Below are 55560 nucleotides of genomic sequence, written 5' to 3' on the forward strand. Positions count from 1 at the left end.
GCGCCGGGCCCGTTGGAGCGGCCGTTGGCGGACATGTTGGACGTGCTCGCGGACGTGGAGTCGAAGGGCGGGGCGACGGTCTACCGCTTCACGCCGGGTTCGGTGCGCCGCGCGCTGGACGCGGGCCGTTCCGCTTCCGACCTGCACGACTTCCTGACCGCGCACTCCCGTACGCCGGTTCCGCAGCCCCTCGCCTATCTGATCGACGACGTGGCCCGCAGACACGGCCATCTGCGGATCGGCGCGGCCTCGGCGTACGTGCGCTGCGACGACGACGCCGTGCTCTCCGAGATCCTGGCCGACAAACGGTCCGCGGGCCTGCGGCTGCGCCGCCTCGCGCCGACGGTGCTGGCCGCGCAGGCCGACCCGGCGGCGCTGCTGGACGGGCTGCGCGCGATGGGTTTCGCGCCGGCCGCCGAGTCCGCCGACGGCGATGTCGTCATCACCCGGGCCCACGCCCACCGCAGCCCGCCCCGCACGGCCCCGGAACCGGTGCCGGACGGCCCGCCGACCCCGGACACCACGCTCCTGTCGGCGGCCATCCGCGCGATCAGGGCGGGCGACCGCGCCTCCACGACACCCCTCAAATCGACCCCGTCGCCGAACGGCGAACTCCCCCGCACCAGTTCGGCCGAGACCCTCGCCACCATGCAGGCCGCCGTCCTCACCGGCGACACCCTCTGGATCGGCTACGTCAACGCCGAGGGCACCGCGAGCCAGCGCGTCATCGCCCCGATCCGCGTGGAGGGCGGCTTCGTCACCGCGTACGACCACACTGCGGACGAGGTACGGACGTATCCGCTGCACCGGGTGACGGGGGTGGCGGAGCTGGCGGAGGGGTAGGTGGTTGAAAAAGTGTGACACTTTTCGCCGAAGTGTCACACTTTCGCGGCGAGGGTGCCCCGGACCGGCTCGCTTCAGCTCAGGTAGCGGGCCAGTGCCTCGACGGAGTCCGCCACGAACGTCGGACGCCGGGCCATCTCCCGCAGCTCGTCCTCCGTGACCCACGCGTGCCAGGCGATCTCGTCCGGGTCGGGGGTGATGTCCTCATCGACCACCGCTTCATGAAGGCCCAGCCAGTACGGGCTGATCTCGCCCCGGCACAGGTACTTGAAGGCGAACCGGACCGGCGCCCGCACCCCGAGTTCCTCGGTGAGTTCGCGGGCCGCCGCCTCCTCGTAGGACTCCCCGACCTCCGCCGCGCCGCCGACCATGAAGTTGTACTGCCCCGGGAACCGGGACATGTCCGCCGCCCGCCGGTGCACCAGGAACCGGCCCGCCCCGTCCCGGCACACGATCGTCGCGACGCGGTGCAGCCAGTGGTGCGTGATGGCCTCGCCCCGATCCACGACCCCGAGCACCCGGTCCTGCTCGTCGACCCGCTCCACCAGTTCGCCCATGGCCTCCACCCTCAGCTCTCCCATGACCCCACCCTCTCAGCACCCCGCCGTGATCATCGACCGGTAGTGCACACTGGACGTTTGGCCGTCCCGAGTCCTCCAGGCCCGGCGAGCCCCGCAGAAAGGCAGTCGCGCGTGAATGGCCCCCTCATCGTCCAGTCCGACAAGACCCTGCTCCTTGAGGTCGATCACGAGCGAGCCGACGAGTGCCGGCGCGCCATCGCGCCGTTCGCCGAGCTGGAGCGGGCGCCCGAGCACATCCACACGTACCGGGTGACGCCGCTGGGGCTGTGGAACGCGCGGGCCGCCGGGCACGACGCCGAGCAGGTCGTGGACGCGCTGGTGGAGTACAGCCGGTATCCCGTGCCGCACGCGCTGCTCGTGGACATCGCCGAGACCATGGACCGGTACGGCCGGCTGACGCTGAGCAAGCACCCGGCGCACGGGCTCGTGCTCACCACCACCGACCGGCCTGTGCTGGAGGAGATCCTGCGCTCGAAGCGGGTCGCTCCGCTCGTCGGCAACCGGCTCGACCCCGACACCGTGGCCGTGCACCCCTCCGAGCGCGGGCAGATCAAGCAGGTGCTGCTGAAGCTGGGCTGGCCGGCCGAGGACCTCGCCGGGTACGTCGACGGTGAGGCGCACGCGATCGAGCTGGACGAGGACGGGTGGGCGCTGCGGCCGTATCAGAAGCAGGCCGTGGAGAACTTCTGGCACGGTGGCAGTGGTGTCGTCGTGCTGCCCTGTGGAGCCGGGAAGACCCTCGTCGGCGCCGGGGCCATGGCGCAGGCCAAGTCGACCACGCTGATCCTCGTCACCAACACCGTCTCCGCCCGGCAGTGGAAGCACGAGCTGATCAAGCGGACCTCGCTCACCGAGGAGGAGATCGGCGAGTACAGCGGGACGCGGAAGGAGATCCGGCCCGTCACCATCGCCACCTACCAGGTGCTGACCACGCGGCGGAAGGGGATCTACCCCCACCTGGAGCTCTTCGACTCCCGCGACTGGGGGCTCATCCTCTACGACGAGGTGCACCTGCTGCCCGCGCCCGTCTTCAAGTTCACGGCGGATCTGCAGGCACGACGGCGACTGGGCCTGACCGCGACCCTCGTGCGTGAGGACGGACGCGAGTCGGACGTGTTCTCCCTCATCGGGCCGAAGCGGTTCGACGCGCCCTGGAAGGAGATCGAGGCGCAGGGATACATCGCGCCCGCCGACTGTGTCGAGGTGCGCGTCAATCTCACGGAGTCCGAGCGGCTCGCGTACGCCACCGCCGAGGCCGAGGAGAAGTACCGCTTCTGTGCGACCACCGCGACGAAGCGGAAGGTCACGGAGGCGATCGTGCGCCGGTTCGCCGGTCAGCAGATCCTTGTCATCGGGCAGTACATCGACCAACTCGACGAGCTGGGCGAGCACTTGAACGCGCCCGTGATCAAGGGCGAGACCTCCAACGCCCAGCGGGAGAAGCTCTTCGGGGCCTTCCGCGAGGGTGAGATCAGCGTGCTCGTGGTGTCCAAGGTCGCGAACTTCTCCATCGACCTGCCGGAGGCCACCGTCGCCATCCAGGTGTCGGGCACGTTCGGCTCGCGTCAGGAGGAGGCTCAGCGGCTGGGCCGCGTGCTGCGGCCGAAGGCCGACGGGCACCAGGCCCACTTCTACTCCGTCGTCGCGCGCGACACGATCGACCAGGACTTCGCCGCCCACCGCCAGCGCTTCCTCGCGGAACAGGGGTACGCCTACCGGATCATGGACGCGGACGAGATCCTCGCGGAGAACTGAGCACCCGCCGTAGGTGACCCCGGCGGTCACTTACGGCGGACACCCGCTTCCTCGCCGTACTCGCCGAGGACGACCACGCTGAACGCGGCGCCCGCGAACACTTTTATCGCGCGCAGGGCATTGCCGAGGCGATGGGGGTGGCTGCCGCCGGCGACCGGTGTGGCACCGGACGGGCGGACGGGGACCGGGGTGATGGTTGCTGCGCTCATGACTCCATGGTGCGTCTTGGGACATAAGGGCGGCATCGGTCCAGAGAGCCAACCTGCGGGCCGCCCGTGTACGCCTCCGGGTGGACCCGTTCCCCTCCTGGGTGGAGGGGGCGTCCCCTAGGGGATGAAAAACGATTGGCCCTCACCAGGCCCCCCTCACTAGAATCTTCGCTCTTGCCCGCCTCCCCGCAGGGAGTGCCACCGCCCGGACGGAAACCGGTCGGTATCCCACTTAGGTCTTCCGGAGGCACCCCCTTGTCCACGCCCACCGACGATCCGCTCTCCCGCGAGCGCTCCCACCTGGCCTCCTCCCGTTCCGCGCTGCGCGCCATGCGCGAGGACGTCGAGTCGCTCGACATCAAGGACGTCACGGCGAACTGGGTCAACGCCGCGGTCCTCTCCCGCCAGATCGACGACCGCATCAAGGCGCTGGCCGACCTGAGCGACACCCCGCTGTTCTTCGGCCGGCTGAACTACCTGCACGCACCCGGCGCCGAGCAGGCCGAGGGCGCGGCGGGAGAGCAGTTCTACATCGGGCGCCGGCATGTGCACGACGCCGACGGCGACCCGATGGTCATCGACTGGCGCGCGCCGGTCTCGCAGCCGTTCTACCGGGCGTCCAAGAAGGACCCGCTGGACGTCTCGCTGCGCCGCCGCTTCGGTTACACGGGCGGCGACCTCACGGCGTACGAGGACGAGCACCTCATGGACCCCGCCGAGGCCGCCGCCACCAGCAAGCTGCTGCAACAGGAGATCGAGCGGCCCCGCGTCGGCCCGATGCGCGACATCGTCGCGACCATCCAGCCCGAGCAGGACGAGATCGTACGGTCCGGTCTCGGCGGGACGGTGTGCGTGCAGGGAGGCCCGGGTACCGGAAAGACCGCCGTCGGCCTGCACCGGGTCGCCTACCTCCTCTACGCCCACCGTGAGCGGCTCGCCCGCACCGGCACGCTCGTCATCGGGCCGAACAAGTCCTTCCTGCACTACATCGAGCAAGTCCTGCCCGCGCTGGGCGAGTTGACGGTCCGCCAGGGCACGGTGGACGACCTGGTCGCCCACGTCGAGGTGCGCGGCACCGACGAGGCACCGGCCGCCGTCATCAAGGGCGACGCGCGCATGGCCGAAGTCCTCCGCCGGGCCATCTACTCGCACGTGACCATCCCCACCGAGCCGGTGATGGTGGTGCGCGGCTCGCGCCGCTGGCGGGTCCCGGCGTACGAACTCGAAGCCATCGTGCGGGAGTTGCTCGACCGCGACATCCGCTACGGTGCCGCCCGCGAGGCGCTGCCGCAGCGCATCGCGCATGTCGTGCTGGTGCAGATGGAGCGGTCCGGGGAGGCGCCGGACGACCGGGTGCAGGACGCCGTGGCCCGCAACGCGGCGGTGAAGGCGGCCGTCAAGGCGATGTGGCCGCCGGTCGAGCCCGCGAAACTCGTGCTGCGGCTGCTCAGCGACGCCGACTTCCTCGCCGCGCACGCGGACGGGATCCTCGACGAGGACGAGCAGAAGACGATCCTCTGGGCGAAGGCGGTCCGGAGCGTGAAGGCCGCCAAGTGGTCTGCCCCGGATGCCGTGTTGATCGACGAGGCGACCGACCTCGTCCAGCGGACGCACTCGCTCGGGCATGTCGTGCTCGACGAGGCGCAGGACCTCTCCCCGATGCAGTACCGGGCGGTGGGCCGCCGCTGCACCACCGGTTCCGCGACCGTCCTCGGCGACCTGGCGCAGGGCACCACGCCCTGGGCGACCCGGAGTTGGGACGAAGCGCTGGCCCACCTCGGCAAGTCGGACGGCGTGATCGAGGAGTTGACGGCCGGTTTCCGCGTGCCGACGGACGTCATCACGTACGCCTCCCGGCTCCTCCCCCACATCGCCCCGGGGCTGACCCCGGTCGCCTCGGTCCGTGAGAACCCGGGCTTCTTCGACCTCCGGGAGACGGTCGACACCGCTGAAGTGGTCGCCGCCTGCGAGGAGTTGCTGCGCAACGAGGGGTCGACGGGCCTGATCGCCGCCGATGCCAGGATCCCGGCGCTGGCAGAAGCCCTCACCGCGGCGGGCATCGGCTACATCGACCCGGGTGAGGAGACGACCGTAGAGACCCGTCTGACCCTCGTCCCGGCGTCGCTCGCGAAGGGGCTGGAGTACGACTACGTGGTCCTCGACGAGCCGCAGGCCGTGGTCGACGGCGAACCGGACGAACGCACCGGCCTGCGGCGCCTGTACGTGGCTCTGACCCGAGCGGTCTCGGGCCTGATCGTCACGCACGCGGCCCCGCTGCCGTCCCAACTCGCCTGAGCGGAAAGGGCTGTTGAGGGAGAGGGTGGTTCAGGCTCCGTCGAGGACCGCCCGCCACTCGGCCACCGCCGTCGCCGACACCGGCCGTTCCCAGCCCGCCGGGCGGGCGGCCCCGCCGATGTGGAAGGCGTCGACTCCGGCGGCGAGCAGGGTCGGTACGTGGTCGAGGCGCAGGCCGCCGCCGACCAGGATGCGCTGCTCGTAGCCCGGTTCGCCGCGCAGGGCCGCCTCGCGGAGCAGCGTGGGGAGGCCGTCGTCGACGCCGTCCGCCGAGCCGGCGGTGAGGTAGGCGTCCAGGCCCGGCAGGTCCGCGAGCTGCTTACGCAGGGCGTCGCGGTCGGCGGCGCGGTCGATCGCGCGGTGGAACGTCCAGGCGCAGCCGTCCAGTTCGGCGACGACGCGTTCCACCGCGTCCAGGTCGACGCAGCCGTCCGGGCCGAGGAAGCCGAGCACGAACTGGTCGGCGCCGGCGGTCCGCAACTCCCCGGCGACCCGCACCAGCCGGTCCACGTCGCCCGCGGCGAACCCGTCCGCGAGGCGCAGCATCACGCGCAGGTCGATGTCGACGGCGGCGCGGATCGCGGCGAAGGTCTCCACCGGCGGGGTGAGCCCGTCGGCCGCCATGTCGGTGACCAGTTCGAGACGGTCCGCGCCTCCGGCCTGGGCGGCGATCGCGTCCTCGGCGCCGAGGGCGATCACCTCCAGGACTGCACGCGTGCTCATAGGACCCCTTCCGTCGTGTTCCCTGGAGCGGCTACAGGTCTAGTCCAATATCCAGGGTACGCGGGAGGTCAGGGGGCCGCGAGATCACCCCCGTCGGCGCGCGTCGCCGAGCGTCACCGGGCATCCGTCACCCGCCGTCAGCCACCGTCAGCCACCGTCAGCCGCCGAAGATGTTCAGCTCGGCCGGTTCCGCGCCGGCCAGCTCGTATCCGGTGCCGGCCGGCACCGGGCGTCCCGAGTACAGGCGTACGAGCGTGGGCGCGTCGCCGATGTAGCGCGCCGGGGTCAGCTCGCCCGACAGGTCGCCCAGGCGCAGCGGATCGTCCAGATCGTCGAGGTCGGCGTGCAGAGGCCGGTGGTTTTTCTGACGGGTCACGAGGCCGAGAAGGGTGAGAGCGGACCCCAGCCCCGCGCCACCGTAGGCGCCGGGAACCCCGAGGACGTCCCGTACGTCACCGGCGTGCACCCTCTCCCACTGCCCAAAAGGCGTGGGGGGACCCCCAGCCGAGCGCGACCACGTCCAGTGCGCCGCCCGCGCGGGCGGCGCACTGGACGTGGTCATGCCCCGCTCCAGTTCGTCGACGACCTGCGCGTTCGTCCAGTCGGCCCGCTCCGCGATGTCCCGGTCGTTGGCGGCCTGCGAGAACACGCCCTCCTCGAACCGCCGCTCCACCACCCGCGTCAGCGCGGCCGAGCAGTGCGCGAGCACATCCCGCACGGTCCAGCCCGGACACGCGAGGGTCGCCAGCGCGAAGTCCGCGTCGGGGCGGGAGCGCAGGAGCGGGATCAGCGCGTCGCACTCGGCGGTCAGGAGGCGACCGGGGAGTTCGGGGTCACATACGTCGTGTGCTGTGTCGGCGTAAGTCATGCGTTCCACGCCAGGGGCGCGGGCGGGGGAGGAAAATAAGGGGCATGGCCGATCTCGACGCCCTCCGCGCCCGCTGGACCCGCGCCCTCGAAGGCGCCCGCACATCTACCGACGGCCCAGACCCGTCGCCGTACGCCGAGAACCTCCTCGCCCGCTGGCAGGAGCCGCAACGGCACTACCACACGCTCACGCACCTCACCTCGGTCCTCGACCACGTCGACGTGCTGGAGAAGCACGCCGAGGATCCGGACGTCGTACGGCTCGCGGCCTGGTTCCACGACGCGGTGTATCTGCCGGACCGTTCCGAGAACGAGGAGCGGTCCGCGCGGCTCGCGGAGCGGGCGCTGGCAGAGGCGGGTGTGCCGGAGGACCGGGTCGTGGAAGTCGCCCGGTTGGTACGGCTCACCGTCACGCACGATCCCGCCGACGACGACCGCGACGGCCAGGTGCTGTGCGACGCGGACCTCGCGATCCTGGCCGCGCCGCCGTCGGCGTACGCGAGCTATACCGCGGCCGTCCGCGAGGAGTACCACTTCGTGCCCAACGACGCCTTCCGGGACGGCCGTTCGGCGATCCTGCGCCAACTGCTCGATCTGCCACGGCTGTTCAGGACGCCGTACGGGGCCGCGGAATGGGAGGCGACGGCGCGCTACAACCTGGCGGCGGAGCTGGAGCTGCTGGCTTCGGCAGGCCCAAGTGGCGAGTGAGGAAGGCGGAGAGGGCCTGGCGGAGGGCGTCCTGACCGGCTGAACTGCGCACGGCGTGACCGTCGTTGGGGAGGACCAGCTCCTCGACCTCTCCGCCCGCCGCGCGGCGAGCCCCTACGAACGCCTCGATGCCGGCCGCGTCGACGCGCGGGTCGTGCGCGCCGCGTACGACCAACGCCGGTCCGCGCATATCCGTGACGCGGTGCAGCGGCGACCGCTGCCTCAACTCCCCCTCCGACAACCGACTCCAGCCGATCTGCTTGTCCCACAGGGCCCGCATCCGGCGCCAGTACGGCCCGTCCGCCCAGTCGGAGGAGGCGAGGTCGACGAGTGGGTTCACGGCGACGGCGCAGCGGAAACGGGGGTCGGTGAGGGCGAGCAGGGAGGCGTAGCCGCCGTAGGAACCGCCGTACGCGGCGATCCGCTCCGGATCGCACAGCCCCCGCTCGACGACGGCGTCCACCGCGTCGTACAGGTCCTGCTGCATCTGGGCGCCCCACTCGCCGTCGCCGAGATCGCGGAAGGCGCGCCCATAGCCGCTGGAACCGCGGTAGTTGACGCGCAGGACTGCCAGGCCGGCGGTCGCGAGCCGAGTCGCCTCGGGGTCATGGCGCCAGCGGTCGCGGGCCCACGGTCCGCCGTGGATACGGAGGATGAGGGGCGGCGGGGCTACGGCGGCCGGGGGCAGGGTCAGGTAGGCGGTGAGGGGGTGGCCGTCGGAGGCGGTGAGGGTGAGAGTAAGGGTGAGGGCGGTGGTGCGGGGGCCTTCGGCGGGCGGCTTCTCAGGTTCTTCCGGTTCCTTCGGTTCTTCCGGTTCCTTCGGTTCCTTCGGCTGGAGTACTACGGCCGTCCCCTCCTCTCGGTCGTAGACGTAGTGGCGTGGTGGGCGGGCCGGGTCGTGGGCGGCGAGGAGCCAGCGGGTGTCGGCGGTGTCGTGGCCGAGGAGTTCGAGGTCGCCGGGGATGTGGGTGGCGGCGCGGGCGAGGTCGCGGGCGTAGGCGGGGTCGGCGCAGGTGTGGTGGCGGTGGGCCGCGTGGTGGAGGGCGGCGCGGGGGGTGCCGTCCGGGGCGAGCCAGGCGGTGGTGATGTCGTACGGGGGTGGCGCGGCGAGGAGGGTGCGGGGGGTGCCTCCGGTGCGGGGGGTGCCTCCGGTGCCGGTGTGGACGGCGGCTATCCGGACGGCGTCGGCCTGGTACGCGGTCAGCAGCAGTACCTCGCCGGTGGACGGGTGGATGCCGAGGAGGCGGGTGTCCGGGGCGTCGTCGAGGGGGAGGTCGAGGAGCGGCTGCCAGTCGTGGCCGTCCGTCGTGGTGAGCAGGCGGAGGGTGCCGTCGGGGAGGCCCACGAGGCAGGCGCGGCAGGCGAGTTGGGCGTCGAAGGCCCAGTCTCGGGTGCCGGGTGGGCAGTGGGCGAGTTGGTGGGCGGGGGCGGAGGCGTGGGCGTGGGCGTGGGCAGGGGCCAGGGGGAGGTACCAGGGGTGGAGTGCGTGGTCGCCTCGGCGGCGGACGGCTGTGGCCATGGCGTGCGGGTGGGTGGGCGAGGTCCAGATGCCGCGTACCTGGAGGGTGTTCTCGGGGGCCAGGGGCAGGGCCGTGCCGTCCGTGAGGCGCAGGGCGTGCGGGGTGAAGCGTTCGCGGCCGGTCGTTTCCGTGATGAGCAGCAAGTGGGCGTTGTCCGGGGCCCATTGGAGAGCGTGGAGGGAGCCGGGGGGTAGGGGGAGCAGGGCACGTATGTCACCGGTGGCGGGCGTGGTGACGGTGACGGTGCCGGCGGCGTCGACGTACGCCACGGAACGCCCGTCCGGGGAGAGGGTGGGGACGGGGGTGGTCATGGGCGCCGCCTAGGAGCTCGGGGGGTTCTGTTTTGGGGCGGGTGCGGGTTCGTTGTGGCTGATCGCGCAGTTCCCCGCGCCCCTGGGGGTGGGGGGTGGGCTGGGTTTTGAAGGGGCGCGGGGCTGTGTCCACGGGCCGCCCTTCTGAACGAGCCGCGTGTTACGAAGGGGCGCGGGGAACTGCGCGACAAGCCACGACGCACCCGCAGCCAACCCGAAACAGAATCCCCCAGGGGGCGCGAGGAACTGCGCGACCAGCCACGACGGACCCGCAGCCGCCCCTCGAACGTGGACCCCCGAGCTCCTGGGCGAACACGACAGCGCGGCGTACTCATGCCCTCGCCCCCGGCCCCAGCATCTGCCGAACCGCCCACTCCGTCACCGCCGCCCGGACCACCCAGTACCCCAACACCCCACCGAACGCCCCCGTCAGCCCCCACCCCACCCGCACCGCCACCCACGCCAACGGAAGTTGGACCACCCAGGACGCCACCGTGTTGGCGACCATGTCCGCCCGGGTGTTCCGCAGGGCGCGCAGCGCGGCCGTGTTGCTCACGGTCACGGCGACGAGCGGGAGACTCGCGGCGACCAGCAGGGTCGCGTCCACGGCGGCGGAGACGACGGCCGGGTCGCCGGTGAACAGGCGCAGGACGGGGCGTACGGCGACCGCGAGCCCACCCGCCGCCACAGTCAGCGCGCCGGTGACGAGGACACGGTTCGCCCGCCAGTGGTCCCGGACGGCATCCGGACAACCCCCGCCCGCCGCCCGGGACATGAGAACCCCGGCCGCCCCCGAGAAGGCGTTGGACAGCATGAAGACGAGGAGCACCAGCTGGAACACCACACGGGAGGCGGCCAGTTCGGTGAGCGACAGCAGTCCGATCGCCGCGAAGAAGGCGAAGGACGCGAGGTAGTCCACCGCCATGGACACCATCGCGGGCCACGCCAACTCCCAGCTCGCACGCGCCGATTGCCGGTCCCAAGACGTCGTACGCCAGGTGCCCAGCCAGTCCCACAGGCCCGCCCGACGTAGGAGTACTACTTGGAGGGCGCCCGCGCAGAGGAGGGAGAGGGTGACTCCCAGGCCGTTCCCGGCGGCGCCCAGCGCGGGCAGCGGGCCGATGCCGTAGATCAACGCCCAGCTCACCAACAGGTTCACGGGCATGGCGACGCAGTTGGTGAGGAGCGTGAGCCGGGTTCTTTTCGCCGCCTGGAGGGTGATCGTGCCGACGGCGGAGAGTACGGCCAGCGGCAACCCGGGCGCGCGGGCCCGGAGATAGGCCGCACCGGCCGCGACGGCCGCCGGGTCGTGCACGGTGAGGGCGACCAGGGGACGGGCAGCGAAGACCAACACCAAGGCGGCCAGCACCGCCAGCGCGCCCACCGGGCGCAGCGACGCGTGCAACGCCCTTACCGCAGCGGGCCGTTCACCCGCGCCCAGGTGCCGGGCACACAGCACCTGGTAGCCCGTGACCCCGGCCAGCAACACCCCAAGTGCCAGTTCTACGACCACGATCGCTCCGGCGACCCCCGCCAGCGCCGTCGAGCTGTAGTGCCCGGTGAGCGCGAGGCTGATGAGGTCGCCGGCCCGGGAGACGGAGGTCGCGAGGACGGCGGGGAGCGCCAACTCCAGGAGTGGGCGGGCCTGTTGGCGTAGCCGGCCGCCCCGGGAGACGGGCTCCACCGCGTCCGGTGCGGTGCTCATTTCACGGTGCTCATTTCACGCGCGTCCGGGTGCCGTGCCGGGGATCGGGGCCCATGGTCAGCGTGTAAATGGTCGCCTGGCGGACGGGGTCCAGGCCCAGCAGCTCCTCGATCAGCCCGTCCCGTACCGCCGGGGTGACCAACGTGCCCAGCCCATGCGTGTCGGCGAGCAGGAGGAGGCGCTGCGCCAGGTGACCGGACTCGATGTACAGGTTGCGCAGGGCGCGTTCGTGCCGGTAGCGGAACTGGTACTGCTCGAAGTCCGCGACCATGACCAGCGTGAACCCGGCGGTCAGCGGCCAGGGCGAGCCGTAGAACACCTCCCGCATGGCGCCCCGGTGGTCGCCGGGGCGGATCTCGGTCAACTCCGGTTCGGCGGGGGCCAGATCGAGGTGCCAGACGCCGGGGTCGATGCCGTCGACGTTGTACGTCAGGACGTAGAAGTCGAAGGCCGTACCGAAGGACCGGAGCAGTTCCCTGGGGTCGTCCTCGCCGGTGCGGCGCTGGTTGGCGGCGACCGTGGCGAGGCCGGTGCGCAGGATCTGGGAGAGCGCGCCGGCGGGGGTGGGCCGGGGTAGGTAACTGCGCACCGAGCGACGGGTCAGCAGGGCTGTGCCGAGGCTGCGGTCGGGGTCTCCCGGCACCGGCTCGGGCAGCGGTACGCGGCGGCCGTCCGGGCGTATGCGGGGCGGGAGTCGGTCACCGCCGCCGTATCCGGAGAGCACCTCGCGGCGGGTGTCGACGGCGTCGGGGCCGGAGTCGGCGTACGGGAGGTCGCGGGAGAGGAGGTGGTATTCGAGGGACGGGCGCCAGCGCCGCCGGTGCCAGAACTCCACCAGTTCCTCGGCGGGTTGGGGCGCGGCCCCGGCACCGGCCAGCCAGGAGGCGAGGGCACCGGTCCCCTCCGGCGGGGCGCCCGCGGCGATCGTACGGGCCAGGGTGCGCCGGTCGACGTACCCGCGGCGGCGGCCCGCCAGGTCCTGGACGTGCACACCGTCCCGCGGACTGAGCCCGCCGCCGATGCGCAGCATGGGTGGGAGGGCGGACGCGTTGGACATGGGGCTGCTCCTTTCAAGTCCTTGCGGGAGGGGGTGGGGTGGGACAACTGGGCTGCGCGGCAAGGGAGTCAGGGGATCAGAAGAGGGCGTCAGCCCAGAGCCACCGTTGCGATCAGGCCCTCCGTCAAGCCGTCCACGCCGATCATCCGCTCGACCCCGGACTCCAGGTCGCCGTACGCGGGGAAGGCCGGGATGCCGAAGCCCTCGGCGAGTTGGGTCACGGTGGAGGCGATGTGGCCGACGTCCATGTGGATGCTGCGGTAGGTGCGGGGCTCGCGGTAGCGCCACATGTTGCGGCGGAACACGGAGGTCAGGACGAGCAGGCAGCGCACGTCGAAGGCGGGGCGGGTGGTGCTGGCCCGGAAGACGCGGCGGAACTCCTCGGAGTCCGGGTCCGGGGCGGGGACGGGCAGCCGCACCAGCGCGTGCAGTCCGCCGTGCACGTGGTACCAGCCGGGTTCGACGCCGTCGACGTCGAGGACGGCGAGATAGCCCTCGGTGGGATGGCGTCGGCCGCCGGACGGGCTGGTGCGGGTGAGGTAGTCGGCGGAGCCGGGGGCACGGCTGCGGGTCGTCTCGACGATGCCGAGGGCGAGCGCGGCGATCGTGAGGAGTTCGGGCCGGTCGAGGTGGCGGGTGCGGCCCGCGTCCGTGCCGACGGGCATGGGGGCGAGGTCCGGGGAGAGTTCGGGGAGCGGTATCCGTTCCGCCGAAGCGGGCTCCTTGAAACGGTCGTCGTCGATTCCCTCGTCCCGGTACCGGTGAATTCGCTCCCGGTCTACCGCTATTCCCTTGCTGTAATCGACCCCGGGGAAATCATGCGCGGCGAGATGATATTCGGCCGCCATGCGCCAGCCTTTCTCCTCCCACCGCCGGAACACCTCCTGCCCCCACTGGTAGCGCGAGGTGTCGAGGTAGGAGTCGTCGACGATGAGGTCGGCCTTCTCCATCGCGGCGACGACGGCCTCGGCGCGCTCGGGCGGTACGCCGAGTTCGGCGGCGGCCTCCTCGGCCAGCAGCCGCCGTTCCCGCGGTCGGCCCGCGAGGACGAGCACGGCCGCCTCCTGCGCGCCCAGTTTGAAGGATCGCCTGGTCAGCAGGTCGTCGGCGATCCACTGGCCGGCCGCGCCCGGTCGGGGCGTCAGCCGGATGAACTCACTCGCCCGTACGGACTCACTCGCTGGTACGGACTCACTCGCTGGTACAGACACGGTCACCCCTGGACTGGGGCTCCGGCGCCCGGGGAAACGCATCCCCCGGGACACCGGAGCGGGCACAGAATTAGTCGACGTTCGGACCCTGGAGCAGCATGGGCTCGTAGGACTCGACCTCTTCGATCTCGACGATCTCGATGGCCTCGACGATGTTCTCCATGGGAAACCTCCTGGATTTTCGGCACTTTGCCTTTTCGCCACCGGCTGTTCGGCGACAACGAAATGATCACCCGGAAATGAGGGGTCCGGCAAGCGCCCCCTTTCTCCAGCCCTGGAATAACCAGAGAGAATGCAAAGGGGCGGCCATTCGTACTTGTGAGTTACCTTTCGACGGCCATTGAGGGCAGGACCCGAACATCCTTATATGCACCATTTGCCGGTATCCCCCAGCAGGTCGACGCCGGTCCCCGGTGAAGCCAAAGCGCTCGAATGATCAAATCACTGTCACGTGCGGTTGGTGAATGCTTTAACCAAGACGGGCGCCGGACCCGGCCCGTATGCTCGCCGCCATGGGGACCACGGGCGCACACCAGGTGGAAGAGGCCGTCGCGAGCTGTCTCGCGCTGCTGGGGACGGCGACGGACCGGGACTGGGACGGGGTGAAGGCCGGCCGACTGGAGTGGAGTTGCCGGCACACCGCCGAGCACATCGCCGACGATCTCATCTCGTACGCGGGGCAGTTGGCCGGTCGCGCGCAGCACGCGTACGTCCCCTTCGAGCTCTCCCTCGACGACGGCACCGACAACTCCGGTGTCCTGGACGTGATCCGGACGACCGGCGCCCTGCTCGCCGCCGCGATCCGCACCACACCGCGCGAGGTGCGCGCCTTCCACCCGTACCCGTTCCGCAGCGCGGACCGCGAGGGCTTCGCCGCGATGGGCACCGCCGAGGTGCTGCTGCACACCCACGACATCGCCGAGGGCCTGGGCCTGACGTACCAACCCGCCCCCGAGATCAGCGAGTTCGTGCTCGGCCGGATCTTCCCGCACGTCCGCCCCGGCGCCGACCACTGGCGCACCCTGCTGTGGGCGACCGGCCGCGCCGAACTCCCCGGCCGCGCCCCCGTCACCGACTGGCGCTGGAGCAACAACCTCGTCCACACCACCGACCGCCTCACCCTCCAGGGCATCACCCCCAGGTCCGCCGGCGACCTGGTCGCCGGCGGCGACGGCGGGTTCGAGTGGATCGAGGGCGGCCCCTACCAGGGCACCCGAGAGGCCTCGACCTTCCTGCTGAAGGCCTACGTATCGGGCGTGCACCGCCCGGAGTTCGGCGTGTTCGCCCTGGTCCGCCGTGAGGACGGCCGCGCAGTCGGCGGCATGGGCTTCCACGGCGTCCCCGACGAGGAGGGCCGCACGGAGATCGGCTACGACCTGGCGGAGGGCGCCCGCGGCCAGGGCTACGCGACGGAGGCGCTGCGCGCGCTCTCGGAGTGGGCGCTGGCCCGGGACGACGTACGCACCGTCTTCGCGATGATCGAACGGGACAACCTCGCGTCGCAGGCCGTGGTCACCCGGGCGGGGTTCAAGAAGGTGAGCGAGGAGGACGAGGAGTTCGGTTACGAACTCGGGCGCTGAGCAAGGCCGTTCGGCTTCGGGGTACGAACTCCGTTACTGTGCGCGCCCCTTGGGCCTGCGCAACCCCGCCGCAGTCAGCAGCCGGACCACCTCCCGGCTCCTCACCTCCACCGCGCCGGCGGCCACCATGGCCGCGTAACGATGCGACGGAATGTCGTAGTGATCGCGCTCGAAGGCCCGGCGCGGTACGCCCAACTCCTCGGCGAACAGGTGGAGTTCGTCGTACGAGACATCGCTGACGAGGTGGGACCAGAGGCGTCCGTGCCCCGGCCAGGTCGGCGGGTCGATGTACACGGTCACAGGGAGCCCAGGTTTCCCACGGCCGCGACCTTCACGCCCGCCTGGTGGCAGACCCAGTGCGGGTCGGGTCCGAGCTCCGGTTCGACCTCCAGGGCGTGCGGGTCGCCGGACGCGCAGACCGGGCAGAGCGGCCAGCGCCCGTACGCCTCCAGCAGCGCGTCCTGCACGTCCTGAGCGACCAGCCCGGCGACGTACTCCACGCCCTCCGGCCACTGCTCCACCCACCAGCGCCGCTGCACGATGGACTCCTCCATCATGGACACCACGTCCGCCGCGACGACCTCGCGCGCGGCCAGATCGGCGAGCACGAGGGCGCGGGCGGCGTGCAGCGCCTGCTCCAGGGGGCTTATGGAGACGGGCTCGTCACGGGGGCCGTCGATGGGGTCGTCGTCAGGGGTGCTGTCGGATGATGCCATGCACCCATTGTGCGCACCCTTGACCGGACCACCGTCGCGAAAATATCTTTCAAAGGTGACCCAGGACGTGAAGGAAATTTTCGGAAGCGCCTCAGGGAGTTCCGGGAGTACGCCACCCGCCGCACTCGCCGCCAAGGTGCGCACCCTCGCCCCCTCCATGACCCGTTCCATGCAGCGGGTCGCCGAGACCGTCGCCGCCGACCCGGCGGGCTGCGCGGCCCTCACGGTCACCGGCCTCGCCGAACTCACCGGCACCAGCGAGGCCACGGTCGTCCGCACCTCCCGCATCCTCGGCTACCCCGGGTACCGCGACCTGCGCCTCGCCCTCGCCGGGCTCGCCGCGCAGCAGCAGTCCGGGCGGGCGCCCGCCCTCACCACCGACATAGCCGTCGACGACCCGATCGCCGACGTCGTCGCGAAACTCGCCTACGACGAGCAGCAGACCCTCGCCGACACCGCCGCGGGACTCGACACCGTCCAGCTCGGCGCGGCCGTCACCGCGCTCGCCGGGGCGCGCCGTGTAGATGTGTACGGCGTCGGGGCGTCCGGGCTCGTCGCCCAGGACCTCACCCAGAAGCTGCTCCGCATAGGCCTCATAGCCCACGCCCACAGCGACCCGCATCTCGCCGTCACGAACGCCGTGCAGCTGAAGGCGGGGGATGTGGCCATCGCGATCACCCACTCCGGGTCCACGGGTGACGTCATCGAGCCGTTGCGGGTGGCTTTCGAGCATGGGGCTACGACCGTTGCGATCACCGGGCGGCCGGACGGGGCGGTGACGCAGTACGCCGATCACATCCTCACGACGTCCACCGCTCGGGAGAGTGAGCTTCGGCCGGCGGCGATGTCGTCCCGGACCAGTCAGTTGCTGGTGGTGGACTGTTTGTTCATCGGGGTGGCGCAGCGGACGTATGAGCAGGCGGCACCGGCTTTGTCGGCGTCGTACGAGGCGCTGGCGCATCGGCATAGGCGCTGACGGTTCGTGGTTGTCTGCGGCCCGGTGGGGGCTGAGCGCGCAGTTCCCCGCGCCCCTAAAAGCCCACCTGAACGCCAACTCCCCAGGACCTCCGCACACTTGAAAGCGCCGCCAAGTGCCGTATTTAAGGGGCGCGGGCCCGTGTTGAATTTGCGGCTACCGCCGCGCGGGCGCGACCAGCCCCCACCGGCCGGCAGACAAGAACGAACAGAAAGAGCCGCCGATCCATGACCTCAACGTCCAACCCCCGTGATCTCCGCACCGAGTTGGAGTCACTCACCACCGAAGCCTTCCGCCCCGAGCTCGCCGGTATCGATCAACTCCCCACCCCCGAAATCGCCCGCCTCATGAACGCCGAGGACGCCACGGTCGCCGCCGCAGTCGCACAACGGCTCCCCGAAATCTCCGCCGCGATCGACGCCGTAGCGGAACGAATGGAAAAGGGGGGCCGGCTGATCTACATGGGCGCCGGTACCGCCGGACGCCTCGGCGTACTCGACGCGTCCGAGTGTCCGCCGACCTTCAACACGGACCCTTCCGAGGTCGTCGGCCTGATCGCCGGTGGCCCGGACGCCCTGGTCACGTCGATCGAAGGCGCCGAGGACTCCCGAGAACTGGCCGAGGCCGACCTCGACGCGCTCACGCTGACCCCCGACGACACGGTGGTCGGCATCTCCGCCTCGGGACGCACCCCGTACGCGATCGCAGCCGTAGCGCACGCGCGCCGGCTCGGGGCATTGACCATCGGCCTGTCCTGCAACGCGCACAGCGCCCTCGCCGCAGCCGCCGAACACGGCATCGAAGTCGTCGTAGGTCCCGAACTCCTCACCGGATCAACGAGGTTGAAGGCGGGCACGGCCCAGAAGCTCGTCCTCAACATGCTGTCGACGATCACGATGATCCGGCTGGGCAAGACGTACGGGAACCTGATGGTCGACGTACGCGCGTCGAACGACAAGCTGCGCGCCCGCTCCCGCCGTATCGTCGCGCTCGCCACCGGCGCCGACGACGCGGAGATCGAGCGGGCCCTGTCCGCCACCGACGGCGAGGTGAAGAACGCGATCCTGGTGATCCTCGCCGGGGTCGACGGCCCGACGGCCGCCCGCCTTCTGGAGGAGTCCGGGGGCCGACTGCGCGCGGCGCTGACCGCTGCGGCCGACTGACCAGCACGCTCAGGGGGTGGATACTCCGTACGACACCGCCGCCGCCCTCCTCCCCCTCGTCGGCGGCCCCGCGAACGTCACCTCCGTCGCCCACTGCATGACCCGCCTCCGCCTCGGCCTGACCGACCGGTCGCTGGTCGACGAGGAGGCGCTGCGGGCACTGCCCGGCGTGCTCGGGGTCGTGGCCGACGACACGTACCAGATCGTGCTGGGGCCGGGGGTGGTGGCACGGGTGACCCCGGAGTTCGAGAAGCTGGTGCGTGGTGCCGCCGGTGAACTGGCCGCCCGCGGCGCCGAGTTGAAGGAAGCACAACGGGCGCGCAACGCCACCCCCGGCAAGCTGCTCCTCCGCCGGGTCGCCAACATCTTCGTCCCGCTCATCCCCGCCCTCATCGGCTGCGGAGTCCTCGCCGGCCTCAACGGGCTGCTGATCAACATGGGTTGGCTCCCGGGAGTCACCGGCGCCCTCGCCGTCATCCCCTCCGCGTTTCTCACCCTCATCGCGGTCTTCGTCGGTTACAACACGGCGAAGGAGTTCGGTGGGACACCCGTGCTGGGTGGGGCGGTGGCCGCGGTCGTGGTGTACCCCGGGGTCGCGAAGGTGACCGCCTTCGGGGTCGCCCTCTCCCCCGGCCAGGGCGGGGTGCTCGGCGCACTCGCCGCCGCGCTCCTCGGCACGTACGTCGAGAAGTGGTGCCGCACCTGGGTCCCCGCGACCCTCGACGTCCTGGTCACCCCCACCCTGACGGTCCTGATCGCGGGCCTGGCGACGCTCTACGGCCTCATGTACGCCGCCGGTGAGATCTCCACCGCGATCGGCACGGCCGCGAACTGGCTCCTGTCCACGACCGGCCCCTTCGCGGGCCTGATCCTCGGCGGCCTCTTCCTCCCCCTGGTGATGCTGGGCCTCCACCAGGCCCTCATCCCCATCCACACCACCCTCATCGAACAGCAGGGCTACACCGTCCTGTTGCCCATCCTGGCCATGGCGGGCGCGGGCCAGGTCGGTGCGGCGGTGGCGGTGTACCTCCGTATGCGCCACGACACTTCACTCCGTACGACCATCAAGTCGGCGCTCCCGGCAGGGTTGTTGGGGGTGGGCGAGCCGCTCATCTACGGCGTCTCACTGCCGTTGGGCCGACCGTTCCTGACCGCCTGCGCGGGCGGGGCGGCGGGCGGGGCGTTCGTCGGGTTCTTCGCGATGCTGGGCGACAAGGTGGGGGCGACGGCGATCGGCCCGTCGGGGTGGGCGCTGTTCCCGCTGCTGGCGGGGAGCAGGGGGCTGGGGACGACGGTGGCGATCTACGGGGGCGGGCTGCTGACGGGGTACGGGGTCGGCTTCCTCGCCACGTACGCCTTCGGCCTCACCCGACGGGACCGAGCCACCGATGACCAAGCCGCCGATGACCAAGCTACCGATGACCAAGTCATCCAGGGCCAAGTCGCCTAGCGCAGAACGTAGTTGGTCAGAGATCCATCGCGCGGCTGATGATCTCCTTCATGATCTCGGACGTCCCGCCGTAGATCCGCTGGACGCGCGCGTCGGCGTACCGGCGGCAGATCGGGGACTCCCACAGATAGCCGGAGCCGCCGAACATCTGCAGGCAGTCGTCGACGACCTCGCCCTGCAGCTCGGTGGTGACGAGTTTCGCCTCGGCGGCCTGGTCCGCGGTGAGGAGGCCCTGGTTGTGGGCGAGGACGCAGGTGTCGACGAAGGCCTGGGCGGAGCTGATCCCGGCCCGCATCGCGGCCAGCCGGAAGCGGGTGTCCTGGAATCTCGCCAACGGCCGCCCGAACGCGGTGCGTTGTTTGGTGTGGGCGATGGTCTCGCGCAGTGCCGCCTCCGCCTCGGCCACCGCACCCATCGCGACGACGAGCCGTTCCAGGGCGAACTGCCGCATCAGCAGGGCGAATCCCTGGTCCGGCCCGCCCAGCACATCGGCGTCCGGAACGTACACGTCGTCGAAGAACAGCTCTGCGGTGTCCCAGGTCCGCAGCCCGAGTTTGTCGAGCTTGCGGCCCAGGGTGAAACCGGGGGTCCCGGCGGCCACCAGGAACAGACCGATGGCATGCCCCTCGCCGGTGCGGGCGGCGACGATGACGAGGTCGGCGTTGACGCCGCTGGAGATGAAGGTCTTGGCCCCGTTGAGCAGCCAGCCGTCCCCGTCCGGGGCGCGTACGGCGTGCGTACGGAGGGCAGCCACGTCCGACCCAGTCCCCGGCTCGGTGATCGCGATGGCGAGCACCGTCTCGCCGGAGACCGCGCGGGTGAGGTGCCGGGCCTTCTGGTCCTCGGTGCCGAACTCGGCCAGGTACGGGGCGACGACGCACGAGTGCAGCGGGGCCGCGAAGCCGGACTCACCGGCGTCCGCCAACTCCTCGATCATGATCTGCTCGTAGCGCAGATCGGCCAGACCCAGACCGCCGTACGCGGGATCCGCCCACGGGCAGAGCAGGTTCCGCGCGCCCGCGAGCCGCCAGACGTCCTTCCCTACGATCCCCTCGCGCGCCCAGCCGTCCTGCCTCGGCACGACCTCGTGCTCGATGAAGCCGCGCCAGGCCGTCCGGTACGCCTCATGGGCCTCGTCGAAATATCCGTTTCTGATCACGCCCCGACGGTAGGCGCGCGGCGCGGATGGCCGTCATGACCGCAGCGCTCACGGTCGTTGACCTGCGTGTCCCGTACGATCGGCGCTCATGGCCACGCCTCCCGCGTACAGCGCTCCGACCCGCTCGGTCGCCATCCACCACGTACGGGCCGCCCTGCGCGGAGCCGAGCGGCACGGCGTGGACATCACCCCGCTCCTCGAACAGGCCGCCGTACCACCGGAGTTGCTGGACGTCCCGCTCGCCCGCGTATCACCGCGGCAGTTCGCCCGGCTCACGAAGGCGGTATGGCAGGCCCTCGACGACGAGTTGCAGGGCCTCGGTCCACACCCCCTCAAGGTGGGCACCTTCGCGATGATGTGCCACGCGGTGGTGCACTGCAGCCCCGACCTACGGACCGCGATCAACCGCAGCAGCACCTTCTACGGCCTCTTCCCCGGCGGCCCCCGCTTCCAACTGGAGGAGGGCACTGGCGAGTTGGGACAGCAGGCGGCACTCGTCTTCGACCTCACCGCCTTCGACGACCCCGACCACTACCTCGCCGAGTCCGCCACCGTCGTCGCCCACCGCTTCGCCGGCTGGCTGATCCGCCGCCGGATCGCCCTCACCCGGGTCGAGTTCAGCCACCCGGCACCACCCCACGCGCTCGAATACGACCTCCTCTACGGCGCCCCGTGCACCTTCCGGGCCCCACGCACCGCCCTCGTCTTCGACCGCACCCTGCTCGAACTGCCCGTACTCCAGGATGAGTTGGGGCTGCACGCATTTCTCCGCCGCGCCCCCGGCGACGTACTCGCCCGCCTGGACTACGGCAGCACCACCGCCGCCCAGGTCCGCCGACTCCTCGGGCAGTCGCTGCCGGACCGGATGCCGGACCCCGAGGACATCGCGGCCCGGCTCGCGGTGAGCGCGCAGACCCTGCGGCGGCGGCTGGCGGCGGAGGGAACCTCGTTCCAGCGGATCCGCGATCAGCTGCGGCGCGACGAGGCCATCGCGGCGCTGGCCACAGGCACGGTCTCCATCGAGGACATCTCGCGGCGGCTGGGCTTCTCCGAGCCGAGCGCCTTCCACCGCGCGTTCAAACGCTGGACAGGTTCCGCGCCCCGCTCCTACCAGCCCGGAGACTGAGCCACCTCCCTCCTCCGAACGCCCGGGTCAAGGACCTTGAGCGGCACGGTCACGGCAACCGCCAGCCCCCACTCCCTACCGTCCCCGTATGACAGTGGTGGAAGAAGCGGGACTCGGCCGCGTGGGCATCTGGACCGCGAGCCTGGATGCCGTGGCCCCGGCAGCGGGCGCGGAGATTGCCGCCGAACTGGAGGAACAGGGCTGGGGCACCCTGTGGTTCGGCGAGGCGTACGGCAGGGAGGCGTTCAGCCAGGCGGGGTTGCTGCTCGCCGCGACCTCACGGATGCGCGTGGCGACCGGCATCGCCAACATCTGGGCGCGGGACGCGGTCGCGGCGAACGCGGCGTCCCGGACGCTGTCGGCGGCGTACGGCGGCCGGTTCGTGCTCGGGCTCGGGGTCAGTCACCGGCCGTTGGTCGAGCGGGTGCGCGGCGGCAACTACGGCAAGCCGGTCGCCGCGATGCGCGAGTACCTCACGGCGATGGCGGGCGCGACCTTCTACGCCGCCGAGGCCGACGCACCCCGGCCGCCCATCCTGATCGCCGCGCTCGGCCCCCGGATGCTGGAGACGGCCCGCGACCTCGCCGACGGCAGCCACCCGTACCTGGTGACACCGGCCCAGACTGCCGAGGTACGGGCGGCGCTCGGCCCGGACAAGATCGTGGCCGTAGAACTGGGCGCCGTACTCACCAAGGACCGCGAGACCGCGCTGCGCCGGGCCCACGCCCACCTGGACATCTACACCGGCCTGCCGAACTACCGCAACAACTGGCTGCGCGGCGGCTTCGACGAGACGGACCTGGTGCGCGGCGGCTCCGACCGGCTGGCCGAGGCGCTCGTGGCGTGGGGTGACGAGACGGCGATCCTCGACCGGGTGCGCGAGCATCTCGACGCGGGGGCCGACCATGTCTGCGTGCAGGCTCTGATGGAGTCGCCGTTCGAGGTGCCGGCCGAGCCGTGGCGGGAGTTGGCGCCCGCGCTTGTGGGTGCATAGCGATGACGCGCCGCCGGGCCACCAGTGCCTGGAGCGGCTGCCGTCGACCCTCTCGACGAGGTGATGCATCGGGTGGACGGAATCACGCCAGGGGCGCCCGCCACACCAGCGTGTACCGCCAGAACAACCGCCGCCGCGGCCGGACCCGCGGCAGTACGCGGATCGCCTCGCGGCGGATCTCGGCGAAGGTCATCTCCGGCGGCCGGGTGACGGCGGTCATGGCCACCGGGCGGGACACGGCCCTACGACCCCGGTTCTTCACCCAGCCCATGGCGAGGTTCAGGGGGATGGAGACGAGGCCGAGGGCGTCGTCGACGGCATCCGCCTCGCGGGCGCAGCCGACCACCACGAGGGTTCCACCCGGGGCGAGTTGGTCGCGGAAGCGGGTGAGCGTCTCGGTGAACGGGAGGTGGTGGAGGGCGGCGACGCAGGTGATGACGTCGTAGGGGCCGGCGGGGATTCCGGCCCGGGCGTCGACGACGGCGAAGACCGCGGGAACACCGGAGACGCCGGAGACGCCGGGTGAGGTCAACTCCCGTGCCCGGGCGATGATTTGGGAATCGGAGTCGATGCCCTCCACACCGCCCGCACTCCTCGCGGCAAGCAGCCGCACCAGGTCGCCGCTCCCGCAACCCACGTCCAGGGCTCGCCCGAACCTGCGGGGCAACTGCCGTAGCAGCCAAGGGTGGTAGTGGGCGTTGTGGCTCCAGGGGCGGGCGGAGTTGAAGGATTCGAGGGCCCGGAGGAGGCGGGGCGGGAGTGTGGCCATGGGGTCAGTCGAGCACGTCGGCCGACTCAGGGCAGGCGGCTCGGGGAAGAGCAGGGGCTCAGGGAAGAGCAGGGGCTCAGGGCAGGCGGGCTTCGCGGTTCCGTTCCCGGACCCTCGCCCGCAGTACCTCCTCCTGCCCGGCGGGCCCCGTCGACTCCGGCGGGCAGTCCCACTCCCGGCCGCCGGCCACGGGCCGCAACTGCACGTTCCCGCCCACATGTCCCATCACTTCGCCGACCCGCCCGTCCCGTACGTCCACGGCGTGCGCGCCGATAGGGGGCCGTTCGCCGCGCAGCACGGACGCGAGCTTCTCGGCGGTACGGATGTTGCAGCGCCCCAGGGTGACCAGCGCGAACTTTTCGTCGCTCGCGCCTGTCACCGGGTCCACACACAGGGACGGCAGGACGACACCGACATCGGTGAGCGCCTCCCGCAATGTGGCGACGACTTCTTCGGTCGATCGCAGCATGCCTTGTACCTCCACACAGAGTTTGCTGTTCGCAACACAGCGTGGCGGTCGGGTGTCTAGCCTGGCCATAGGCGGCGTACCAACAGGCCCACTGTTCGACATGGAGTTGCCATGCCAGGTCCGAAGGACCTCGACCCGTCCTCGTCCCCCCGCTCCATGCTGGGCGCGGAGTTGCGCCACGCCCGCGAGAAGGCAGGCCTCAGCCAAACGGAGTTGGGCCAGATGCTCTTCGTGAGCGGCACGTTCATCGGCCAACTCGAAGCAGGCACACGGCGGATGCACCTGGAGTACGCCGTCGTGTTCGACGAAGTCCTCGGCACGGACGACTTCTTCACCCGCAACTGCCACGCGGCAGCGCAGTCCCGCTACCCGGAGCACTTCGCGGAAGCGGTGGAGGCGGAAGCCGTATCGACCGCGATCCGTGAGTACCAGGCCATGCTCATCTCCGGGTTGTTGCAGACGCGCGACTACGCACGTGCCGTCTTCCGCGCCTATCGGCCGACCGCGATGGATGAGGACATCGACGAACTGGTGGCTGCCCGCGTGGACCGCGCCCGCATCCTCAAGCATCCAACAAAGCCGCTGCTTTGGGTGATTCTGGACGAGGCGGTACTTCGCCGGGAGACCGGCGGGAGGAAGGTGATGGCGGCAGCCTTGCGGCACGTGACCGGGCTGATCCACCAGCGCCGGATCATCGTGCAGGTGCTGCCCTTCGACGCGGGAGGGCATGCCTCGATGGAAGGCTGCATGAAACTGATGGAGTTCGACGACGCCCCGCCCCTCGTCTACTTCGACTCCGTCGGCACGGGTCGGCTGGAGGACGCCCCGGCCGCCGTCGCCCGCCACAGGATCACCTTCGAGTTCCTCGCCGCTGCCGCGCTCTCCCCGGAGGACTCCCTGGCGTTGATCGAGTCAGTGGCCCAGGATTACGAACATGGCGAACAACACCCCTGATTACGATCTCCGCGGGGCCACCTGGCACAAGTCCAGCTACAGCGGCGGCAGCGGCGGGGACTGCCTCGAAGTAGCCGACGGTCATCCCACCCTCGTCCCCGTCCGCGACTCCAAGAACCCCCTCGGCCCGAAGCTCATCTTCCGGGCCGCCGCCTGGTCCGGCTTCGTCGAAGACCTCAAGCACACCGACTAAGTCCTTCCGCGCCTCCCCCTGGGTACCCGTACTCATGTCCGAACGCGCCCCCCGGTCCACCGTTGTCCTCACCGACCCGGACCGACCGACGCGAAGGACGACTCCTCGATGCCGCAGACCTCCCGCCCGCGCCGTCTCCTCGCCCTCGCCACGGACAACTGGCCGGCGCGGACCTACCTGACCGTCGTGGGCGTCTCCGTCGCGGCGATGTTCGTCGCCCCGGAAAGCCCCGTCGCCGCAGGCCCGTTGATCCTCACGGCGCCGCTCTCCCTGCTGAGCGTGATCCTGCCCTTCGGCCCCGGCACCGAGGGGCCGCTACAAGCGCTGGCGTTCGGCTCGTGGACGGTATGGCTACTGTTCTGCGCCCTCGTGAACGCCGCCGTACTCGGCTCCCTCGCGAAGAGATCCACGACGACGACAATCACCGCGCAGGAGCGAACAGCCTCGGCACCTCCCACCCGCACCCGGACCCTTGCTCGGCTGCGCACCCTGCTCGCCCCCGCCGTGGACAACTGGCCCGCGCGGGCATACCTCGCCATGGTCGCGGCCTCGCTGGTCTTCTTCCTCTGCGCCGACTACATCCTGGCGGACCCGACATTCGCCGCACTCTGGCCGCTGATGGCCACGGCACCGGCCGGCTTCCTCGCCTTCCTCCTGCCGACGTCGAGCCCGCTGGTCTTCGTCGCCGCCACTATGGCCCTGTGCGGGCTGGCCAACGCCGTACTGCTCGGCCACCTCGCCCACAGGCTCCGGGCAGGGGCGGCACACCCGGCCACCTGAGCGGAGAACGGGCGCCGCCGTCCCCATCCAGGAGAACCGGCCCGCGGCAAAGCCGACTATCGTCGACAGAACCATGAACCACGCCCAGCAGACCGCCCTAGGCCGCGCCCTCCGCCTCCTCGGCGAGCACGGCGAGGCCCTCGCGTCCGACACCCCCGACGGCAAGCTCCACGAGGTCAAGGCGGACCTCAAGCGCGCCCTGGACCTGCTGGACGACAGCGTCAGCGGCGCCGCGCCCACCACCCGCTGCCCGGAGCACCCGAACGGCCCGGTCGACGCCGACGCCCCCGACCTCTGCCTGCTCTGCGAGACCCGCCGCCGCTCGGCCCGCCGCTCCGAGTTCAACGGCCCCGCCCCGACCCGGCCCACCGACACCACACCGTCCCGCTACGGCGTCCGCGAGGACCGCCCGCAGGCCCAGCAGCGCTGGCTCCCCGAACTGTGGAACGGCCAGGCCTGGCAGCTCTGCGGCACCCCGCGCCGCGACCGCCACGAGGCCGAGCTGTACATCAACGCCGCGCGCCGCGGTTCGCGGCCCGCGATGGCTTACCGGCTCGTGCACGAGTTCACCGACTACGAGGTGCTGCGGGTCTGGGGCACACCGGTGCACGTGGACATCGAGCCGCTGGGGAACCTCTAGCGACGCGAGGGGCAGGCGGTCAGCGGGTGTGCTGCCGCTCGGCCTCGCGGACCTTCTGGGCCAGCTCGTCCCTGGTGAAGCGGGGCAGGTAGGCCGGCGTGCCGCGCTCGGCGCGCCAGCCCGCCGCCAACTCCCCGATGTCCAGGGCGTCGAACCCGAACTCGTCGACGAGCGCGGCCACCGTCGCCCGGGCCTCGGGGTCGTCACCGGCGACGATCGACGCCCGCCGGTTCGGCGTACCGGGCGGCTGCGCGTCGGCGGTGAGCGCGACGGCCGGGAAGTGGTTGAAGGCCTTCACCACGCGGGCCTTGGGCAGCTGCGCCTGGAGCAGCTCGGACACGGTCGTCCGCCCCTCCTCCAGCTCGGGGATCACACCGTCGCGGTCCGGGTAGTAGTTGCCCGCGTCGATCACGATCGTCCCGTCCGGCGGCTGCGGAATCTGCGAGTAGTTCGCCAACGGGATGGCCACGACGATCAGTTCGCCCTCCGCGACGACCTCCGCGGCCGTGGACCGCGTGCCGTTCTCACCGAGCTCCAGAATGATGTCGTACGGGATGTTCCGCGGCCCGCGCGAATTGCTCAGGAGAACGTGGTGACCGTGGGCGGCCGCCAGTCGCGCGATCTGCTTGCCGATGTTCCCGGCACCGAGAATGCCAATCTTCGCCATGCTGCACCGCACTTCCTGTGGATCCTGAACTGCTCCGTGGACTCCACCCTGCGCATGAGCACTAGTGTCAAGGTCAAACCGAGGCTTCACAGCCCCTCGCCGGCCCCGCCGCCTACTCGACCACGGCCTCGACGGCCCGCAGATATCCGCGTACGGCCTCACGGGTGCGCGTGAGACTGTCGATACGGCGCTCGATGTTGCTCACCTGGAGACGCAGCGCCGCCACAGTCTCCGGTGTCGCACACTCCTGCTCCTTGTCCGGGAGATGCGGGTTCTCCTTGCACCGGAGGATGGAACGGATCAGCTCCGTGGTGAACCCGGACTCCAGCAACTCCCGGATCATCACGACCCGTTTGACCGCCGACTCCCCGTACACGCGATAGCCGTTGCCGTCGCGCTGCGCGTGCAGGAGGCCCTGCTTCTCGTAATAGCGCAGCAGCCGGGTCGACACCTCCGTACGGCGCGCGAGGTCACCGATCCGCATGTCGTCGGGGTGCACGTAGGCCGCCTTCCTCCACCAGGGTCAGCCCTTGGGCGCGTGCCGTTCGAGGACCGACCGAACCTGTTCCTGATCCAACTGGTACACCGTCTCGTGCGCCCGGGGATCCCGCGCGTGGAACGTGTGGAACATCGGCCCGGTCTCCCCGCCCAGCTCCACCAGCGACGCCGAAGCCCCGCGCACCGCCCGCTCCGTGCCGTACGCCGTCGTCAGATCGATCCGGTTGACGACACCGGGCGTGACCCACACCGGCGTCGCCTCCAGAAAGCCGAAGAGCTGAAGGTGGAAGTGCCCGGTGAGCACGACCCGTACGTCACTCCCCCGGATCGCGTCCGCCAACTCCCCGGGATTCCGCAGCCCGAAGGCCCGCTGGGTCGGCGTATCGAGGGAGATCGGCGGGTGATGGAAGGCAAGGACGGTCCCGTGCTCGGCCGGAGTCCTCAACTCTTCCTCCAACCAGTCCAGTTGGGCCCGGCTCAACTCGCCGTACACCTTCCCCGGCACCAGCGAGTCGAGCGTGATGAACCGATACCCGCCCGTGTCGCTCACGGCCGCGCACGCGAACTCCACCGGAAACACGGCGGACACGACCCGGTCCGTACCGTCCGCGGCAAGGTGCCCGCTCCCCAACACCTTCCCGAACGCCTCGCGTTCGTCGTGGTTCCCGGTCGTGTAGAAGACCGGCACGCCACCCATCCTCCGCGCGAACCCACCCACCAGCTCCCGCACCGCCGCATACGCCTCCGCCGCCCCGTCGTTGGCGAGGTCCCCGGTGACGACGATCGCGTCCACACCGCGCTGGTGCCGCAGTTCGGCGAGCATCAGCCGCAGGGAGTCGGTCGCGCTGAACCCGTGCCGGTTGGGGGCGTCGGTGCGCTCCAGGTGGGTGTCGGACAGGTGGAGAATCCTCATGTCCGGGAACGCTAGCCCGAGTTGGGACCCCCACCAATAGCCACGGCTCAACGGGTGGCCGGACGCCACATCGTCGTGACCACCTGGCCGCCGGCGGTGACGATCTCGTCGCGGGCCACGAAGCCGACGCTCTCGTACCGCTTGTTGTTGGCCGGGTTGGTCGACTCCAGGTAGACGGGGGCACCGAGCGCGTCGATCCGGGCAAGCCCCTCCGTCACCAGGCCCATGCCCAGGCCCTTGCCCCGATGGTCGGCGTGCGTGCCCAGAATGGTGAGGTAGAAGAACGGCTCGGTGGGATGCACCGCCTCGAACTGCTCCCCCACCACCATGATCGCCCGCGCGGTCCCCGCATCCGTGGCCCCGGCCAGCCGCCCCTCCAGCCCAGCGGCCTCCTCCTCGGTCAACTCGACCCCGCCCGGCGGAATGAAGACCGCCGCGGCCTCCACCTCCGGCGTCACCAGCGTCCAGGGGTAGCGCAGCGCGGAACCGGCATAGACCCGCCACATCACGGCCGCCTGCTCGGCCCGCCGCCGCTCATCCGGAAACGCCGGCCCCCAGAGCGGGTCGTGGAAGAAGGCGCTGGTGAAGGTGGAGACGATCGCGTCGAGATCGGCGGAGGTGGCTGTACGGCAGGCGAAGGTCATACGGCTCACGGTACGCATCACTCCCCGGCCTGTCCGACACTCCCCAGCCCGTCCGGCACTCCGCACTCCGTCCGGCACTCCCCACTCCGGCCGGCAAATCCAGCCCGGCCGGCACCTACTGACGCAGGCCGGCATTACTCAGCCCGTCCGGCGTTTGAGGACGAGGCCCCTTCAGGGCCGATGGGGGTCTGGGGGCGCAGCCCCCAGGGACGGCCACCCCCACCCACCCGCACCCAGAACTCAGCTCAGCTCAGCTCAGCGAGCGCAGCGCCGCCGCGTCATACGGCGCCAGCTCCTCCACCCGCCCGGCGAGGACCTTGGCGGCCCACTCCGGGTCCTGAAGCAGCGCCCGCCCGACCGCCACCATGTCGAACTCGTCCCGCTCCAGGCTGTCGAGGAGGTCGTCGATGCCCTTGAGCGGAGCGCCCTCACCCCGGAACCCCTTGAGGAAGTCCCCGTCGAGGCCGACCGAACCGACCGTGATGGTCTGCTTGCCGGTGAGCTTCTTCGTCCAGCCCGCGAGGTTGAGATCGGAGCCGGCCTCCTCGAACTCGGGGAGCCAGTAGCGGCGGGTCGAGGCGTGGAAGACGTCGACTCCCGCCGCCGCGAGCGGGGTCAGGATCGCGTCCAGCTCCTCCGGCGTCTCCGCCAGCCGGGCGCCGTAGACGTCCTGCTTCCACTGCGAGTAACGGAAGATGATCGGGAACTCCGGCGACACCGTCTCCCGGACCGCCGCCACGATCTCCGCCGCGAACTTCGTCCGGGCGACCGCGTCACCGCCGTAGGCGTCCGTACGGCGGTTGGTGCCCGCGTACAGGAACTGGTCGAGGAGATAGCCGTGGGCCCCGTGCAGTTCGACCCCGTCGAAACCGATCCGCTCCGCCGCCGCAGCCGCCTCGGCGAACGCTCCGATGACGTCGTCCAGGTCCCGCTGCGTCATCGCCGTACCGGTGACCTCGTCGCTGCCGATCCGCAGCCCGGACGGGCCGACGGCGGGCGCGTCCGCGTACGGCGGCTGGCCCTGCTCGCGGACCATGCCGATGTGCCACAGCTGCGGCACGATCGTGCCGCCCGCCGCGTGCACGCCCTCGGCCACCTTCGCCCAGCCGGCGAGCTGCTCCTCGCCGTGGAAGCGCGGGATGTCGTCGCTCTGCCCGGCGGACTCGTGGCCGACGTAGGTCCCCTCGGTGACGATGAGGCCCACACCCGCGGCGGCACGGCGGGAGTAGTACCCGACCACATCCTCACCGGGGATGCCGCCCGGCGAGAACTGCCGGGTCATCGGCGCCATCACGATCCGGTTCGGGACGGTCAGGCCGTTGAGGGTGATCGGACGGCCGAGGATTTCGGCCGCTCGGGAGGCGGGGGCGGTCGTAGACACGTGTGGGGGCTCCTCGGGACTACCGGGTATCGGGCATCAGGTACCAGACATCAAACGCCAGACGTCAGACATCAGGTACCGGACGGTATGTGCGTATGCATCGATCATGCGTCAACGACAACCTTCCGGCCAAGACCTTCATTCCGACCGGTCGGCGCCGCGCCCTGTGATACCGGACACGCCCGAGGGCGGTACCCCCTGCCAGAAGCAGGAAGTACCGCCCTCGGTAAGACCGTTGATCAACCAGAGGTCGATCAGAAGTCCATGTCACCGCCCGGCATGCCGCCACCGGCGCCCGCGCCGGCACCGGCCTTCTCGGGCTTGTCGGCGATGACGGCCTCGGTGGTGAGGAAGAGCGCGGCGATGGACGCGGCGTTCTGCAGGGCAGAGCGCGTGACCTTCGCCGGGTCGATGATGCCCTCGGCGATCATGTCCACGTACTCACCGGTGGCGGCGTTGAGGCCGTGACCGATGGGCAGGTTGCGGACCTTCTCGACGACGACTCCGCCTTCGAGACCACCGTTGACGGCGATCTGCTTCAGCGGGGCCTCAAGGGCCAGCTTCACGATCGCGGCACCGGTGGCCTCGTCACCTTCGAGCTCAAGCTTCTCGAAGACGTGGCCCGCCTGGATGAGCGCGACGCCGCCACCGGCGACGATGCCCTCCTCGACGGCCGCCTTCGCGTTGCGAACGGCGTCCTCGATGCGGTGCTTGCGCTCCTTGAGCTCGACCTCGGTGGCCGCGCCCGCCTTGATGACGGCGACGCCACCCGCGAGCTTGGCGAGGCGCTCCTGGAGCTTCTCGCGGTCGTAGTCCGAGTCGCTGTTCTCGATCTCGGCGCGGATCTGGTTGACGCGACCGGCAACCTGGTCCGCCGAGCCCGAGCCGTCGACGATCGTCGTCTCGTCCTTGGTGATGACGACCTTGCGGGCGCGGCCGAGGAGATCCACGGTCGCGTTCTCCAGCTTGAGGCCGACCTCCTCGGAGATGACCTCGCCGCCCGTGAGGATGGCGATGTCGCCGAGCATGGCCTTGCGACGGTCACCGAAGCCCGGAGCCTTGACGGCGACGGACTTGAAGGTGCCGCGGATCTTGTTGACGACCAGCGTGGACAGGGCCTCGCCCTCGACGTCCTCGGCGATGATCAGCAGCGGCTTGCCCGACTGCATGACCTTCTCCAGGAGCGGGAGCAGGTCCTTGACGTTGGCGATCTTCGAGTTGGCGATCAGGATGTACGGGTCGTCGAGGACGGCCTCCATACGCTCCATGTCGGTGGCGAAGTACGCCGAGATGTAGCCCTTGTCGAAGCGCATACCTTCGGTGAGCTCAAGCTCCAGCCCGAAGGTCTGGGACTCCTCGACGGTGATGACGCCTTCCTTGCCGACCTTGTCCATCGCCTCGGCGATGAGCTCGCCGATCTGGGTGTCGGCGGCGGAGATGGAGGCCGTCGAAGCGATCTGCTCCTTGGTCTCCACGTCCTTGGCCTGCTCCAGCAGGGCACCGGAGACGGCCTCGACGGCCTTCTCGATACCGCGCTTGAGGGCCATCGGGTTGGCGCCGGCGGCTACGTTGCGCAGACCCTCCTTGACGAGGGCCTGGGCGAGCACGGTCGCCGTGGTCGTACCGTCGCCGGCGACGTCGTCCGTCTTCTTGGCGACTTCCTTGACCAGCTCGGCGCCGATCTTCTCGTACGGGTCCTCGAGCTCGATCTCCTTGGCGATGGAAACACCATCGTTGGTGATCGTGGGGGCGCCCCACTTCTTCTCGAGGACGACGTTGCGGCCCTTGGGGCCAAGGGTGACCTTGACGGCGTCGGCGAGCTGGTTCATCCCGCGCTCGAGACCGCGCCGTGCCTCCTCGTCGAACGCGATGATCTTGGCCATGTGAAGTGGTCCTCCCGGACTGGGGTGGATTGCTCCGGACCGCGCTGGCGCCCGCGACGGACGGCCTGCCTGCCCTGTGATTCCTTGCACCACCTGGCCTGCGGGCCTCACCCACCCGGTCCTTCGTTATCACTCTCACCTTCAGAGTGCTAACGCCAATGATTAGCACTCGGCATGGTCGAGTGCAAGCGGCTCCCGGGTTCTGGGCCTTTGCTCTTCGCGGGCGCGCGCGAGGGAGCGCGAGGGAGAACGCCGCGCACGCCGATGGCTCCGGGCATGGCTCCGGGCATGGCTCCGGGCATGCCGAAGGGCTCGTACCCCAGGAGGTGACCCCCCAGGAGTACGAGCCCTTCGGTGAGGAACGAAGAACGTCGCTGCTGTTCGTCGGCGCGTGCTTCAGCTGGTCGCGAGCCGGACCATGTCCGCCTGCGGCCCCTTCTGACCCTGCGAGATCTCGAAATCGACCCGCTGACCCTCTTCCAGGGTGCGGTAGCCGTCCATTTGAATCGCGCTGTAGTGGACGAAAACATCCGCACCACCGTCGACCGCGATGAAGCCGTACCCCTTCTCCGCGTTGAACCATTTGACGGTGCCCTGAGCCATGCCTAACTCCCCTATTACTGGCCCTTGCACGGACCCGCACTTCGCGGATCCGGGTCAGACCTCACCCCCCACAGGTTTGGGGGCGTGCGCCGGAACGCGTCGACCGCGGCCGAATGTATCCGCCCAACTGCCGTCTGCAACAGGTCAATCCGACGAGAATTCCGGGCAGGACCGGTCGGGAATATACGGAGAATTCGTCCGACTTCAGGGCAAGTCGGGCCCGATAAAGAGAACATAACGCGCAAAATGCCTACACACTTTGGCTACTTCTCATCGCACGCGGAGCCGGTACTCATATGCGTCCGGCATGCGGAGTGGAGCGCGTTCCCCAACTGTACCCCGCTCAACCATACAGAATTGCCCCCTCCGTTTCTCTCACGGAGGGGGCAATTCGATGAACTCTCGGTAATCGGCGTTACCGAGGGTAATTATCAGCCACCGGCAACGGCCGGAATGATCGAGACGCCGGCCCCGTCCGGCGTGACCGTCTCCAGCCCCTGCTCGAACCGCACATCGTCATCATTCACGTACACGTTGACGAACCGCCGCAACTTGCCCTGATCGTCGAGCACGCGGGCAGAGATCCCGGCGTGGTTCTTCTCAAGGTCCGAGATGACCTCGGCGAGGGTGCCACCTTCGGCGGAGACCTCGGCCTGACCACCGGTGTAGGTGCGAAGAATGGTAGGGATGCGGACACTAACGCTCACGATGAAACCTCCGGTCAGATGATTGCCCTAGGGGCGCGGGGAACTGCGCGACCAGCCCCCACCGGCCCGCAGTCAGAGAACGACGCTTAGGACGCAAGCCCAGCTTCCCTGAACGACTCAAGACTCGGCCGGATCGTCGCGGTGAGCCCGGTACCGGCAACCGCGTCCAACGTCTTGAGCCCGTCGCCCGTGTTGAGGACCACCGTCGTGAGGGTCGGATCCAACAACCCGTTCTCGATCAGCTTCTTCGCCACACCAACGGTCACCCCACCCGCGGTCTCCGCAAAGATCCCCTCGGTCCGCGCAAGCAACTTGATCGCGTCGACAACCTGCTCGTCATTGACGTCCTCCACCGCCCCACCGGTCCGCCGAGCAATGTCCAGCACGTAAGGACCATCCGCGGGGTTCCCGATGGCGAGCGACTTGGCGATCGTGTTCGGCTTCTGCGGCCGTACGACGTCATGCCCCGCCTTGTAGGCGACGGAAACCGGCGAACACCCCTCCGCCTGCGCCCCGAAGATCTTGTACGGCTTGTCCTCGACGAGCCCGAGCTTGATCAGCTCCTGCAGGCCCTTGTCGATCTTCGTGAGCTGCGACCCGGAGGCGATCGGCACGACCAGCTGGTCCGGCAGCCGCCACCCCAGCTGCTCGCAGATCTCGTACGCCAGGGTCTTGGAGCCCTCCGCGTAGTACGGCCGGAGGTTGACGTTGACGAAGCCCCAGCCCTCGCCCGCCGGGTCGCCGATCAGCTCGGAGCAGAAGCGGTTCACGTCGTCGTAGTTGCCCTCGATGCCGACGAGCTCGCCGCCGTAGATCGCGGCCATGACGACCTTGCCCTGCTCCAGGTCGTGCGGGATGAACACGCAGGAGCGGAAGCCGGCGCGGGCCGCGGCGGCACCGACGGCGCCGGCGAGGTTGCCGGTGGAGGAGCAGGAGAGGGTGGTGAAGTTGAAGGCGCGGGCCGCTTCGATGGCCTGGGCCACGACGCGGTCCTTGAAGGAGTGCGTCGGGTTGCCGGAGTCGTCCTTGACGAACAACTTGCCCGCGTCGACGCCCAGTTCGCGGGCGAGGTTGTCGGCCTGGACGAGCTTGGTCCAGCCGGGGTTGATGTTCGGCTTGTCGGCCACGTCGGCGGGGACGGGCAGCAGGGGCGCGTAACGCCAGATGTTCGCGGGGCCCGCTTCGATGCGCTTGCGGAGCTCTTCGGTGTCGTAGCCCGAGAAGTCGTAGGCGATCTCCAGCGGGCCGAAACACTCCTCGCACGCGAAGACCGGGCCGAGCGGGACGCGGTGGCCGCACTCGCGGCAGGACAGCGCGGCGGCGGGGCCGAGATCAACGGCGTCTACGGGGTTCGTGGTGCTTGCAACAGTCTGCGCAGCCATGGAGGCGAGGCCCTTTCCTCATCTTCCTCATGACGCATTTCGCCATGAGACGGATTTGGCACCTTCCCGAGCCGGGAGCCTCACCACGTCAGCGTGCTAGCTGCGTGCCAAGACCGGCTGGAGGGTTGCCGGGGCTTCAACGGGCCGTATCCCTCTGCCCCTCTGGATGAGCGGTGTTCAGTTGTGTATGCGGTTGTGTCACTTGCGTGAGCGTTGACGACCCCCGACATGCGATGGTCATCAGCGTTGTTCAAGACTGTAACCGAAGGCCAGGACAGTTGAGTGAGCCGTCCGAACCGCGAGATGGATCACACACTCTGTGTGATCACTGATCGCCGAGAGAACGCAGAGGAGCCGCGCAACGTGCTGAAGGAAGTCGAGCACTGGCTGAGCACCCGCTCCTGGTCCATGACCGACCGGCCGCTCCACAAGATCCTGGCCGCGAAGCACCGTACGGGCCAGTCGGTCTCCGTCGTGCTCCCCGCGCTCAACGAGGAAGCGACGGTCGGCGACATCGTCGCGATCATCCGTCACGACCTCATGCAGCAGGTCCCGCTCGTCGACGAGATCGTCGTCGTCGACTCGGGGTCGACCGACCGCACCTCCGAGGTGGCCGCCGCGGCGGGCGCCCGGGTCGTGCACCGGGACGACATCCTGCCGCGCATTCCCGCCGTGCCCGGCAAGGGCGAGGTGCTGTGGCGCTCGCTGCTGGTCACCAGCGGCGACATCGTCTGCTTCATCGACGCGGACCTGAAGGAGTTCTCCTCCGACTTCGTCACCGGGATCGTGGGCCCGCTGCTCACCGACCCCGGCGTCGACCTCGTCAAGGCGATGTACGACCGCCCGCTCGGCGGCGCGGCCGGCCAGGGCGGCCGGGTCACCGAGATGATGGCCCGCCCGCTGCTGAACATGCACTGGCCGCAGCTGGCCGGTTTCGTGCAGCCGCTCGGCGGCGAGTACGCGGCCCGCCGCTCCCTGCTCGAACAACTGCCGTTCCCCGTCGGGTACGGCATCGAGCTGGGCATGCTCGTCGACGCGCTGCACCTGGTGGGCCTGGACGCCCTCGCGCAGGTGGACGTGGGCGTGCGCAAGCACCGGCACCAGGACGGGCAGGCGCTGGGCCGCATGGCCGCGCAGATCTACCGCACGGCTCAGCTGAGGCTGGCCCGCGGGCATCTGATCCGGCCGTCCCTCACCCAGTTCGAGCGGGGTCCGGACGGTTTCGAGCCGCGCACCTACTCCGTGGACACGGAGGAACGCCCGCCGATGGCCGACATCACCGAGTACCAGTCACGCAAGGTCGCATAACCGCACAGTTACAGACGCTCACGGACGGTCGTATACGGACTCATACAGTCCGCCGACGGCCGTCCGTACGTTTGAGCGTTTCCGGGCCGGGCTAGGTTGTGCCGTATGGCTTCTACGTCGTCTCCCTCGTCCGCGTCCGGTGCTGCTCAGGTGCTCGTGGCGTCCAATCGCGGCCCGGTCTCGTACGAGGTGGGCGACGACGGTTCGCTGCGCGCCAAGCGGGGTGGCGGCGGGCTGGTGTCAGGCCTGTCGGCGATCGGCCCGGACGCGGGCGCGCTGTGGGTGTGCTCGGCACTGTCCGACGGCGACCGCGAGGCGGTACGGCGCGGGGTCGGCGAGGACGGCGTGCGGATGCTGGACATCCCGGCAGATGTGCACGCCGACGCGTACAACGGCATCGCCAACTCCGTGCTCTGGTTCGTCCACCACATGCTGTACCAGACCCCGCTGGAGCCGGTCTTCGACGCGGAGTTCCGGCGCCAGTGGGCGTCGTACGAGACGTACAACCGGGCGTTCGCGGAGGCGTTGGCGGATGAGGCGGCGGAGGGTGCCGTCGCGATCGTGCAGGACTACCACCTGTGCCTGGTGCCGGGAATGCTGCGGGAGTTGAGGCCGGACCTGCGGATCGGCCACTTCTCGCACACGCCGTGGGCGCCGACGGACTACTTCCGGATGCTGCCGGACGACATCCGTGAGCAACTGCTGACCGGCATGCTCGGCGCGGACCGGCTCGGCTTCCTCACCCACCGCTGGGCGGACGCGTTCACGGCCTGCTGTACGGAGTTCGCCGGGGGCCCGGGTGACACGCTGATCGGCGTCCACGGCCTGGGCGCCGACGCCGACTTCCTGCGCGCCCGCTCGCACGAGTCGGACGTGGAGGAGCGCATCGTCGCGCTGCGCGAGGAGATCGGCGAGGGGCGCAGGACGATCGTCCGCGTCGACCGCACCGAACTGTCCAAGAACATCGTGCGCGGACTCCTGGCGTACCGCCAACTCCTCGACGACCACCCGGAGTTGCTGGAACAGGTGGTCCACGTGGCGTTCGCCTACCCCTCCCGGCAGGACCTCGCCGTCTACCGCGACTACACGGCCGAGGTGCAGCGGGTGGCGGACGAGATCAACTCCCGCTACGGCACGCCCGGTTGGACCCCGGTGGTGCTCCACGTCAAGGACGACTTCGCCCGCTCCCTGGCCGCGTACCGCCTGGCCGACGTCGCGCTGGTCAACCCCATCCGCGACGGCATGAACCTCGTCGCCAAGGAGGTCCCGGTCGTCTCCGACGAGGGCTGCGTCCTGGTCCTCTCCCGAGAGGCGGGCGCGTACGAGGAGTTGGGCGAGGACGCGATCCCGGTCAACCCGTACGACGTCATCGGCACGGCCACCGCCCTCCACGAGGCGTTGACCATGCCGGCCGGGGAACGGGCCGAGCGAACGAAGCGACTCACCGCCGCGGCCACGGCCCTCCCCCCGGCCCAGTGGTTCCTGGAACAGCTGAACGCGCTCCAGGGCTGAGCGCCGGGACACCCTCTCCGAAAAAGTGTGTCACTTTCGCCGAAAGTGACACACTTTTCAGAACACCCCCCTCCCCCCGGTCCCGCTCAGCCCAGTTGAGCCGCGATCGCCGCCAGCAGTGCTACGACCCCCGCCGGGCCGTCCACCACCAGGTCCGCCCGGTCCGAGAGTTCCGCGACCTCCGAGCTGCCGCTGCACACCAGCAGACCCGGAACGCCGTCCGAGCGGAGTTTCTCCACCGCTGCGAACGCGGGAAGGTCGCCCAGGTCGTCGCCGGCGTAGAGGACGGACTCGGCGCCGGTCTCGCGGAGGTAGTCGAGGAGAGCCACGCCTTTGTCCATGCCCGGCGGGCGCAACTCCAGGACCATGCGGCCCGGTTCGACGATCAGGCCGTGGCGGGTGGCCAGGTCGGTGAGGGGGGCGCGGAGGGCTTCGAAGGCCGCCTGGGGGTCGGTCGCCCTGCGGGTGTGGACCGCCAGCGCGCGACCCTTCTCCTCGATCCAGGTGCCCTGCCAGGCGCCGATCCCGTCCAGGAAGCCCGGGAGTTCGGCGCGGACCGCCGCGACCCCGGGGTGCGGCGCGGGGGCGCTCACGGTGCTGCTCACCGCGTCCCAGCGTTCCGTGCCGTAGTGGCCCAGGACGACGAGGTGGTGCAGGCCCGGTACGCCCGCGAAGCCGCCGTTGCGGACCGCCACTCCGGCCGGGCGGCCGGTGATCACGGCCACGGACGCCACCTTCGGGGCGAGTGCGGCCAGCGCCGGTACCGCGCCCGGGTGGGCGCGGGCCTGCTCGGGGTCCGGCACGATCGGTGCGAGCGTGCCGTCGAAGTCGAGGCCGATCACCGCGGTGGCGGGGTTCGCGAGGATCGCCTCCAGGCCCTCGCGCCCGGCGGGGGTCACTGGGGTCGGCAGTGCGTGCAGGGAATCGGTGGAGTCCTTAGGGCTGCCCATACGGCGACCCTATCCGCGCGGGGCCCGGCTCACTCGTCGCCCGACGACGCACGGCCAGGACCCGCACCTGCCCTCACCGCTCCGAGCGCCGCGTCTCCCGCACCCGTCTCAGCCTGTTCACCGTCACCGGGTCGTGGGCCAGCGCCCGCTCGTCGTCCAGCAGGGCGTTGAGCAGCTGGTAGTAGCGCACGGGGGCCAGGCCCAGCTCCTCGCGGATCGCGCGCTCCTTCACACCGGGGCCCGAAAAGCCGCGGCGCTCCAGCGCGAGGATGTCCTGTTCCCTCCGGTTGAGCGCGGGAAGCCGCGGCGGCGGCCGGTCCTTGTCCATGCCTGCACCGTAAACCCCGCCACCGACACCGGCCCCGCCCCCTGCTCGACCGCTGCTACTTACCGCTCTCCGCCAACGTCGCCGCCGCCTGCAACTGCCCCAGCACCGCCGCGGGGTTGCCGTTCGCGGCCACCGCCCGCCCTATCCCCTTCTTGATGTCCGCGCTGACCGCGGCCCAGGAGGTGTTGCCGACCGGGTAGAGCGTGGACAGCGGGAGTTCCTCCAGGAAGGGCCGCAGATCCTTGTCCTGCGTCGATGCCTGCATCGCCTCGGACGCGGAGTTGGTCACGGGCAGGAGGTCGTACTCGCGGGAGAAGGCGAGGACGTTCTGCTCGCTGTAGACGTAGTCGAGGAAGTCGCCGATCTGCTCGCGGTGGCCGTTCTGCTTGAACGCGGTCATCCAGTCGGCGACGCCCATCGTGGTCTTGGCCTTGCCGTTACGGCCGGGCATCGCGACCGTGCCGAACTTGACGCCCTTCTTGGCGGCCTGCTGGATGAGGGTCGGGTGTCCGTTGAGCATGCCGACGTCACCGTCGGCGAAGGCGGCGAACGCGTCCGCGCGGTTCAGCTCGGCCGGTGCGACGGGCCCGGTCAGGCCCTTGGCGACGAGATTGTCGCGCAGCCAGGTGAAGGTGGAGACGTTCTCGGTGGAGTCGAGGGTGTACGTGCCGATGTCGTCGGTGTAGCCGCCGCCCCCGCCGAGCAGCCACTGCATGGTCTCGGCCTGTGCCTCCTCCGAGCCGAGCGGCAGCGCGAAGGGGTACTTCACGCCCTTCTCCTTCAACGCCTCCGCGTCGGCGGCCAGCTCGCTCCAGTCCTTCGGCGGGGTGATGCCTGCCTCGGTGAAGAGGGTCTTGTTGTAGAAGAGGACGCGCGTAGATGCGGCGAACGGCAGGCCGTATTTGTTGTGCTTCACCTCCCCCGCGTCGGCGAGCGGCTCCAGGAAGTCGGCCTCGACGGGGATGGAGAGCAGGTCGGCGGTGGAGTACAACTTGCCCGCCGCCGCGTAGTCCGCGTACGCGCCGATCTGCGCCATGTCGGGCGCCTTGCCGGCGGCGACCAGCTCCTTGACCTTGCGGTCGACGTCGTTCCAGGAGTAGACGCTGACCTCGACCTTGACGTTCGCGTGCTTGGCTTCGTACGCCTTGACGAGCTTGTCCCAGTATTTCTGCGAACTGTTGGACGCGGAGTCGCCGTAGTCGGCGGCGACCAGTCTCAGGGTGACCTCACCGGAGCCCCCGCCGAGGCCACAGCCACCGAGGACCGCCGTCATGCCCAGTACGGACGTCGCCGCGATCATTCCTGTCCTACGCCGCTGCACTGCCGAATCCCCAACCTTTGCTGTAGTGACGTTCGCTCCGCGAACCCATAAGGTCTACACCACGTGAGTGGACTAGACCTCTCGCGGGTGTACGGGCCACACTGTCCCCCGTGAGACATGTCATCGCCCTCGACGTGGGCGGCACCGGGATGAAGGCCGCCCTAGTAGGGGCGGACGGCGAGCTGCTCCACCAGGCCCGCCGGGCGACCGGCCGTGAGCGCGGTCCGGACGCGGTCGTCGAGCACATCCTCGACTTCGCCGCCGAGCTGCGCGCGTACGGCGAGGAGCACCACGGCGAGCCCGCGGCGGCGGCCGGCGTCGCCGTCCCCGGCATCGTCGACGCCGAGCGGGGCATCGCCGCGTACTCGGCCAACCTCGGCTGGCGCGACGTACCCCTGCGCGATCTGCTGGCCGCCCGTCTCGGGGGCGTCCCGGTCGCCCTGGGCCACGACGTGCGCACCGGCGGCCTCGCCGAGGGCCGCATCGGCGCGGGCAAGGGCGCCGACCGCTTCCTGTTCGTGCCGCTCGGCACCGGCATAGCGGGCGCCATCGGCATCGACGGCCGGGTGGAGGCGGGCGCGCACGGCTTCGCGGGCGAGATCGGCCACATCGTCGTACGCCCCGGCGGCACCCCCTGCCCCTGCGGCCAGACCGGCTGCCTGGAGCGCTACGCGTCCGCGGCGGCGGTGACCGAGGCGTGGGCGACCGTCTCCGGCACCCCCGAGGCGGACGCGGCGGACTGCGCGAAGGCGGTCACCTCCGGGGACCCCCGCGCGGAGAAGGTCTGGCAGGAAGCCATCGACGCCCTCGCCGACGGCCTGGTCACCGCCCTCACCCTCCTGGACCCCCGCACGATCATCATCGGTGGCGGCCTGGCGGAGGCAGGGGAAACGTTGTTCACACCGCTGAGGGAGGCGGTCCGATCCCGGATCACCTTCCAGAAGCTGCCGACGATCGCCCCCGCGGCTCTGGGGGACACGGCTGGATGCCTAGGTGCAGGCCTACTGGCCTGGGACCTCCTCAACCACACCGACCGCACGGAGGTAACGCCCTAATGGCACCCAACCCAGGGGCGCGGGGAACTGCGCGACCAGCCACACGCGACCCGCACCCCGCAACCGGCACAAGGCCCCTCATCCTGTCCGGCGCCACAGTGGTCCTCCCCACCGGAACCGTGAAAGACGGCCGGGTAATCGTCGACGGCACCCGCATCACCGGCGCCGCCCCCGAAAACGCCCAGGTACTCGACATCACCGGCTTCACGCTGGTACCGGGATTCGTGGACATCCACAACCACGGCGGCGGCGGAGCCTCCTTCACCTCCGGCACCCCCGAAGACGTCCTCAACGGCATCCACACCCACCGCCTCCACGGCACCACAACCATCGTCGCCTCCACCGTCACCGGCGACATGGACTTCCTCGCCCAACGCGCCGGCCTCCTCTCCGAACTGGCCGAACAGGGCGACCTCGCCGGTATCCACTTCGAGGGCCCGTTCATCTCCCCGTGCCGCAAGGGCGCCCACTCCGAGGCCCTGCTCCGCGACCCCGACCCCGCGGACGTCCGCAAGCTGGTCGACGCGGCCCGCGGCACGGCCAAGATGGTCACCCTCGCGACCGAACTCCCCGGCGGCCTCGACTCCGTACGCCTCCTCGTCGAACACGGTGTCATCGCGGCGATCGGGCACACCGACGCGTCGTACGAGCAGACGGTCGAGGCGATCGACGCGGGCGCGACGGTCGCCACGCACCTGTTCAACGCGATGCCGCAGATCGGTCACCGCGCCCCGGGTCCGATCGCCGCTCTCCTCGAAGACGAGCGGATCACGGTCGAGTTGATCAACGACGGCACGCATCTGCACCCGGCGGCACTGGAGTTGGCGTTCCACCACGCCGGTGCGGAGCGGGTCGCGCTCATCACCGACGCGATGGACGCGGCGGGCTTCGGCGACGGGCGTTACATGCTCGGCCCGCTGGAGGTCGAGGTGAGCGAGGGCGTGGCGCGGCTGGTGGAGGGCGGCTCCATCGCGGGCTCGACCCTCACCCTGGACCGGGCCTTCAAGCGCTCGGTGACGGTCGACCGGCTGCCGGTCGAGGACGTCGTCGCCGCGATCTCGGCCAACCCGGCCCGGCTGCTGGGGAGTTACGACGAGATCGGCTCGCTGGAGCCCGGCAAGTACGCGGACCTCGTGCTGCTGGACTCCGCGTTCGACCTCAAGGGCGTGATGCGGCGCGGCACTTGGGTGGTCGAGCCCCAACTGGGGTGAAATGTACTGCTGTTGAGGCGGCGGTTGTCCCGGGACACTGGGAGGACCGCCGCCTCTTTGGCATGATCGGGCCCGAACCGGACGGCGGATACACATACTTCGGGGGAGGTCGGCAGGTGATCCTCACGGTGACGCTGAACACCGCTCTCGATATCACCTATCGGGTACGGGAGTTGCGACCGCACGGTTCGCACCGCGTCTCCGAGGTGACCGAACGCCCCGGCGGCAAAGGCCTGAACGTGGCCCGCGTCCTGGCCACCCTCGGCCACGAGGTGACGGTCACCGGCTTCACCGGCGGCGCGACGGGACGCGTGGTCCAGGAGCAACTCACCGACACCCCAGGCGTGTTGGACGCGCTCGTCCCGGTCTCCGGCGCGACCCGCCGCACGATAGCGGTGGTGGACGACCGCACTGGTGACACGACTCAACTCAACGAGCCCGGCCCGACGGTCACTTCGGCGGAGTGGTCGGCCTTCCAGGAGGCGTACGCGGGGTTGTTGGGCGGGGTGTCGGCGGTGGCCCTGTGCGGAAGTCTGCCGCCCGGGGTGCCGGTGGGCGCGTACGCCGGCCTGATCCGCACGGCACGGACAGCGGGCGTCCCCGTCCTCCTCGACACCAGCGGCGAACCCCTGCGACGGGGAGTCGCCGCCCGCCCCGACCTCGTGAAGCCCAACGCCGAGGAACTGGCCGAACTCACCGGCTCCCACGACCCGTTGCGCGCCACCCAGGACGCGCGTCGCCGGGGCGCGCGGGCGGTGGTCGCCTCACTGGGCGCGCGGGGCCTGCTGGCGGCGACCCCGGAGGGCACCTGGCACGCGACGCCTCCGGCCCGGGTGCACGGCAATCCGACCGGCGCGGGCGACTCGGCGGTCGCGGGCCTGCTGTCGGGGTGGGTCGAGCGGCTGCCGTGGCCGGACCGGCTCGCGCGGGCGGTCGCGTTGTCGGCAGCGACCGTACTGGCGCCGGTGGCGGGCGAGTTCGACCACGCGGCGTACGAGGAGCTGGTGGCGCGGGTCGCGGTGACGGGGGACGCCAGCGCGGCCTAGGTCAGGTCAGGTCACGCCAGGTCAGGTCAGGCCTTGACCAGGTACAGCTGGTCGAAGTTGACGTCGCACTGGTTGCCCTGCTCGCAGGAGATCTTGATGGTGTTGGAGCCCTTGTTCAACTGAACGGACGCCCAGGTCTCCGTCCAGCCCTTCTCGTAGTCGCCCTCGGACGCCTTCGCGAAGTTGCCCAGGTTGAGCGGGCGGGACTGGGCCGTGCCGTTGATCGTGAGCGTGGCGGTGGCGGCCTTGCCGGGCACGCCGTAGTTGACGTACAGGCGGTAGTTGCCGCTCTTCGCGAGACCGCTCATGTTCCACGTCACGGACGCGCCGACCGCGTTGAACCCCGACACATAGACACCGCCGGCGGCCTTGGCGCCGTCGACGTCGGATGCCGTGGTGGCGCCGCCGCCCAGCAGCAGGGCCTTGGCGTCGATCTTCGGCAGGTCCGCCTCGGGGGCGGTGCTGCTGCTGGCCGACGGACTCGACGAGGCGCTCGACGAAGCCGACGGCGTGCTGCCCGCCTGGTCGCCGCTCTTGTCGTCGTCGTTGCCGTTCATCATCGCCACGCTGATGCCGATGACCACCGCGGCGACGACCGCGATCGCGCCGATCAGCAGGCCCTTGGTGTTGGGGCCGCGACCCCGGCCGTTGCCGCCGCCGTTGTTGTACGACGGGGGCTGCTGGCCGGCGGGCGGGCCGCCGGGGAAGGTCTCCGGGGCCTGGTAGTGCGCGTTCGGCTGGGCGCCGTAGGGCTGCTGCTGCGGGACCGTCTGGCCGTACGGCTGCTGCTGGTACTGGGCGGTGGGGGCGGCGGCCTGCTGGCCGCCGTACTGGCGCTCGCCCACCGGGCGCACTCGGTTGACCGAACCCGGGTAGCCGTAGCCACCACCGGACGGCGGCTGGGCGCCGGCGGCCTGGCCGTCCTCGTACAGGTAGCCGAACGGGTCGTCGTCCTCGGGCGTGCTCGCGCCGTTGTTGCCGGGCGTCATCCCTAGGTACTCCTCAACAGGTGCGGGTGCAGATACGTCAGCTTCGGATGCGTCTTCAGACACGTCTTCGATACGTCTGGAGAACTGCGAGCCTACCCGCTCCGCGTCGTCCAAACGGGTGACTCACACCGCATCAGACCGCTGACCTGGAGATCATCCCGCGCGTCTGTGCTGTTTGGGACGAGATCGTTTCTCGATGTACATCCGTTCGTCAGCGGACTTCAACACCTCGTCCGCCGTCATCCCGCAGTGGGCCCATCCGATGCCGAAACTGGCGCCGACCCGCATGGCCCGGCCGTCGACCCGGATGGGCTGGATGATCTCGTTCCGCAGGCGTACGGCGAGGTCGGCGGCGTCGGCCTTGCCGAGTCCGTCGGCCAGGACGACGAACTCGTCGCCGCCGAGCCGGGCCACCGTGTCGCCGTCGCGCACCGCCCGGCCGAGCCGCCGGGCGACCTCGATGAGGACGGCGTCACCCGCGTTGTGCCCGAACCGGTCGTTGATCGACTTGAAGCCGTCGAGGTCGCAGAAGAGGACCGCGAGCCCCTTGGTGCCGTCGTCGCGCTCGCCCTCGGGGGCGATGGTGTGGACGTGGTGGTCGTAGGCGTCGAGGAGGTCGGCGCCGGGGCGGAAGTCGAAGCCGTGGCCGTTCGCGTCGTAGGCGGCGTGTCCGTACGCGGCGTCGATGGACTCGATCTCGCCGGGGTGGCCGGTCTGCGGGCGCTGGCAGAGGCGGGCGGAGAGGCGGGTGCGCAGCTCCGCCGAGTTCGGCAGGCCGGTCAGCGCGTCGTGCGCGGCGCGGTGGGCGAGCTGGAGCTCGCGGCGCTTGCGGTCCTCTATGTCCTCGACATGGGAGAGGAGGAAGCGCGGTCCGTCGGCGGCGTCCGCGACGACGGAGTTGCGGAGCGAGACCCAGACGTACGTGCCGTCCCGGCGACCCAGGCGGAGCTCCGCGCGTCCGCCCTCCGCCGACGTTCTCAGCAGGGTGCCTATGTCCTCGGGGTGGACGAGGTCCGAGAAGGAGTAGCGGCGCATCGCGGAGGCCGGGCGGCCCAGCAGCCGGCACAGGGCGTCGTTGCTGCGCAGTATTCGGCCGTGCTGGTCGCCGCCCATCTCGGCTATCGCCATGCCGGAGGGGGCGTACTCGAAAGCCTGCCGGAAGCTCTCCTCGCTTGCGCGCAGGGCCTGTTGCTCGCGCTCCAGGCGGACCAGGGCGCGCTGCATGTTGGCGCGAAGACGGGCGTTGCTGATCGCTATGGCCGCCTGGAAGGCGTACATCTGGAGCGCCTCGCGCCCCCACGCGCCCGGCCGTCGGCCGTTGCGCGGGCGGTCCACGGACAGGACGCCGATCAGCTCGCCGCACGAGCCGCCGGAGACTCCGGGGGTGTACATGGGCGCGAAGAGCCGGTCGGACGGGTGCCACTCGTCCTCGAAGCGGGGTGCGGGGCCGTCGGTGTACCACTGCGGTACGTCGTCCTCGTCGAGGACCCAGCCCTCGGTGTGCGGGATGAACCGCAGGTCGCCCCAGGACTCGCCCATGCCGAGGCGGCGCTCCCAGGAGGTGCGGGAGCCGACGCGGCCGGTGATGAGCGACTCGGCGGCGGAGTTGCCCGCGAAGGCGGCGACCACGAGGTCGCCGTCGGGGCGGACGAGGTTGACGCATGCCAGCTCGTACCCGAGACCGTTGACGACGCCGTCGGCGACGGTCTGCAGGGTGTCCGCCAGGCTGCGGGCGGTGTTCATGTCCGCCATGACCGTGTGCAGTTGTCGCAGGGTCGCAAGACGGACGTAGGGTTCCGACTCGGTCTCCATACTCGCCCTCCCCCCGAGACCTCGCAGCGAATCAAGGGTCATCTTCCCCGCCACTGAATCACAGCGCGCTGCCCACTCGGTACACAGGGTCAACAATTACTATCCCTTGTGACTCAAGTCACAGCAGAAGATGAACAATTGAGTGGAGTTTCTGCATTTTCCCTGTGCGTTTCCTGAACGCAAACCATGCGGGTGTGTGGACATGATGCACGACGATGTTCCGTCGCGTAGGCCGTTGGTCCTAGGACCGGCCCTAGGACCCGGGTGGGCCGCAGGTCCGATGTGGTGCGCGGATGTCCGAGGCTAGCGTTTCGAGCGTGCTGAAGACCGCCTCGCAGACCGCCGCGATCATCGAGACCGCTCCCTCCGGGCATGCTGTGGGGGTGAGCAACGACGAGTTCCGCGCCGCCCTCTCCCGGCTGGCCGCGGGTGTGGTCCTGGTGACCGCGCACGAGGAGCCGTACGACCCGGACGACCCGCAGGCCCCGGTCGGCGAGGACGTGGGCATGACGGCGACCGCCTTCATGTCGGTCTCCCTGGACCCGCCCCTGGTCCTGGTCAGCCTCCGCAACGGCTCCCGCATGGACGACCTCCTCGACGAACAGCCCCTGTGGGCCGTCTCCGTCCTCTCCGAGAGCCAGCGCCACATCGCCGGCCGCTTCGCGATGAAGGGCCGCATCAGCGACCGTCTCCTCTTCGACGACATTCCGTACGTCCACGGGGAGGCGTCCGGGGCTCCGTTGGTGCGGGGGGCTCTGGCCACGCTCGAATGCCGGACGGAACAGCGGATCGTGGCCGGGGACCACACCCTCGTCATCGGGCGGGTGCTGACGGCGGAGGTGGGCAGCGCGGAGGGCGGCCCGCTGTCGTACTTCCGGGGCAGGTACCGGCAGTTGGGGTGAGCGTGAATTCGGTCGCTCACCGGTGATCCGCCCGCCTACCGTGCACGCATGACGCCGACGACCACCACCGCCGCAGCTCCCGGGCCCCGCCTCGAAGAGATCACCCGGCTCACCATCGATGCCGCCCTGGGCATCCGGGTCCGCCCCGACCAGGAGTTCGCGGTCTCCCCCGTCGTGAAGTCCCTGGCCGAGGCCTACGTCCATCAGGGCACCGCCTGGCCGCGCCTGATCGTCGACGAGAACCGACCCGTCGGCTTCGTGATGGCCTTCTTCGACATCGACTGGAACCTGGACGGCTCCGTCATCCGTTCCGGCCTGTGGCGCCTGAACATCGCGGCGGACCAACAGGGGCGCGGCTACGGCCGGTTCGCGGTGGAGTCGGTAGCGGCGGAGATCCGCCGCCGGGGCGGCAAGGAGCTGTACGTGACGTGGCACGAGGGTCCGCTGGGCCCGGCGAAGTTCTACCTGGGGCTGGGGTTCCGGCCCAACGGGGAGCTGAGCGAGGGGGAGACGGTGGGGGTGCTGGAGCTGTCGTAGCGGCGCCTCGGACGAGGCGTACGGTGCCGGGACTACCCCCAGTCCCGCCCGGTCCGCCCCCGCTTCGTGTCGGAGCGCTGCTTCTTCTCCCGCAACCGGCGTTCGTTGATACCGCGCGGAATACGGGTGGCCCGGCGCGGCTTCGGCGGCGGCGCGGTGGCCTCGGCGAGCAGGGCCGTGAGGCGTACGGCGGCGGTCTCGCGGTTGCGCCACTGGGAGCGGTGCTCGGAGGACCGTACGGTGACGACGCCGTCGACGAGTCGCGAGGCGAGCCGCTCCAGCGCGCGCTGCTTCCACACGTCGGGCAGGGCCTCGGTCTTCGCGAGGTCGAAGCGCAGCTCCACCTGGGAGTCGCTGGTGTTGACGTGCTGCCCGCCCGGCCCTGACGACCGCGAGAAACGCCACATGAGCTCGGCCTCGGGCAGGGAGACGGAGCCGCGGATGAGATAAGGACCGGACATGCCCCCATGGTCGCGCAGCTGTCCGGTCCACGTCACGCGAAATTCGCGTGGCGGCCGGACGATCATCCTGGGTAAAGAAAGTAAAGTCGCCTGGAACCTTCGGTACCCCTCTTGGCGTTCATAGAGGTACCGGTAGCTTCGTCCTCAGTACGAAGCCCGCACCGCAACGAGGGAAGGACTCCCAACAATGGCTGTAAGCCTGTCCAAGGGTGGCAACGTCTCGCTCACCAAGGAGGCCCCGGGCCTGACGGCCGTCACCGTAGGCCTCGGCTGGGACGTCCGCACCACCACCGGCACGGACTTCGACCTCGACGCCTCGGCGATCGCGGTCAACCCCGAGGGCAAGGTCTACTCGGACGGTCACTTCATCTTCTTCAACAACAAGTCGACCCCGGACCAGACGATCGTCCACACCGGCGACAACCGCACGGGCGAGGGCGCGGGCGACGACGAGGCGATCAACGTCAACCTGGCCGGCCTCCCGGCCGACGTCGAGAAGATCGTCTTCCCGGTCTCGATCTACGACGCGGAGACCCGCTCGCAGAACTTCGGCCAGGTCCGCAACGCGTACATCCGCATCGTGAACCAGGCCGGCGGCGCCGAGATCGCCCGCTACGACCTCTCCGAGGACGCGGCGACGGAGACGGCGATGGTCTTCGGCGAGCTGTACCGCAACGGCGCGGAGTGGAAGTTCCGCGCGGTGGGCCAGGGTTACGCCTCGGGCCTGGTCGGTATCGCCCAGGACTTCGGCGTGAACGTCTGAGGTTCGCCGGTTCACCGCGTCTGTAGGTAGTGCCGTGTGTGAGGCCCCTGGCTGCGGTTGTGGCCGGGGGCTTCGGCATGTGCGTGAACGGGAGCCGGGGGACCGGGAGTTGGGGAACGCGGCGCGGCGGACCAGGAGTTGAGGGTGGACGGCGCGGCGGATCGGGAGTCGAGGGTGCACGGCGCGGGGGCCGCACAGGGGTGTCTCAGCCGCGTATGGCAATGTGCCGGGATCAACAGCCGTTGGCCCCTGGAAGGACAGCGAGCCCTATGTCGTTCGGACCGTCCCCCGCCGGTTTCGGGCCTCCTCGACCGCCCGCCTGGACCCCGCCGACCGAGACGGAACGCACACTGGCCGAGGCCAGGGCGCGCGGCGACTGGCCCGCGTACTACGACGCACTGGCCCGGGTCCGCCTCTACTACGTGATGTCGCGCGAGTCCTACGACGCCCAACCGGACCGTACCCACCGGACGTTCGCCCGCGACCCCCGCACCGGCGCGGAACGCTGGGAGCTCTTCACGGACGGCATGCTGCCCGCGCCCCGCCCCGACCTGGTGTACTCCCGCGCGTCGCTGCGCTGGATCGCGGAAGCGTGGAACCCGCGCTGCCCACCGACCCTCGTCATCGACCCCGGCACCCCCTGCGAACTGGCCCTCCCCTACGGCCCCCCGGGCACGACGGACTGGTCACGCGCGGCGGAACACATCGGCGCCGCCCCCTCCACGGCCATGCGCCTGCGCGCACTCCACGTCGGCGGCGCGCTGCACGGCCCCGTGGCCCACGGCCTGGCCTGCGGAGCCCTCCTCTGCGTCAGCAACGGCTCCCTCTGGAACGCGCTGGCCTGGCACGGCAGCGGCTACGACGGCGAGCGCCGGCGGCTGCGCGAGTGGTGGGGCATCACCAACCGCGCCGAGTGGCAGCACCACCTGCGCAACCTGCTCGCCTGCGAAGCGTCCAGCTCCGTATGGGAGTTCGCGCTGAGCCTGCGCCGTACGATCGCCCGCGACTTCGGCGGCCACGTGGACACGGGGTACTGGCGCCAGGCGGTGGCCACCGTCATCCGAGCCAACTCGGAGGGTTCTACGGTGATCACGGAGGACGGCGTCACCAAGACCGACCCCCGCCCCGCATCGGAGACCGAGGCGCGGGTGGAGGGCGTACAACGCCTGATCGGCCGTATCACCCGCTACGAGGCCCGTATGCGCGCCGACGGCATCCTCGCCGAGAACCGTTACGTCACCTCGGTGGAGGCCTGGGACCTGGGCCGCGCCTCGAAGATGGCCCGCTGGGGCCTGGGCGCGCGCTTCGCCACCCTCCCGGAGACGGAGTCGGCCGTCATCCGCGCGGGCCGGGCCGCCGCCCTCGCGTACCGCTCCTGGGCCGACTTCTCCACCGGCTACATCCTCGGCCGTTGTCTCCACTTCGACGAGGAGGAGTTCGGGGACTGGTACCAGGACATGGTCGCCGCGCACCGGATCCTGATGACGGAGGCGGGGAGTCCTTGGCTGAACATCCCTTTTCGGTAGGCGGACTTCGGCAGGCGGGCTTCGGCAGACGGGACCATAACCTGGCGAAGATCCGTTCCCTGCCTGGAGGTTGAGCCTTGCGAAGACGTACGTTCGTCACCGCCCTCGGCGCCACCGTCGCCGCGTCCGTCGTACCGGGAGTGGCACGGGCGGCCACGCCGCTCATAGCGTCCACGCTGACGGGCCGGGACCCGTCGGCGTCGGCGAACGCGCAGAAGGTCTACAGCCACCTGGTGTCGCTGGAGAACGCGGCGCGCTCCGGCACCCACCCGATGACGATCATCGGCCAGCACATCGAGACCCAGCAGGAGCTGTACAACGCGAGTTACGGGGACACGGGCGGCACGACGTTCTCGGGCTACTACTACAAGAAGGCCGCGGACATCACGGGCAAGCTGTCCGGCTTCGTCGAGATCGACCTCGGACCGGGCTACGGCGCGACCGGCTGGGGAACGTACGGGGACCGGACCTACAACCGCCCACTGGGGCTGCCGACGGGGGTGCGTTCGTGGCAGTACACGGACGACGCCGTGGACCTGGCCTTCGGTGTGTGGAAGGGGCTGCCGCGCGCGGCGGACGGCTCGTACAACCCGGGTGGGACCATGGTCCGGCTCGACGGGACCACCGCGTCCCTCACCAACGGCGGTGCGGCTTCCGGGATCGTGGGCATGAGCTTCCACCAGCCCTACCCCGGTTCCGCGGTGAAGTCCTGGAGCCGGGTCCTCACCCAGGTCGCGGGAGAGCACCCGGGCGGCGAAGCGTCCTACCCCCTGGCGACGCTCACCACCGACCAGGCGTGGTTCGACCGCGTGCTCGACTGGGAGTCGGACACCGACGAGTACCGGGCGCTCCTCGCGGACCTGGCCTTCCTGGCGGCCACGCTCTCGTACTTCGCCGCGTGGGACGTCCCCGTGCTCCTGCGGCCGTACCACGAGATGAACGGCGACTGGTTCTGGTGGGGCGGGAAGACCCCGGCCTCGTACAAGAAGCTGTGGCGGATCACGTACGACTACCTGGTCAAGACGAAGGGCCTGCACAACCTGATCTTCGTCTGGTCACCCGGCGCGTGGGACCCGCAGGGCGACGACGTGCCGTGGGACTACTACCCCGGGTCCGACCTCGTCGACGTCGTCGGCGTCGACGACTACAGCCCGTCCGCCTCGGACCTCACGCACGTGTACTACACGGGTCTGGTCGACTACGCGAAGCCGCGGATGCTCGCCGAGTCGTACAACGTGCCGATCACGGCGGCGGGTTCGAACGCGCTGACCCGCAGCCCGTGGGTGATCTGGAGCACCTGGGGCTCCGGTCTGACCAAGACGGCCATCAACTCGAACGCGGACGTGAAGGCGACCTACTACGCCACGGACCAGGTGTACACGGGCGGTTCGGGCACCGGGTTCGGCCAGAACTTCGCGTGGGGGTCGCTGCACGCCCACTGAGCGCGGGCGGTCTCACGCCTGGGCAGCGCCCCTGTCCTTTGCGCCCGGCACCCGCCGGGCCAAGGGTGAGGGAATCTTCACGCCTTTCGATCGCCCTCTTTCGGACAACCCTGCATCTGATACTCCCGATAGCCGATGCCCTTTATATGGTTCACGAGTACACCATCGAACCTTCAAGGTGAAACTACATGCATAGATCGATTGCAAAATGGGGCGCGCTGATTGTAGCCGTAGCGGCTGCATGCTTATTTCTGACGGTTCCGGCAAACGCCGCTCAAGGTACCATTTCCTGGACTATTCCAGCAGGCTCCCTCGACAGTTCTCCAGGCACCCTCGTCTCGACGAAGTCAGGTTCCGCGAGTCGAAGCGCAGCCGCAGAAATACCCGGAGAGTGCACGGAGTCAGCAAGCGTATCCGTCGGCGTTTCCTATACCGCTGAAACTCCGGGGTACCTCACTGCGGTGAACTGGGTGGGCGGCGCCACCATCGCATGCACACCGGCGATGCTGGAGATTCAGTACGACCAGTGGGTGACCGATCCGGACGGAGTTTCTCACTACATCGCCGCCGGCGACTGCGTCGAATGCTCATCTCTCGTACCGGTCAACACCGGCTACTCCTGCGTGCAAGAGGCAAACGACTGCTCCGGGGTCTGGCTGCTGACGAAGGAATCCGTATACGTCGCCCCACCAGGAACTACCTGGACCTCCGCGACTTCCGGATGCGAGATCAGCGGTCAGACCGCCGTCTGCCAAAAGACGGTGACAGCAGGCACGGCGTACCTGTTCAACAACACCCAGCCCGTACGCTGCACCGCCACAGTGACCAGCGGTTGCGTCAATTTGCCGTCCGACATGCAGGCCGTGCCGCATCTGACCGACAAGTCGATCTCAGACATCTACACCTATCACTACACGGATGACGACACCACGGCAGCCGCAGAAAAGAGCACTTTCTTGGCAGGGACCACCCCATCCAAGTTGCAGAAGATCTTCCTGTACGGCCTCAACGACAACACAAGCTCCTGGCAGTTGAATGAGGACGGGTACTACCAAAAGCGCTTCGTCTACACGGCATACGTGGGCTCCACGTCCGCGCTGAACGGTGCATATCTCACGCAAAATGTTCTCGTCTCCGTGAGCAAGATCAGCGGCGACGTAATAACCATGTTCCCGGAATGATGACACACCGAGGGCGGCGCCATGGGGCTCGGCATATATATTCAAGATCGCCAAGGGAATCGGCTCGGATACATTCCCGACGTGGGAGATGAATTCCGCAGAGTCTCTACTTCCGGCCCCTGGGAAAGCATCCGACGGGGTGTGATGGTACACGGAAACACCACCTTCAACAGACTGCAACTCATGCGGCTCGTCGAAGAGCTGGAGAACCTTGAGGGAGAGCGCGGCCCGGTCGTCGAACAAGTGATAGAGGCCGCACGGGCGGCCATAGATCAATCAAATTACCTGCATATCGTGGGCGACTAGCCGAGGGCTGCGAGTACCCCTTACGCGAAGTCGCGCGGACGCGGCGGCACGACCTTGGTGCTGCAGCCGGAGACCGCATCACATGATCTCAGGCTGCAGCACCCTGCAGACGCCTCAGCGATCGGAACGAGAATCCGCGTAACTACGGGGTACGCCTTGGCTCTTGACCGGTCTTGATCGCGAGGAGCAGGGTGTGGAGGCGGGCGGGAGTGGCGGTCACGACCGTGTCTGGGGTTTCGCTCTCGCGGAGGAGTATTCGGCCTTTGTGGTGGGCGAGTTCGAGGCAGTTCTCCGCGCCGATTCCCGAGAAGGACGACTTCTGCCACTCCACAGGCACCCTCGGATCTCTCACAGTTCTCTCGCGATTCGACGGATGAGTTGCCGGGACTCCGACTCACTCAGCGACGACCGTTCCGCGATGTCGAGCATTGCCGCGAACTTCTTCAGTTGAGCCGCAGCGGTGCGTCAGCCGACCGAATCCACCGAGCTCTCGAAGCCCGCGCTGTCGCAGTAGGACACCGCACGCCCCTCGGCCCCGGTGTCGCCGGCGATCGCGTTGACGGTGTCGTCGAGGATGCGCGTGCCACCGTGTTCCAGGCCGGCTTTGTCCAGCTTCTTCGAGGCGTAGACGACCGCTTCCGCCGCCGATGCGGTGTTGGCCGTCCTGGCGCGCGCCTCACCCTGCCAGTCCCCCAGCTTGGCGCAGTACTCCTGTTGCCACGCCTTGTCCTGCGCCGAGTCGTCCGACGAACAACCGCTCGTCAGGACAGCCGCGACGACAACCACCGCCGCTCGTACGCCCGCGCCAAACCCACACCCGTGCCGCATGGACATGCCCTCCCCGAAGCCGCCGACACAGAGTACGGATCACGCAGGTGTCACCTCACACCGGATCCGCGCAGCACTAGCGTGCCTCTCATGTTCCTCGAACCGCTCACGCCGACCGAGGCCGGCGCGCTCCCCGGCGAGTTGCTCACCGAGCTGACCGCCCTCTACGCCTCGAACCACGCGTTCCACGCCCTGAGCGGTGACTTCCCCGACCCGGAGGACATCCGGCCCGAGCAGGTGGCGACCGCGCTGGCCGACGAACTCGCCGATCCGGACGTCGAAGTACTGCTCGCGCGCAGCGCCGGGCGGCTGGTCGGGATCGCCATCACCCTCGGGACGCATCCCGACCCGGAGGACGAGGACCCCTGGATCGGGCTGCTGATGATCGACGTCGCCCAGCAACAACAGGGGCACGGACGGCAGTTGGCGACCCTCGTCGAGGACCGTTTCCGCGAGGCCGGCCGAACCGCCGTACGCCTGGCCGTCCTTGACAACAACCCCGACGCCCTCGCCTTCTGGACCACCCTCGGCTACGACGTCATCGACCACCGCAAGGACCGCCAACTCGGCCGCCCCTGCACCGTGTTGCGCAAGCAGCTCCTCAAACTCCGCCGCGCCGCCCGCATCGCCGTACTCGACCCTTCGGGCTC

At 70.0% G+C, this 55560-nt stretch carries 57 protein-coding genes and 1 riboswitch (2 of these 58 only partly in view); of the genes, 27 read left to right on the forward strand and 30 right to left on the reverse strand.

Going from position 1 to position 55560, the window contains the following annotated elements:
* Window positions 1–843: the 3' portion of a helicase-associated domain-containing protein gene (locus OG588_RS21605; RefSeq protein ID WP_405948730.1), read on the forward strand. 1812 nt of this gene lie to the left of the window's left edge; 843 of the gene's 2655 nt are visible here — the last part of the coding sequence; the start codon falls outside the window, past its left edge; its stop codon occupies window positions 841–843.
* Window positions 844–917: 74 nt separating this feature from the next.
* Here OG588_RS21605 and OG588_RS21610 read toward each other — a convergent pair whose 3' ends face one another.
* Window positions 918–1400 (reverse strand): NUDIX hydrolase, encoded by a 483-nt coding sequence (locus OG588_RS21610; protein WP_405953180.1) that lies wholly within the window; start codon window positions 1398–1400, stop codon window positions 918–920.
* Window positions 1401–1535: 135 nt separating this feature from the next.
* Between OG588_RS21610 and OG588_RS21615 the strand changes: the two genes are divergently transcribed.
* Complete coding sequence (locus tag OG588_RS21615) at window positions 1536–3179, forward strand: DNA repair helicase XPB (RefSeq protein WP_019057233.1); 1644 nt, start codon at window positions 1536–1538, stop codon at window positions 3177–3179.
* Between the two features lie 26 nt (window positions 3180–3205).
* On the opposite strand, the gene OG588_RS21620 is transcribed toward OG588_RS21615, so the two are convergent.
* Window positions 3206–3388 carry a hypothetical protein gene (locus OG588_RS21620; protein WP_318017052.1) on the reverse strand — a complete coding sequence of 61 codons (183 nt, stop codon included), beginning with the start codon at window positions 3386–3388 and terminating at the stop codon, window positions 3206–3208.
* A 255-nt stretch (window positions 3389–3643) separates the two neighbouring features.
* Between OG588_RS21620 and OG588_RS21625 the strand changes: the two genes are divergently transcribed.
* Window positions 3644–5683, forward strand: coding sequence for a HelD family protein (locus tag OG588_RS21625; protein WP_405948731.1), 2040 nt, complete (start codon window positions 3644–3646; stop codon window positions 5681–5683).
* A 30-nt stretch (window positions 5684–5713) separates the two neighbouring features.
* Here the strand turns inward: OG588_RS21625 and OG588_RS21630 are convergent, their stop codons facing one another.
* Both OG588_RS21630 and OG588_RS21635 read right to left on the reverse strand, forming a co-directional pair.
* Complete coding sequence (locus OG588_RS21630; protein ID WP_405948732.1) at window positions 5714–6406, reverse strand: copper homeostasis protein CutC; 693 nt, start codon at window positions 6404–6406, stop codon at window positions 5714–5716.
* Between the two features lie 157 nt (window positions 6407–6563).
* On the reverse strand, window positions 6564–7274 hold the full coding sequence (locus OG588_RS21635) for a maleylpyruvate isomerase family mycothiol-dependent enzyme (RefSeq protein WP_405948733.1): 711 nt from the start codon (window positions 7272–7274) through the stop codon (window positions 6564–6566).
* A gap of 44 nt (window positions 7275–7318) precedes the next feature.
* Between OG588_RS21635 and OG588_RS21640 the strand changes: the two genes are divergently transcribed.
* Window positions 7319–7981, forward strand: a complete 663-nt coding sequence (locus OG588_RS21640; protein ID WP_405948734.1) for a hypothetical protein — start codon at window positions 7319–7321, stop codon at window positions 7979–7981.
* Here the strand turns inward: OG588_RS21640 and OG588_RS21645 are convergent.
* The 4 genes from OG588_RS21645 to OG588_RS21660 all read right to left on the reverse strand — a co-directional run bounded on the left by OG588_RS21645 (window position 7881) and on the right by OG588_RS21660 (window position 13785).
* Window positions 7881–9812, reverse strand: coding sequence for an alpha/beta hydrolase family protein (locus tag OG588_RS21645; protein WP_405948735.1), 1932 nt, complete (start codon window positions 9810–9812; stop codon window positions 7881–7883). The two genes, OG588_RS21640 and OG588_RS21645, sit on opposite strands and share 101 nt — an antisense overlap.
* Before the next feature lie 331 nt (window positions 9813–10143).
* On the reverse strand, window positions 10144–11517 hold the full coding sequence (locus OG588_RS21650; protein ID WP_405948736.1) for an MATE family efflux transporter: 1374 nt from the start codon (window positions 11515–11517) through the stop codon (window positions 10144–10146).
* A 10-nt stretch (window positions 11518–11527) separates the two neighbouring features.
* Entirely contained in the window at window positions 11528–12574 is a 1047-nt protein-coding gene (locus OG588_RS21655) for a SagB/ThcOx family dehydrogenase (protein ID WP_405948737.1), read from the reverse strand.
* 89 nt (window positions 12575–12663) lie between these two features.
* Window positions 12664–13785 carry a SagB/ThcOx family dehydrogenase gene (locus tag OG588_RS21660; RefSeq protein WP_405948738.1) on the reverse strand — a complete coding sequence of 374 codons (1122 nt, stop codon included), beginning with the start codon at window positions 13783–13785 and terminating at the stop codon, window positions 12664–12666.
* A 512-nt stretch (window positions 13786–14297) separates the two neighbouring features.
* Here OG588_RS21660 and OG588_RS21665 point away from each other — a divergent pair.
* The gene (locus tag OG588_RS21665; RefSeq protein ID WP_405948739.1) at window positions 14298–15365 is read left to right on the forward strand and encodes a GNAT family N-acetyltransferase; all 1068 of its coding nucleotides are present in this window, start codon (window positions 14298–14300) and stop codon (window positions 15363–15365) included.
* A gap of 33 nt (window positions 15366–15398) precedes the next feature.
* Here OG588_RS21665 and OG588_RS21670 read toward each other — a convergent pair whose 3' ends face one another.
* Together OG588_RS21670 and OG588_RS21675 are read right to left on the reverse strand one after the other, a co-directional pair.
* On the reverse strand, window positions 15399–15665 hold the full coding sequence (locus OG588_RS21670; RefSeq protein WP_019057226.1) for a DUF4031 domain-containing protein: 267 nt from the start codon (window positions 15663–15665) through the stop codon (window positions 15399–15401).
* Complete coding sequence (locus OG588_RS21675; RefSeq protein WP_405948740.1) at window positions 15662–16081, reverse strand: hypothetical protein; 420 nt, start codon at window positions 16079–16081, stop codon at window positions 15662–15664. The genes OG588_RS21670 and OG588_RS21675 overlap by 4 nt, the downstream gene beginning before the upstream one ends.
* A gap of 55 nt (window positions 16082–16136) precedes the next feature.
* Between OG588_RS21675 and OG588_RS21680 the strand changes: the two genes are divergently transcribed.
* The 3 genes from OG588_RS21680 to OG588_RS21690 all read left to right on the forward strand — a co-directional run bounded on the left by OG588_RS21680 (window position 16137) and on the right by OG588_RS21690 (window position 19670).
* The gene (locus tag OG588_RS21680) at window positions 16137–17057 is read left to right on the forward strand and encodes a MurR/RpiR family transcriptional regulator (RefSeq protein ID WP_405948741.1); all 921 of its coding nucleotides are present in this window, start codon (window positions 16137–16139) and stop codon (window positions 17055–17057) included.
* 227 nt (window positions 17058–17284) lie between these two features.
* A complete protein-coding gene (gene murQ / locus OG588_RS21685; RefSeq protein ID WP_405948742.1) occupies window positions 17285–18220 on the forward strand; it encodes an N-acetylmuramic acid 6-phosphate etherase in 936 nt (311 codons plus the stop codon).
* A 16-nt stretch (window positions 18221–18236) separates the two neighbouring features.
* Window positions 18237–19670, forward strand: a complete 1434-nt coding sequence (locus OG588_RS21690) for a PTS transporter subunit EIIC (RefSeq protein WP_405948743.1) — start codon at window positions 18237–18239, stop codon at window positions 19668–19670.
* Window positions 19671–19686: 16 nt separating this feature from the next.
* On the opposite strand, the gene OG588_RS21695 is transcribed toward OG588_RS21690, so the two are convergent.
* A complete protein-coding gene (locus tag OG588_RS21695) occupies window positions 19687–20829 on the reverse strand; it encodes an acyl-CoA dehydrogenase family protein (RefSeq protein ID WP_405948744.1) in 1143 nt (380 codons plus the stop codon).
* Window positions 20830–20917: 88 nt separating this feature from the next.
* Here OG588_RS21695 and OG588_RS21700 point away from each other — a divergent pair, with 88 nt between their 5' ends.
* Window positions 20918–21955, forward strand: coding sequence for an AraC family transcriptional regulator (locus OG588_RS21700; RefSeq protein ID WP_405948745.1), 1038 nt, complete (start codon window positions 20918–20920; stop codon window positions 21953–21955).
* 88 nt (window positions 21956–22043) lie between these two features.
* On the forward strand, window positions 22044–22949 hold the full coding sequence (locus tag OG588_RS21705; protein WP_405948746.1) for a TIGR03620 family F420-dependent LLM class oxidoreductase: 906 nt from the start codon (window positions 22044–22046) through the stop codon (window positions 22947–22949).
* A gap of 82 nt (window positions 22950–23031) precedes the next feature.
* On the opposite strand, the gene OG588_RS21710 is transcribed toward OG588_RS21705, so the two are convergent.
* Window positions 23032–23718: a class I SAM-dependent methyltransferase gene (locus OG588_RS21710; RefSeq protein ID WP_405948747.1), complete on the reverse strand. Its 687-nt coding sequence runs from the start codon at window positions 23716–23718 to the stop codon at window positions 23032–23034.
* A 76-nt stretch (window positions 23719–23794) separates the two neighbouring features.
* Complete coding sequence (locus tag OG588_RS21715; protein WP_019057217.1) at window positions 23795–24187, reverse strand: hypothetical protein; 393 nt, start codon at window positions 24185–24187, stop codon at window positions 23795–23797.
* A gap of 111 nt (window positions 24188–24298) precedes the next feature.
* Here OG588_RS21715 and OG588_RS21720 point away from each other — a divergent pair, with 111 nt between their 5' ends.
* From OG588_RS21720 to OG588_RS21735, 4 genes are all read left to right on the forward strand, one after another.
* Complete coding sequence (locus OG588_RS21720; RefSeq protein WP_405948748.1) at window positions 24299–25141, forward strand: helix-turn-helix domain-containing protein; 843 nt, start codon at window positions 24299–24301, stop codon at window positions 25139–25141.
* Window positions 25122–25334 (forward strand): DUF397 domain-containing protein, encoded by a 213-nt coding sequence (locus OG588_RS21725; protein ID WP_405948749.1) that lies wholly within the window; start codon window positions 25122–25124, stop codon window positions 25332–25334. Before OG588_RS21720 ends, OG588_RS21725 begins: the two co-directional genes overlap by 20 nt.
* Window positions 25335–25442: 108 nt before the next feature.
* Window positions 25443–26114, forward strand: a complete 672-nt coding sequence (locus tag OG588_RS21730) for an SCO4225 family membrane protein (protein WP_405948750.1) — start codon at window positions 25443–25445, stop codon at window positions 26112–26114.
* 73 nt (window positions 26115–26187) lie between these two features.
* Window positions 26188–26754, forward strand: a complete 567-nt coding sequence (locus OG588_RS21735; protein WP_019057212.1) for a hypothetical protein — start codon at window positions 26188–26190, stop codon at window positions 26752–26754.
* Between the two features lie 19 nt (window positions 26755–26773).
* On the opposite strand, the gene OG588_RS21740 is transcribed toward OG588_RS21735, so the two are convergent.
* The 9 genes from OG588_RS21740 to thrC form a co-directional block, all read right to left on the reverse strand.
* Entirely contained in the window at window positions 26774–27583 is an 810-nt protein-coding gene (locus OG588_RS21740) for an NADPH-dependent F420 reductase (protein ID WP_405948751.1), read from the reverse strand.
* Window positions 27534–27920, reverse strand: coding sequence for a MerR family transcriptional regulator (locus tag OG588_RS21745; RefSeq protein ID WP_405948752.1), 387 nt, complete (start codon window positions 27918–27920; stop codon window positions 27534–27536). Before OG588_RS21745 ends, OG588_RS21740 begins: the two co-directional genes overlap by 50 nt.
* A 24-nt stretch (window positions 27921–27944) precedes the next feature.
* Window positions 27945–28832, reverse strand: coding sequence for a metallophosphoesterase family protein (locus OG588_RS21750; protein ID WP_405948753.1), 888 nt, complete (start codon window positions 28830–28832; stop codon window positions 27945–27947).
* A 47-nt stretch (window positions 28833–28879) separates the two neighbouring features.
* Window positions 28880–29476 carry a GNAT family N-acetyltransferase gene (locus OG588_RS21755; protein WP_405953181.1) on the reverse strand — a complete coding sequence of 199 codons (597 nt, stop codon included), beginning with the start codon at window positions 29474–29476 and terminating at the stop codon, window positions 28880–28882.
* 250 nt (window positions 29477–29726) lie between these two features.
* Window positions 29727–30857 carry an NADH:flavin oxidoreductase gene (locus OG588_RS21760; RefSeq protein WP_405948754.1) on the reverse strand — a complete coding sequence of 377 codons (1131 nt, stop codon included), beginning with the start codon at window positions 30855–30857 and terminating at the stop codon, window positions 29727–29729.
* A gap of 254 nt (window positions 30858–31111) precedes the next feature.
* Entirely contained in the window at window positions 31112–32740 is a 1629-nt protein-coding gene (gene groL, locus OG588_RS21765; protein ID WP_200690012.1) for a chaperonin GroEL, read from the reverse strand.
* A gap of 396 nt (window positions 32741–33136) precedes the next feature.
* Window positions 33137–33343, reverse strand: a complete 207-nt coding sequence (locus OG588_RS21770; RefSeq protein WP_019057200.1) for a cold-shock protein — start codon at window positions 33341–33343, stop codon at window positions 33137–33139.
* 431 nt (window positions 33344–33774) lie between these two features.
* Window positions 33775–34050: a MoaD/ThiS family protein gene (locus OG588_RS21775; RefSeq protein ID WP_405948755.1), complete on the reverse strand. Its 276-nt coding sequence runs from the start codon at window positions 34048–34050 to the stop codon at window positions 33775–33777.
* Between the two features lie 86 nt (window positions 34051–34136).
* Complete coding sequence (gene thrC / locus OG588_RS21780; RefSeq protein ID WP_405948756.1) at window positions 34137–35432, reverse strand: threonine synthase; 1296 nt, start codon at window positions 35430–35432, stop codon at window positions 34137–34139.
* Between the two features lie 15 nt (window positions 35433–35447).
* Window positions 35448–35605: riboswitch (SAM riboswitch) on the reverse strand.
* Between the two features lie 190 nt (window positions 35606–35795).
* Here thrC and OG588_RS21785 point away from each other — a divergent pair.
* A complete protein-coding gene (locus OG588_RS21785; protein ID WP_405948757.1) occupies window positions 35796–36740 on the forward strand; it encodes a glucosyl-3-phosphoglycerate synthase in 945 nt (314 codons plus the stop codon).
* A 105-nt stretch (window positions 36741–36845) separates the two neighbouring features.
* Entirely contained in the window at window positions 36846–38252 is a 1407-nt protein-coding gene (locus tag OG588_RS21790) for a trehalose-6-phosphate synthase (RefSeq protein WP_405948758.1), read from the forward strand.
* Between the two features lie 86 nt (window positions 38253–38338).
* Here the strand turns inward: OG588_RS21790 and otsB are convergent, their stop codons facing one another.
* The 3 genes from otsB to OG588_RS21805 all read right to left on the reverse strand — a co-directional run bounded on the left by otsB (window position 38339) and on the right by OG588_RS21805 (window position 40830).
* Window positions 38339–39202: a trehalose-phosphatase gene (gene otsB, locus OG588_RS21795; protein WP_405948759.1), complete on the reverse strand. Its 864-nt coding sequence runs from the start codon at window positions 39200–39202 to the stop codon at window positions 38339–38341.
* A gap of 73 nt (window positions 39203–39275) precedes the next feature.
* A complete protein-coding gene (locus OG588_RS21800; protein ID WP_405948760.1) occupies window positions 39276–39530 on the reverse strand; it encodes a DUF3263 domain-containing protein in 255 nt (84 codons plus the stop codon).
* Between the two features lie 55 nt (window positions 39531–39585).
* Window positions 39586–40830, reverse strand: coding sequence for an extracellular solute-binding protein (locus OG588_RS21805; protein ID WP_405948761.1), 1245 nt, complete (start codon window positions 40828–40830; stop codon window positions 39586–39588).
* 131 nt (window positions 40831–40961) lie between these two features.
* Here OG588_RS21805 and OG588_RS21810 point away from each other — a divergent pair, with 131 nt between their 5' ends.
* The 3 genes from OG588_RS21810 to OG588_RS21820 all read left to right on the forward strand — a co-directional run bounded on the left by OG588_RS21810 (window position 40962) and on the right by OG588_RS21820 (window position 44163).
* Window positions 40962–41906, forward strand: a complete 945-nt coding sequence (locus OG588_RS21810) for an ROK family protein (protein WP_405948762.1) — start codon at window positions 40962–40964, stop codon at window positions 41904–41906.
* A complete protein-coding gene (nagA, locus tag OG588_RS21815; protein ID WP_405948763.1) occupies window positions 41906–43117 on the forward strand; it encodes an N-acetylglucosamine-6-phosphate deacetylase in 1212 nt (403 codons plus the stop codon). The genes OG588_RS21810 and nagA overlap by 1 nt, the downstream gene beginning before the upstream one ends.
* Before the next feature lie 116 nt (window positions 43118–43233).
* On the forward strand, window positions 43234–44163 hold the full coding sequence (locus tag OG588_RS21820; RefSeq protein WP_405953182.1) for a 1-phosphofructokinase family hexose kinase: 930 nt from the start codon (window positions 43234–43236) through the stop codon (window positions 44161–44163).
* A 26-nt stretch (window positions 44164–44189) separates the two neighbouring features.
* Here OG588_RS21820 and OG588_RS21825 read toward each other — a convergent pair whose 3' ends face one another.
* A complete protein-coding gene (locus OG588_RS21825) occupies window positions 44190–45152 on the reverse strand; it encodes a carbohydrate-binding protein (RefSeq protein ID WP_405948764.1) in 963 nt (320 codons plus the stop codon).
* A 153-nt stretch (window positions 45153–45305) separates the two neighbouring features.
* Window positions 45306–46964 (reverse strand): diguanylate cyclase CdgB, encoded by a 1659-nt coding sequence (gene cdgB, locus OG588_RS21830; RefSeq protein ID WP_266858414.1) that lies wholly within the window; start codon window positions 46962–46964, stop codon window positions 45306–45308.
* 293 nt (window positions 46965–47257) lie between these two features.
* Here cdgB and OG588_RS21835 point away from each other — a divergent pair, with 293 nt between their 5' ends.
* Both OG588_RS21835 and OG588_RS21840 read left to right on the forward strand, forming a co-directional pair.
* Window positions 47258–47866, forward strand: coding sequence for a flavin reductase family protein (locus OG588_RS21835; protein ID WP_405948765.1), 609 nt, complete (start codon window positions 47258–47260; stop codon window positions 47864–47866).
* Between the two features lie 48 nt (window positions 47867–47914).
* Window positions 47915–48403, forward strand: coding sequence for a GNAT family N-acetyltransferase (locus OG588_RS21840; RefSeq protein ID WP_405948766.1), 489 nt, complete (start codon window positions 47915–47917; stop codon window positions 48401–48403).
* Window positions 48404–48435: 32 nt separating this feature from the next.
* Here the strand turns inward: OG588_RS21840 and arfB are convergent, their stop codons facing one another.
* Window positions 48436–48864, reverse strand: a complete 429-nt coding sequence (gene arfB / locus OG588_RS21845) for an alternative ribosome rescue aminoacyl-tRNA hydrolase ArfB (protein WP_043258234.1) — start codon at window positions 48862–48864, stop codon at window positions 48436–48438.
* Between the two features lie 187 nt (window positions 48865–49051).
* Here arfB and OG588_RS21850 point away from each other — a divergent pair, with 187 nt between their 5' ends.
* The 5 genes from OG588_RS21850 to OG588_RS21870 all read left to right on the forward strand — a co-directional run bounded on the left by OG588_RS21850 (window position 49052) and on the right by OG588_RS21870 (window position 54082).
* Window positions 49052–49627, forward strand: coding sequence for a TerD family protein (locus OG588_RS21850; RefSeq protein ID WP_019057183.1), 576 nt, complete (start codon window positions 49052–49054; stop codon window positions 49625–49627).
* A 269-nt stretch (window positions 49628–49896) separates the two neighbouring features.
* Window positions 49897–51153 carry a DUF1266 domain-containing protein gene (locus OG588_RS21855; RefSeq protein ID WP_405948767.1) on the forward strand — a complete coding sequence of 419 codons (1257 nt, stop codon included), beginning with the start codon at window positions 49897–49899 and terminating at the stop codon, window positions 51151–51153.
* Between the two features lie 77 nt (window positions 51154–51230).
* Window positions 51231–52595: a glycosyl hydrolase gene (locus OG588_RS21860; protein WP_405948768.1), complete on the forward strand. Its 1365-nt coding sequence runs from the start codon at window positions 51231–51233 to the stop codon at window positions 52593–52595.
* Between the two features lie 461 nt (window positions 52596–53056).
* Entirely contained in the window at window positions 53057–53776 is a 720-nt protein-coding gene (locus OG588_RS21865) for a hypothetical protein (RefSeq protein WP_405948769.1), read from the forward strand.
* Between the two features lie 183 nt (window positions 53777–53959).
* Window positions 53960–54082, forward strand: coding sequence for a hypothetical protein (locus OG588_RS21870; protein WP_405948770.1), 123 nt, complete (start codon window positions 53960–53962; stop codon window positions 54080–54082).
* A gap of 142 nt (window positions 54083–54224) precedes the next feature.
* Here the strand turns inward: OG588_RS21870 and OG588_RS21875 are convergent, their stop codons facing one another.
* Window positions 54225–54413, reverse strand: a complete 189-nt coding sequence (locus OG588_RS21875) for a DUF397 domain-containing protein (protein WP_405948771.1) — start codon at window positions 54411–54413, stop codon at window positions 54225–54227.
* Window positions 54414–54547: 134 nt separating this feature from the next.
* Window positions 54548–54916 (reverse strand): hypothetical protein, encoded by a 369-nt coding sequence (locus OG588_RS21880; RefSeq protein WP_405948772.1) that lies wholly within the window; start codon window positions 54914–54916, stop codon window positions 54548–54550.
* An 84-nt stretch (window positions 54917–55000) separates the two neighbouring features.
* Here OG588_RS21880 and OG588_RS21885 point away from each other — a divergent pair, with 84 nt between their 5' ends.
* Window positions 55001–55560, forward strand: the 5' portion of a protein-coding gene (locus tag OG588_RS21885) for a GNAT family N-acetyltransferase (protein ID WP_405948773.1). It continues 412 nt past the right edge of the window; 560 of the gene's 972 nt are visible here — the first part of the coding sequence; it begins with the start codon at window positions 55001–55003; its stop codon lies beyond the right edge, outside the window.

The sequence above is a fragment of the Streptomyces prunicolor genome, assembly GCF_045162825.1.
Taxonomy (GTDB): Bacteria; Actinomycetota; Actinomycetes; order Streptomycetales; family Streptomycetaceae; genus Streptomyces; species Streptomyces prunicolor.

What these genes read in the sequence shown, in the direction of transcription:
- OG588_RS21610 (WP_405953180.1), bottom strand. Translation starts at nt 1,400, where the DNA reads ATGGGCGAACTGGTGGAGCGGGTCGACGAGCAGGACCGGGTGCTCGGG.
- OG588_RS21620 (WP_318017052.1), bottom strand. Translation starts at nt 3,388, where the DNA reads ATGAGCGCAGCAACCATCACCCCGGTCCCCGTCCGCCCGTCCGGTGCC.
- OG588_RS21630 (WP_405948732.1), bottom strand. Translation starts at nt 6,406, where the DNA reads ATGAGCACGCGTGCAGTCCTGGAGGTGATCGCCCTCGGCGCCGAGGAC.
- OG588_RS21635 (WP_405948733.1), bottom strand. Translation starts at nt 7,274, where the DNA reads ATGACTTACGCCGACACAGCACACGACGTATGTGACCCCGAACTCCCC.
- OG588_RS21640 (WP_405948734.1), top strand. Translation starts at nt 7,319, where the DNA reads ATGGCCGATCTCGACGCCCTCCGCGCCCGCTGGACCCGCGCCCTCGAA.
- OG588_RS21645 (WP_405948735.1), bottom strand. Translation starts at nt 9,812, where the DNA reads ATGACCACCCCCGTCCCCACCCTCTCCCCGGACGGGCGTTCCGTGGCG.
- OG588_RS21650 (WP_405948736.1), bottom strand. Translation starts at nt 11,517, where the DNA reads ATGAGCACCGCACCGGACGCGGTGGAGCCCGTCTCCCGGGGCGGCCGG.
- OG588_RS21655 (WP_405948737.1), bottom strand. Translation starts at nt 12,574, where the DNA reads ATGTCCAACGCGTCCGCCCTCCCACCCATGCTGCGCATCGGCGGCGGG.
- OG588_RS21665 (WP_405948739.1), top strand. Translation starts at nt 14,298, where the DNA reads ATGGGGACCACGGGCGCACACCAGGTGGAAGAGGCCGTCGCGAGCTGT.
- OG588_RS21675 (WP_405948740.1), bottom strand. Translation starts at nt 16,081, where the DNA reads ATGGCATCATCCGACAGCACCCCTGACGACGACCCCATCGACGGCCCC.
- murQ (WP_405948742.1), top strand. Translation starts at nt 17,285, where the DNA reads ATGACCTCAACGTCCAACCCCCGTGATCTCCGCACCGAGTTGGAGTCA.
- OG588_RS21700 (WP_405948745.1), top strand. Translation starts at nt 20,918, where the DNA reads ATGGCCACGCCTCCCGCGTACAGCGCTCCGACCCGCTCGGTCGCCATC.
- OG588_RS21705 (WP_405948746.1), top strand. Translation starts at nt 22,044, where the DNA reads ATGACAGTGGTGGAAGAAGCGGGACTCGGCCGCGTGGGCATCTGGACC.
- OG588_RS21710 (WP_405948747.1), bottom strand. Translation starts at nt 23,718, where the DNA reads ATGGCCACACTCCCGCCCCGCCTCCTCCGGGCCCTCGAATCCTTCAAC.
- OG588_RS21715 (WP_019057217.1), bottom strand. Translation starts at nt 24,187, where the DNA reads ATGCTGCGATCGACCGAAGAAGTCGTCGCCACATTGCGGGAGGCGCTC.
- OG588_RS21720 (WP_405948748.1), top strand. Translation starts at nt 24,299, where the DNA reads ATGCCAGGTCCGAAGGACCTCGACCCGTCCTCGTCCCCCCGCTCCATG.
- OG588_RS21725 (WP_405948749.1), top strand. Translation starts at nt 25,122, where the DNA reads ATGGCGAACAACACCCCTGATTACGATCTCCGCGGGGCCACCTGGCAC.
- OG588_RS21730 (WP_405948750.1), top strand. Translation starts at nt 25,443, where the DNA reads ATGCCGCAGACCTCCCGCCCGCGCCGTCTCCTCGCCCTCGCCACGGAC.
- OG588_RS21735 (WP_019057212.1), top strand. Translation starts at nt 26,188, where the DNA reads ATGAACCACGCCCAGCAGACCGCCCTAGGCCGCGCCCTCCGCCTCCTC.
- OG588_RS21750 (WP_405948753.1), bottom strand. Translation starts at nt 28,832, where the DNA reads ATGAGGATTCTCCACCTGTCCGACACCCACCTGGAGCGCACCGACGCC.
- OG588_RS21755 (WP_405953181.1), bottom strand. Translation starts at nt 29,476, where the DNA reads ATGACCTTCGCCTGCCGTACAGCCACCTCCGCCGATCTCGACGCGATC.
- groL (WP_200690012.1), bottom strand. Translation starts at nt 32,740, where the DNA reads ATGGCCAAGATCATCGCGTTCGACGAGGAGGCACGGCGCGGTCTCGAG.
- OG588_RS21770 (WP_019057200.1), bottom strand. Translation starts at nt 33,343, where the DNA reads ATGGCTCAGGGCACCGTCAAATGGTTCAACGCGGAGAAGGGGTACGGC.
- thrC (WP_405948756.1), bottom strand. Translation starts at nt 35,432, where the DNA reads ATGGCTGCGCAGACTGTTGCAAGCACCACGAACCCCGTAGACGCCGTT.
- OG588_RS21790 (WP_405948758.1), top strand. Translation starts at nt 36,846, where the DNA reads ATGGCTTCTACGTCGTCTCCCTCGTCCGCGTCCGGTGCTGCTCAGGTG.
- otsB (WP_405948759.1), bottom strand. Translation starts at nt 39,202, where the DNA reads ATGGGCAGCCCTAAGGACTCCACCGATTCCCTGCACGCACTGCCGACC.
- OG588_RS21800 (WP_405948760.1), bottom strand. Translation starts at nt 39,530, where the DNA reads ATGGACAAGGACCGGCCGCCGCCGCGGCTTCCCGCGCTCAACCGGAGG.
- OG588_RS21805 (WP_405948761.1), bottom strand. Translation starts at nt 40,830, where the DNA reads ATGATCGCGGCGACGTCCGTACTGGGCATGACGGCGGTCCTCGGTGGC.
- nagA (WP_405948763.1), top strand. Translation starts at nt 41,906, where the DNA reads ATGGCACCCAACCCAGGGGCGCGGGGAACTGCGCGACCAGCCACACGC.
- OG588_RS21825 (WP_405948764.1), bottom strand. Translation starts at nt 45,152, where the DNA reads ATGACGCCCGGCAACAACGGCGCGAGCACGCCCGAGGACGACGACCCG.
- cdgB (WP_266858414.1), bottom strand. Translation starts at nt 46,964, where the DNA reads ATGGAGACCGAGTCGGAACCCTACGTCCGTCTTGCGACCCTGCGACAA.
- OG588_RS21835 (WP_405948765.1), top strand. Translation starts at nt 47,258, where the DNA reads ATGTCCGAGGCTAGCGTTTCGAGCGTGCTGAAGACCGCCTCGCAGACC.
- OG588_RS21840 (WP_405948766.1), top strand. Translation starts at nt 47,915, where the DNA reads ATGACGCCGACGACCACCACCGCCGCAGCTCCCGGGCCCCGCCTCGAA.
- arfB (WP_043258234.1), bottom strand. Translation starts at nt 48,864, where the DNA reads ATGTCCGGTCCTTATCTCATCCGCGGCTCCGTCTCCCTGCCCGAGGCC.
- OG588_RS21850 (WP_019057183.1), top strand. Translation starts at nt 49,052, where the DNA reads ATGGCTGTAAGCCTGTCCAAGGGTGGCAACGTCTCGCTCACCAAGGAG.
- OG588_RS21855 (WP_405948767.1), top strand. Translation starts at nt 49,897, where the DNA reads ATGTCGTTCGGACCGTCCCCCGCCGGTTTCGGGCCTCCTCGACCGCCC.
- OG588_RS21870 (WP_405948770.1), top strand. Translation starts at nt 53,960, where the DNA reads ATGCGGCTCGTCGAAGAGCTGGAGAACCTTGAGGGAGAGCGCGGCCCG.
- OG588_RS21880 (WP_405948772.1), bottom strand. Translation starts at nt 54,916, where the DNA reads ATGTCCATGCGGCACGGGTGTGGGTTTGGCGCGGGCGTACGAGCGGCG.